The organism is Vibrio sp. FE10 (assembly GCF_030297155.1).
Lineage (GTDB): Bacteria > Pseudomonadota > Gammaproteobacteria > Enterobacterales > Vibrionaceae > Vibrio > Vibrio apostichopi.
Genome location: NZ_AP028067.1, coordinates 1,960,829 through 2,018,499 on the forward strand (window position 1 = coordinate 1,960,829; position 57,671 = coordinate 2,018,499).

The following is a 57,671-nucleotide window of genomic DNA, read 5'->3' on the forward strand; positions in this document are numbered from 1 at the left end:
ACGCTTTCGCCCGCTACAGAGTAGTGACCGTAACGTTCAGTTTCAGAGCGGAAAGGACGAATCATTTGGCTGTGACATACGTTACAACCTTCACGAATGTAAATATCACGACCTTCCATTTCCAGAGCAGAGTAAACGCGTAGGTTTTCTACAGGTTCAGTCGTCTGCTTTTGGAAAATAAGCGGAGTGATTTCTACTAAAGCACCAAAGCTGATTGCGATAACGATTAAGATCGCTAGTAGACCAACGTTTTTCTCGACCAACTCATGGCGATTATTTGAATTTGAGCTCATTCTAAATCTCCTTAAGCCGGTTGAGGGATAGCTTTAAGGCTATCTTTAGGTGCAGAAACAGTTTTGTACGTGTTGTATGCCAGTAAGAACATACCAGATAGGAAGATAAGACCACCTAAGAAACGTACAAAGTAGAACGGGTAAGAAGCTTCTACAGATTCTACAAAGCTGTAAGTCAATGTACCGTCAGAGTTAACTGCACGCCACATCAGACCTTGCATCACACCAGAGATCCACATTGCAACAATGTAGAAAACGGTACCAATCGTTGCTAACCAGAAGTGAACATTGATTAGAGATACAGAGTACATACGCTCTTGACCAAATAGTTTAGGAACTAAGTGGTAAACCGAACCAATTGAAACCATTGCAACCCAACCTAACGCACCAGAGTGAACGTGACCGATAGTCCAGTCCGTGTAGTGAGATAGTGCATTAACCGTTTTGATTGCCATCATCGGGCCTTCGAAAGTCGACATGCCGTAGAATGATAGAGAAACGATTAGGAAACGTAGGATTGGGTCGTAGCGAAGCTTATGCCACGCGCCAGATAGAGTCATAATACCGTTGATCATGCCACCCCAAGAAGGAGCAAACAGAACCAAAGACATAACCATACCTAGAGACTGAGTCCAGTCTGGAAGTGCAGTGTAGTGTAGGTGGTGAGGACCAGCCCAGATATACAGAGACACAAGAGCCCAGAAGTGAACAATCGACAAACGGTAAGAGTAAACAGGGCGACCAGCTTGTTTAGGGACGAAGTAATACATCATACCTAGGAAACCAGCTGTCAATAGGAAGCCTACCGCATTGTGTCCGTACCACCATTGCACCATTGCATCGATAGCACCGGAGTAAATCGAATACGATTTAAACGCAGATACTGGAACAGCTAGACTGTTCACTATATGCAACACGGCAACCGTGATGATGAAGGCTCCGAAGAACCAGTTAGCTACATAAATGTGCGATGTCTTACGCTTAATCATAGTTCCGAAGAACACGACCGCATAAGCTACCCACACAAGAGTAATAGCAATATCGATTGGCCATTCAAGTTCTGCGTATTCTTTACCAGAGGTTAAACCTAACGGTAAAGTAATTGCAGCGGACAGGATAATCGCTTGCCAACCCCAAAAGGTAAAGGCTACGAGAGGGCCACCAAAGAGACGCGTCTGACAGGTACGTTGAACAACATAATATGATGTTGCAAACAGCGCACTTGTACCGAACGCAAAAATAACCGCATTAGTATGCAGGGGACGTAAACGACTGTACGTCAACCACGGCGTATCAAAGTTTAGCTGTGGCCAAACTAATTGAGCGGCAATCAAAACACCAACGCCCATACCGACAATACCCCACAAAATTGTAACGAGGGTAAATTGACGGACGACCGTATAGTTGTAGTTTTGTTCAAGCTGCTTTTCTTGGCTCATTTGCATGCTTCCAATTTCTTATTTACTACACTTTACTTCCAACACGACTCACGTCGTAATGCCACCCAAATTAGAAAAGGAAATTCAGCCTATTCAGGACTTTATTTCCACTTGCTGATTTTAAAAAAAAGTGGCATTTTCAACGCGACACTATACTTGAATTAACAAATCAATGACAGAGTAGTAACCTTACGCTTGGTCTGGAATTGGATTTTTATTTAAAAACTTTGAACTTTGTAACAAGGAGTAAAGATTATAATGGCGGCACAAAAGCTAACAAAAGGCAGGCTTGCTCAAATTATCGGCATATTGGTTATTTTAATAGCGGCATTTACTTGGAGAACAGTGACATACGACCAAGACGAGACGATAAACTGTATAGTTTCAAAACCTTGTCAAATTACTATTGATAAACATAATGTTTTAATTTCGGACGATAACCTAGGCTATTTAATCGAAACATCTAAAACTGGTAAATTTATCATTAGCTATGATGGAGAGGGAATTCTTGATGAAAACGAAGCATCAAATTGGGCTTTGAAAACGACTGATAAAGCTTCATCAATAACCATCACATTCCCACAACAAAGTGGCACATATTTGGTCAACATTTCAAAAGAATAACAGAGCATAGAAATCACTTACACCGTAGTTTATTGATAGAAAGATGTACTAAATCAGTAAAACTTAATGCATAAAGGTGTTATAAATAGATTATTAATAAAGTATTCAGAAATCTATGAAATTTCGATCAAAAGTCTCTTATTCCTTAGATGATAAAATTGCGGTAGATGAGTTACTCTCGGGAGTTGAGACCCCAGAGCAGATAGCTTGTCTCATTTGCTACTGTACAGAAGAGTATTCAACACTCGCTGTACAGCGATATTTGGTAGACGCTCTTCCGAATACTCCTATCCACGGATGCACCACTTGCCACGGCATCATGACAGAAACTGGATTTCATTCAGGGCCAGTCATTGGTGTTCTTATCATCTATGATTCTGGGATCAATGCCTATGGAACTGGCATTGAGCACTTTTCGGATTCTATAGAAGCCAGCACCTTTAGAGCTATCGACAAAGCACTGATAAATGCTAATAGAGAAGGTGAAATACCTGACTTAATCTTACTTCATTCCACTCCTGGTAATGAAGAAAAGGTGATGGCGGCTATCGACACAAAATTTGGTACAGAAGTGCCCATTGTTGGGGGCAGTGCAGCTGACAATCAGGTGTCCGGAAATTGGAGCATATTCAACGAAGAATCGCTCTCTATTAACGGCGTCTCGTTGACCGTCGTATTTGCATCGCAATCTATATATTCATCACTAAGCTCAGGGCATACGCCAACTCAATTTTCAGGTACCGTCACCAAGGTAAGAAATCGAATACTATTAGAGATCGACAATAGGCCTGCAACCACCGTTTATAATGAGTGGACTAATTTTCATTTAGGTGGCAGTGATGATGGATATATTTTTGAGAAATCTACCGTTTATCCATTAGGCCGAAAAGTCGGCTCTTCTTACGATTACCCATATTTCAAGTTATCGCATTCGATCAGAGAAACTGAGTGTAATGGTATCGAGTTGTTCACTGATATAAATGAAGGCGACACCATTTATTTGATGCAGGGCTCTAAGCAACAACTTATCAGCCGTGCCGCCAACATCATTCATTCTTCTTATTATAACGACATGGATCTTGAAGAAAAATTAGGGGCGATCAACATCTTTTGCGCAGGACCAATGCTACACCTGAAACAAGATATGGATGAGGTCTGCGACCAGATAAATCAGGCACTTAACGGCCTGCCATACATCTGTCCATTTACTTTTGGCGAGCAAGGAAGGCTCTCTGGTGGGGAAAACGCGCACGGAAACTTGATGGTATCCTCAGCAACGTTTTATAGGTTAAAAAAGTAATGAGTTCCGAAGGTCAAGAAGCGCTGCAAGAAGCTCGTATTGAACTACAAAAACTAAAACTCCGGGAACGAAAACTCGCTGAAGAGAATAGGGTGATCTTATCGACTATCTCTGCGATCAGTAAAGCGGGTAACATTTCCGAGATATTCTCTAGCTTGGAGTTTGTCCTCAAGAAATACATTAAATTCGACGACTTTATTGTGGTATCAAGAGTAGGGAACCACGGTGCTTTCAAAACCCTGCTAACCAATAACAAAGTCTTTGAACAGATGAAATGGAACGATTGCGGTAAGCTTTCGCGAGTCATCAATGGAGAATGCGCCATCCTTTTTGAACCCAAATCGCTGGGTGAATTCAACTCTTTGCATCCCATTGTTCTCGACCAAATTAACTCCGTTCTGATCACCGGTATTGATAGCGGCCTAACTCAATCCGTCATTATCTTTATCCACTCCAACACCAAACACTTCAGCATTGAAACCAAAGCGACATTGAACCGTTTCCGTCCTCTGATTGAACGAGCGGTCTTCGATATTGAGAACAAAGAGAAGCTTGAAGCAACGGTAAGAGAACGAACCGCAGAGCTCGTTAACGCAAGAAAGGAAGCAGAAGAAGCCAACAAAGCGAAATCTGAATTCCTAGCGATGATGAGTCATGAACTCAGGACACCGTTGAACGCTATTATTGGACTCATTGACACACTCAAATCCACCGCGCTAACTCAAGACCAGCAATCTATACTGCTTAATATGAGCACATCGTCTGAGCTTTTGTTGGCCATTATCAGTGATGTGTTGGATTTCTCTAAGATTGAATCTGGGTGTTTCTCGTTAGCACCTCAGTGGAACAACGTAAGAGACACTGTAACTTTTGTTTTATCCGAACAAAGAAAGGCCGCAGACAGCAAAGGTTTAGCCTTGACGGTGACAACTGATATCCCTGAAGACGAGCTTCATTATATCGACCAGAGTCGTTTGGCGCAGATCCTTTTTAATTTGATTGGCAATGCAATCAAGTTTACCGAGCGCGGACAAGTACATGTTTCGATCAAGTATCAACAAAGCTCGTTCTATATCACGGTAGAAGATTCAGGGATTGGAATCAGCGCGCAGCAGCTTTCGTCATTATTCAGTCCATTTGTTCAAGCCGATAGCACGATTACTAGAAGGTTCGGTGGCACAGGCTTAGGATTGGCGATCACCAAACGCCTTGTTGAGTTGATGCGAGGTCGAATCTTTGTAAACAGCGAACTAGGACAAGGCTCCAAATTCGAAGTGCAATTGCCAGTTTCGACGAGAGTCGTCTGTGACAAAACAAACAGACAAAATGATCTGCAGATTCAAGAACAACCAAGAAGTCGATACTCAGTATTGGTTGTAGAAGACAATCCAACCAATCAAATGGTCATAAAGTTAATCTTAACGCGACAAGGCCACGAGGTTTTCATTGCTAGCAATGGTGAGGAAGCCATTGGCTTCATCGAAAGAGACAGTGACTCAATAGACATAATCTTAATGGATGTGTCGATGCCGGTAATGGATGGATTAACGACAACCAAATACATGAGAGAAGCAAACATCCAAACACCAATTGTCGCGCTAACAGCACACACATCAGTAGAAGACCGATTTTCTTGTTTAGATATCGGCATGAATGATTTCGTGACTAAACCAGTTAGAACCAAAGAAATTACAGAAGCAATTGATAGGCTCATGCTTGAAGTCTAATAAACATATTCTGAATCGAAGATTAGGATATATGTTTATTAGGTATTTTATGGTAAATAGCCTTACTGTTAAATAGAACACCGATGTAGCGCCATAATGAGAGGCAGGGCATCAAATAAAGATACCTGCCTTATAAACACCAAATACAATTTAACATAATATACATAATACGCAGTTGGCTTGTAAGCCCCAGATAGTAATGTCACTTTTGAGCTAGATTAAAATGTCACCTTAGTACTGGTTGCTGACTACATTTCATGTACCAACTTCGGTTACTAAGGACTACTGAGATGTTGATTGCCATGAGTGAAAAAGAAATTAGTCGATTCAAGGTTATTCAAGACGTCTGTGAACATCGTTTGCGTCGTACTGATGCGGCAGAGATACTTTCGTTAAGTGAGCGTCAAGTTCAAAGGTTAATGAACAAACTACGTGAACATGGTGCGGCTAGTTTAACCCATGCTTCTAGAGGTAAACCCAGTAATCGACGTTATTCTGACGAGTATCGCAAAGAGATTCTTTCGACTATCCATAAATACTATTCTGATTTCTCGCCCACATTTGCACGTGAAAAGATCATAGAAAATCATAATTTAGCTATCTCGTTAGAAACACTTCGCCAATGGATGATTGCCGACAACCTTTGGATCCCGCACTCACAACGAAAACCTAGAGTCTATCAACCTCGTTACCGTCGAGACTGTCTTGGAGAATTGATTCAGATAGATGGCTCACATCATGACTGGTTTGAGGGCCGCAGCGACAAATGCTGCCTACTGGTGTTCATTGATGATGCGACTGGCCGCTTGATGAACCTAAGATTCAGTGAGACAGAATCCGCGTTTGATTACATGCTGACCACGCGTGAATACCTTAATGAGCACGGTAAACCCATCGCATTTTACAGTGACAAGCACTCGATTTTTCGAGTGAATCAGGAGAAACACAAACAAGTTGGCCAAACTCAATACGGGCGCGTGTTGAAAGAACTGGCCATAGAACTCATCTGTGCCAACAGCTCCCAAGCCAAAGGACGCGTGGAGCGAGCCAACCTCACGCTGCAAGACCGGCTGGTTAAAGAGATGCGCTTACAAGGTATCGACACCATCGAACAAGCCAACGCCTGGCTTCCCTACTTCATCGCCGATTTTAACCATCGCTTTGCTAAGCCCGCTCAATACCCAAAAGACATGCATCGTCCGGTTCGAGAGTCCAAGCAAGAACTCGACGATATTTTCAGTTGGCAAGAAACCCGCAAGCTCTCAAAGTCGCTGACATTTCAATACGATAAAGTGATTTATCTCATTGAACCTACTAAAGAAAACAGCCGACTAGCGCACGAACATGTCAAGATACTCGACTACCCAAACGGTGAAATCGCCATCCAATACGGGCATCGAAAACTCGAATTCAAAACCTTCGACAAACTCGAGCAAGTTCAACAAACCCAAATCGTCGACAACAAACGCCTCGGCCAAGTTTTAAAGTTTGCTCAGCAACAACAAGAAGAATTCGAACAACAACAGCAACGAACTCGCAGTAAGAAAGCCCCCAAACGCCGCGCACAGCAAAAAGCCCTTCAAACAATCAACCCAGTCCTCACCGAACCATTCAAAGCCTCCAGTCGAAAGACCTAACAACGGGACATTTCTATTTGGGGCAAATGAGGACATTTTAAAATGGGATTGACACGGTTTGAGCCATTTTAAAATGTCCTCCTAAGCTTACCTATATTGGTCTGCTTAGGAGCTATCCGGATGCTTATTACTATGAGTGAAAAAGATATTCATCGATTCAAGGTGCTTACTGACGTACGTGAAAAACGACTACGCCAAGTTGACGCTGCTATCATTTTGAATCTGTCTGCCCGTCATATCCGACGTTTGGTAAACAAACTTGTCTCTCTTGGCGCTCAAAGTCTTACACACGCATCGCGTTGACGCCCAAGTAATCAACGTTACTCAGAACATTTCAGAATTGAAATACTGAAACTTATCCGTGAGCATTACTCTGACTTCTCACCAACGTTCGCTCTGGAAAAACTGACTGAACGACACAATCTATCCGTCTCTGAAGAAACACTCCGTCAATGGATGATCGCCGACGGACTGTGGCTTCCACATTCACAACGCAAACCTCGAGTCTATCAGCCTCGTTACCGTCGTGATTGCTTGGGTGAACTTATCCAAATTGACGGCTCCCATCATGACTGGTTTGAAGGCCGCAGCGACAAATGCTGCCTATTAATGTTAATTGATGATGCGACTGGCCGTTTGATGAACCTAAGATTCAGCACGTGAAATCTTTGCGTATTCAACACCTTATATCTTACGGATTGTGCGTACCACGCCGGATTAAGTCCTTAATTAAGCGGCTTATACGTCGCTACGCCACCGCTCACAAGATTCAGTAACACGCTAATCATGGAACGATTCAATTCAACGTGTGGATCATCTCTAAGGCTTTTTCAGTCAACGCCCCAAATGATCGAAACTTCAAGCTCCCTAGCCGCTTGTTAAAAGGCTTTGCTGATCGCTTCGTAATACTTAAAGTCCCATTTCACCTTGTGGTTTTCATCGTAAGCCACTAAATCAACCGCATGGCCGGATTGATGGCGACTTGGACGTTTGTGGCCGTCAAGTTGGCTCAAACCCTCCTGATAGAATTGGTATTGGCGTTTGGCGGTACGTAGCCCTTCCGTAACAGAGAACGACTTCGTCTTGCCTTAGGAAACATTTTTGAAATTGGCATTACATAGTCCATCAATCACAAAGCAAACTTGAGAAAGTCACATACAGAGTGACATCAAAACCACGGCTTCTCGACTTAAGAAACCAATCAATATCACCAATTAGGCAGTTAAAATAACCATTTTAAATCAATGATATAAAAGTAGTTGCAAGTTTCATCTATACTCCGCCGCTGTATTAAATCGGAGCCCATACTTTGCAAACAAACAATGACCAAAAGCAAGCAATTATCTTATGCGCACTACTAACCATTGGATCTACTTTCTTTAATGTTGACGTAATGGTGGCGAGCGTTGGTGAGCAAGTCATCTCATTCGTTTCTACGTTTATCACATACGTTGTCATTATTTGTTTGTTGTTAAAATTCACTAATGTGGACGTTATCAGTTCTCATTATCGAATCTTGATTGGTATTAGTTTTATTGGCATGACGATCTTAGAGAATGTTTATCCGGTCATCCTGTACAGTGACCAAATATTTATTACTGAGTACTACGTTATCTTTTGCATCGAACTCGTTCTAAGTATCTACGTTACGAACGTCATAATTAATGTATCCAATATACTTGGTCATTTGGGAAGACTCTCTCTACTCGATTCATTGCAGGCGAAGATAAAAGGAAGACGAAATTCAAAAGCTGAAGCAACTCGGGTATATAAAAAGCTCTATCCAGTATTGGAGCTCCTTCTTGATCAAGGCTATAGTTTTGATTCACTGGAAGTTAAAGGTATTGTTAAAGTGTTAGGCGACTTGCCAGCATTAGGAAAGAAGCGAGAGAACTTCGCTAAGTCTTATCTCAGAGATGAGTTCACACTACGTAAGTTGCCACGCGACCCTTCATGCTTTGAAGGACAAACGCTTTGGCACTGATATATCCAGATAAACATAGATATCCATGCCATTTACCCACCCGCTCAAATATCGCCTCAATAAGTGTGTTAACCCAAGCTGTTTGTCTTATATAATTGTTATACCGCTTCTAATCACTCTGGAGCACACCCTCATACTTCTTTGAGTTCGGTTGTGACCCAAGGCTTTCTCTTCAAGCTGAATTGTTCAACAACAAAAAGTTACGTTGTCTCTTACCCTGAATAACACCTCTCCTACCAAATTAGGTCAACACAAAATAACCTCTTAAACAGGCTGCTATTTCGTGTTTAAATTTTGATCTGTCAAACAATTATCTTAATAAATAAGGTGATTAAGCAATCAAATGCAATGCACTCATGCTGTCTTTGTATAGTTAAATGTTAGTATCTAGCAATGTTGTAAAATAGGTGTTTGATATGTTGCCTAAACTTTATAAGTTCAGAACGCTTCATGATAGAAACATACAGTCTATCTCTGAGTGTTCGTTGTGGTTTGATCACGCTAAAACCTTTAACAACCCTTTTGAATCGAACCACATATTTGACCCAACTCTTCAGAACGAGTTCAAGGTGATGTGCTTCTCCCAATCGAGTGACCACCCTATACTTTGGTCTCAGTACGGCGATAGCTTCAAAGGCATGTGCATTGAATACGACCTCAATCATTACGATGGAGAAGCAAACCTCAACTGTTTTAAAGTGCAATATGAAGATGACCCGACTCGATTTAGTTTGCCGTCGACCCTCAACTTACAAGGATCGGATTTGGGCGCTGCGCTCTTTAAAATTAAACACTCTAATTGGCGCTACGAAGAAGAATATCGGTGGGTTTTACATGATGAGGAGCTCGTTGGGAATAAACTTTACCTTAATAAAGAGTGCTTAAGCGCTGTCATCCTTTCAGAGCATGCTCCGCCAGATCGAAAGCTAAAAGTCCTTATGATATGCCAGAGCCTTGGAATACCAGTCAAACACGCAATTGCGAGGCAGAATTCCTGCACTTTTGAAGTAGTCAATTAAATCAGATAGATAGCTAACGTACGTTCAACAAACTGAAATCTCACCGTGAGTTACATTGTAACTAAAAAGAGGAGCCACATTAGATTGTGGCTCCTCTTTTTACATGTTTGTGGTCAGCTTGCCAGGTGTTCTGGCCTGCATTTGCTCCATGGTCGCTACGGACATCTGAACCGTTGAAAACCAATAAGGCCTATGTTTAATGTTAAACAATTCGCTATTCTCTAAGGCTTCAAAAATAGAGAACTTTCTGCCCTGCGAAAGCGCTGCACCGTACACGCTTCGTTCAAGGACTGGGATATCGTGAACTTCTTCGAGGAGCGCACGCTTAATAAACTGGTTATTTGGACTCCAATCTATGTAATCGACTAGCTTTTTCAGTAACTTAGTGTCTAAGATTTCTATCATAGATTCGAGAAACTGTGTGTTCGGAATAACCTCTGTACATGCATAGTATTCGTCATGCTTGTCACTTGCATCCCGATAACCAAGCATGGTTTTAACGAGTGCATCTTCAAACGTCGCTGAAAAATGATTACAAATGACGAATAACGGCAGCGTTCTTAATACACCAAGTAAAATACCAGCGTCTGGCTCTTTTACTGACGTCTCTTGTAACCGCATTCGGGTAGAGTTTGCTGTAACAACCAGGTGTTGCCAGACCTTGGGAACAATTGGCTTGATGTTATCATCAGACCATTTAATGAGTTGCTGACTCATGAGTAATGGAAAGAGTAATTTACAATTTTCTATTCCAATTTGTCTTGCTGCTACTTTTGGATCCAGCACCACTTTCGATTTTTTACCGTATTTTTCTGTAAATTCCGGATTCGACACAAACTCAATTAGACTTGAACTTAGTGGCCTACTTTCAGCTGAAATTTGGTGCAACTTGGAGAAATTCAAAGATGATGAATAAGCGACACTAGCGAAATGGTTAAAATCCGGAAGTTCAGAAAAAAGAGAGCTCATCAGTGTTTGTTCAAGCTTCTCAATCATTAAGTCGGAAGCCGTATTACACACATCATCAATTACGTAGCGTAATGTATTTTGCTTAGCGACGACTTTCTCACGACGAGCACTGACTCTGTCTTGTTCACATCGCAACAGAATTCGCTGATTGTGAGATATTCGATCATTCTCATCGAAAATAACGCTATCACAATAGCGATTTTCCAAACTTAGCAGCGTGTCTACTGTCGTTTGTTTGAGTTTAAACTTTGGAGAGACTAACCACTTATTGAAGTGTCTTTCTACGTTAATTGAAACTTTTCTCGATATTTCAATAACTTCAGGAGTGTAATTTTTGTTTGCTAACAACAACCGTGACTTTCCTTGACCTAATCCTAGCTATTCATCGTATTATATCCTAGCTATATATAATTAAGTCAATATTAATAGATATTTAAGATGTACTAAGAACCTAGATAGTACAAAACATCTATAAAGGTTTAGTTATAGTGCATTGAGTATACACCTAGAAAGATCGAGATCGTTGACTAACCTTCGATGTGTAAACGAATGTACTTTTCAGGGAAGCTGTATTTAAACTTTCGATCATCAGGCAAGTGTTTTCGCGCTTGTTTGCATACTCGACTATCACCGGAAGTCCTAACCTTTTTAATTCGAGCATAGCCTTTTGAGTGCCGCATTTCGATCATTAGGTCGCAGTACCCTTCGAGTTCGATCGAGCTTTTCTTCATCACTTTGAGGATTGAAGATTTAATTTTCTTCGCTACCGGGTTAATTAATGCATCGTCGGCGAGTATGTTTGGAGACATAAAGCACAACAAAAATACGAGATATTTCATACTGTTCTCAACTATGTGGTGTTGAAAACAGTATGCAAATTATTAGGAGAAGTATGAGGTTAAATTAGTACTAGAGATTAGTAAGCAAACCATGATTTCAAAAGTTATGCCTTCTTGGAGCCTTTAGATTTGAAGCCATTGTGAGGAAATACATTTCGAATACGTTGTTGAACATTCTTAGGAATATCTTTGGTGAACTTCAAATTGTAACCAGAACGCTTTGCGTAAACCTTAAGCTCTCCTTGAAATGCATTGTTGTGACCGATTTCTTGAAGATTGTGCTTGAAACTAGGCGGTAAATGCCCTTTTACTTGTTCAATCGCACCTTCATTGAACTTTATCCTCAATACGGGTCTATCAATTGCGACGAGCCAAAAAACCAATACGGCTCCGATTAAGATTACATACATCATAATGCCACCACTAATGCTGCTTATTTGTCGTCAGAAAGAAGTTTACTCAAATCTTCTTTGAGACTGGTTACTGTTTTACTGGCCTGCTCGCTTCGAGATGCTTCACTAACCAAATACTCGATCGCGTCAGATAACGTACAGCCGAGTTCGTTTGCGCGTTGAGATAGCTTCTCCCAAACGCGATAATCTAGATCGATCGACTTCTTTTTAGTATGAACTTGTTCGGCGTTGAAGTGACGTTTACGTTTGGCTCTGATCGCTTGTTTAAGCTTGTTATCAAGCTCCGGAGACATGTTATTTGAGATCCACTCAAGAACCCCTGTAGGTTGGTGTTCTAGCTTCAACAAAGCTTGCACGGCAACATCAGCTTCACTTGAATCAATATGGCAGGTGATCGAATCACCTTCTTTCCATTTTTTTACCAAGTAGTTCCATTTCCAACCACATTCTAAATTTTCAAGCTGCTGATATTTCATGTCTAATCTCGAGAGTTAACCTAGTGACAGCGTAACCCATATTGGGTTACTTAACAATTATTGTCTTGAAAGAGTAGACCAAGATCATACTTATATTAGCTTAGTGTTTAGTAACTACAACATAGACCTATATGACTCCTCGCTTTTTCTATATACTCCCTACCTTATTATCATAATCAGACATTTAAATGACTCAAGTAGATTGGCGACATGTAACGCCTCAGTACGATGAATATAGCGCTCAATTAGAGCAATTCCCTGACATATCTCCTTTCACATTCTCAGATATTCAACATAGATTTAGAGATGCGCTAACCCGTTTTGTATGCCTATCCAATCTTTCACGAGTTCTACTTGTTAATGCGCCTGACAATTCGATCTATCGTCAACTCATCGTTGAATCTTTAACGAAAGAGTTAAACAACGACGCTCAGCCTGTTATAAAAACCGAATCTTTAAATGCAGCCGCTTTGTTTGACCAAGTTCAGTCTAAAGATGGTGAAATTGTAGCAACAAAGCCGGGCCTACTTTCTAGAGCAAACAACGGTTACCTGGTTGTTTCAGCAAACCTGATCCTTGCAAATCCCGGAAGCTGGCTATTATTGAAATCAGCGCTTCTCGGTGAAGCTGTTGAGCCAATTAGCAGTTTTCCTGAGCATCTAAATCAGGCACCTATCGAAGCACTGACATACAACATTAAGTTAATTGTTGTCGGAGACCGCGCTCAACTTGGTGATCTGGATTATCTAGATGGCGATATTCAAACAGGGTTTTGTCTATTCAGTGAAATAGAACAAGATATTAAGCTCTCCAATGAGAGCCTAACGCAATACCTTGGCTATCTTAAGTGGTTACAACGACGGTATAACCTTCCAACGATAACTCAAGAAGCTTTGGTTGGAATCCTAACGGCAGGCGCAAGAGAAACGGAAGACCAAAGCTACATACCGCTATGTCCGATTTGGCATAACGCGCTGTTGAATGAAGCGCTCATCGAAGCAAATGGTGCTGACATTGATATTCACCATATTCAACAAGCTCAACAACACAAATACAACCGCGAGTCTTACCTTCCTGAACGTGCTCTCGATGATATTCGAGATGGCCAGGTCATTATCGAAACTGAGGGTGAGCAAGTCGGCCAAGTTAACGGTCTGACGGTTATCGACGTTCCTGGACACCCTATTTCTTATGGTGAACCAGCTCGTATCTCCTGTGTTATTCATTTTGGCGATGGCGACATTACCGATGTAGAAAGAAAAGCAGAGCTTGGTGGCAACCTTCACGCTAAAGGCATGATGATCATGCAAGCGTTCGTAAGCAGTGCGCTAAACCTTGAAGATCCGTTGCCATATGCTGCTTCTGTTGTGTTTGAGCAATCATACTGCGAAGTTGATGGCGATAGTGCTTCTCTCGCTGAGCTGTGCTCTTTGGTAAGTGCTTTGTCGGAATACCCTATCAATCAACAAATAGCGGTAACCGGTGCTGTCGACCAATTCGGTCGTGTACAAGCGGTTGGTGGGCTAAACGAGAAAATCGAAGGTTTCTACCATGTGTGTAAACACAACGGGTTAACTGGCGAACAAGGTGTGATCCTTCCAAGATCTAACTTAAGACATCTTGCTCTGAAGCCAGACCTGATTGAAAGCATCAAAAACAATGAATTCCATATTTGGTCTGTCTCTAATGTAGATGAAGCGATTCCTCTCATTATGAACGCACCATTTAGGGACGAAGAACAAGAAAGCGTTCTGAGTAAAATCGCAGAACGTATTGAAAACTTTGAAAGACATGAACACCCAATTGGAATTGTTGGACGCATTAAAAACTGGTTTGTCTAGTACTGATCGGACTTGTTTAGCGTACACCTGTTCACTAATATGCACCTATCAAAAATCGGAGTAATTGATAATGCAAAACAAACGTGATTCTTACACTCGCGAAGAGCTTCTAGCATCAAGCCAAGGCGAACTATGGCCAGAAGGCCCTCAACTACCAGCACCAAACATGTTAATGATGGATCGCATCACTAAGATGTCTGAAACTGAAGGTGATTTCGGTAAAGGTTTGATTCTTGCTGAGCTGGATATTACTCCTGACCTATGGTTCTTCGATTGCCACTTCCCTGGTGACCCAGTAATGCCTGGCTGTCTTGGCCTAGACGCAATGTGGCAGCTAGTTGGCTTCTATCTTGGTTGGGTTGGCGGCAAAGGCAAAGGCCGTGCTCTAGGTGTTGGTGAAGTTAAATTCACTGGCCAAATCCTACCTACGGCTAAAAAAGTAACTTACGAAATTCACATGAAGCGTGTTGTTAACCGTCGCCTAGTAATGGGCCTTGCAGATGGTCGCGTTCTTGTTGATGGTAAAGAGATCTATGTTGCTAAAGATTTGAAAGTGGGTCTTTTCCAAGATACATCAGCATTCTAGTTTAATAGTTAGATTTTTAATAAAGCAGCCAATGGTTGCTTTATTTTTATTTCAATGTATTTAGTTATAGTGCGTAAGATATAGCTTAAGTAACTCTGATCAGTTATATGTCCACCAGCCAGATATGCTAAATAACTTTTATCGCTCTCAGAAACTAACAAGGCTCCATGTTGCAACAACATGGAGCCTTGACCTTTGAATATGTTCGCCCTATCTACTTATAGAGACCTGAATGCTTATCATCTTTGGCATCACGCCAACCACCTAACCAATATGATTTAGAATCCATTTGGCTATATGGGCAAGCTTCTTGTGACCTACCATTTAAACCAGCTTTGTAACCTTGAGATTGTGCTCGTTCTAGGCGATCACGCTTTTGTCTCTTCATAGTGCAGTCCTCATACGGGTGTTCGTTTACTAACATACAATGATTACAACTTCGTGGAGTTTTGTTGACTCCAACTTTAAGAATCGACCACTTTTGAACTTTTCTCAAGGCGAAACAAAGCCCGAGTTCAGAATTGTGAACTCGGGCTCAAGAGATAAAATTATTTAAATTTTCTACGGAACCCTAACAGACCAAGTACAGTCAAACCTAACCAACCTAGGCTACCGCCTTGACGATCAACTTTCTCTGTATCAGCACTACGAGTTTGGATATCGGCTTTACTTTTACCAGCGATAGGAATCAACTTAACAGCAACAACTTCTTCAACTGCATTAGATGCTGCACCGCCACAATATGAGTTATGTGACGTTGTATCGTATGGTTGTGTTGTTCCACCAACGGTACACTTGATAGCTGTTGCTGAGATCACACCTGCATCATTGATATCGGAAGCATCAATAATTCGGAACTTGTTGTTTTCTCCAGAAGCGTTGCCATCATTCGTTAGATCATCTAACCACCAAGCTTGGCCATTGAAGATATCTACACGACGCTCATCTTTCGATGAAGCAACATTATAAGGATAAATAAAGCCTCGGTGTCTACGCTCGCTACCGTCAACTTCACGAGTCGTTTCTGCATCGACTTGACCAACAAACTCGTTAAAGTTGTTCACCGCTTTCGCTTCACCACTCGAACCACCAAAGAAGATACCACCAGATAAGTATGTCGCAGTCGGGGTTGATGCCGAAGCATCAGTCACAACAAACATCTTGTTGCCTGCACTACCACTCTCTGGCACATAGCCATTACGCTTAGAATAACCAACAGCAAACAAGTTCTCGTTAATGTCGGTAGCCACAGAGTTACTGTATCTAGCATCATCACTTGAAGAACCTGACTTAACTTCAGCTCCAGACACAACCTTAGTCTCCCAGCTAGCGGAAGTAAGGTTCAAATCACTTCCAATGAATACACTAGCATTCATATCTTGCAGATCGCCATTACCATTTGCAGTGTTGAAACCCACACCATAAATTTTGTTATTTTCTATAGTCAATGATCTCATACTTCCTTGTGCCAAATATTCTCCTTCCTTGACATCTCCGCTTCTTATCCAATCAATCTCCGTTGTTGTTGTTCCATCCCATATAGCAGCTTTGGAACTAAAAACGTCACCTTCATCATTAGTTTGATCTGTTGAAATACTACCAACGTTATAAGTAGTTGAGTTGTAGGTCAGGCTACCCCACGCTCTTGTTTCTGAATCATTATCATCGGGTTGACCCGCGGTTTCTATTGCGGTATTCCGTATATCTGTACCGTCTGATTTGACACCTAAAGGTTGAGCATTTTCATCCAAAGCATTAATGACTGCATTGGTCGTAGTAAATTCGACTAGATCTTCGACAAATGCTTGAGCATTTAGATAGCTAAGATCTTCCTTCTCTTGGCGCCATGTAACCCAGCGCTTATCTGCCCAACTTTCGCAAGTTGAATACCTAAGTTCGCGGTTACAGTAATTTTCCAAGGTATCGTTGTCTTCGATGTAGCGGAATGAAGCATCCATAGCAAAAGGAACTTCTTCCCGGTAGCTAACTGCTTCAACGGTGTTACGTGTCTCTCCTGCGAGCTTAAACGTACTATCCGCACAGTTAGTTGCATTAGAATCAAAGCAACCTAGAAGTAACTCATCATCAGGTAACGCTGGCAATACTGCGTTAACGTTGACAGCTTTACCTGGCTGAATCGCAACACCAAATATTTCAGATATTTCAGGCTCATCGGCAAAAGAAGGCGTTACTTCAACTACCTTATAAAGCGCAGCATTCGCATTAGTTGCAGCAAAAACTAATGCTGCAACTGTTGTTAGTTTAAATTTAGTACAAGTCATTATTACTTCTTAACTTTCCTGTTGTAGTGCCTCGAGCTCTTCCCAGCGCTCAAAAGCAACTTCAAGCTCCTGCTCCACTGCAGATAGCTTATCTAAAACTGGTTGTGTCTGCTCTACAGATTTTGAGAAGAAGTCTGGATCATTAACTTCTTGCTGCAGAGTTTCAATCTCGGTTTCCAATTCTTCCAAACGCAAAGGTAACGTTTCTAATTCTCGTTGTAGCTTATACGATAACTTCTTAGGTTTAGCTTTAACTGGCGCAGTTTTGGGAGTTTCCTCAACAACTTTCTCCGCCTTTGCTGGCTTTTCAGCCTGACGATACTCCAGCGCTTGTGCTCTTTGTTTCTGAGCATCGTGGTAACCACCAACAAACTCTTCAACTACACCGTTACCTTCAAATATCCAACTCGTCATTACCGTGTTATCTACGAACTGACGATCGTGGCTCACGAGAAGCAACGTACCCTCATAGTTGGCAAGCAAATCTTCTAAAAGTTCCAATGTTTCGATATCTAAATCATTGGTAGGCTCATCGAGAATCAACAAGTTATTCGATTTAAGGAAAATACGAGCTAATAATAAGCGGTTTTTCTCGCCACCAGATAGCGCTTTAACAGGCGTACGAGCACGTTTAGGAGAGAACAAGAAATCTTGTAAGTAGCTTAGTGCATGACGCTCACGTCCGCCTACTGTCACTTCTTGCTTACCATCAGCCAGGTTATCAATCACCGACTTCTCAGGGTCTAGAATTTCTCGGTATTGGTCGAAGTAAGCCACTTCAAGCTTAGTACCACAATGCAAACGACCGGAATCAGGTTTAAGTTGATCAAGAAGCAGTTTAAGAACCGTACTCTTACCACAGCCATTTGGCCCGATAAGTGCGATACGGTCGCCGCGCATGATGTTGAAGCTAAAGTCTGTAACAATCTCTTTGCCTTCAAATGCAAAGTTAAGGTTCTCAGCTTCAAATACGATTTTACCTGAACGTGCAGACGTATCGATTTGGATGTTTGCTTTACCCTGTACTTCACGACGATCTTGACGCTCTTCACGAAGCTTTTTAAGAGCACGAACACGTCCTTCATTACGCGTACGACGCGCTTTGATGCCTTGACGAATCCAAACTTCTTCTTGCGCTAGCTTTTTGTCAAATTCAGCGTTTTGCATCTCTTCAACACGTAATGCTTCTTCTTTCTCTAGCAAGTAGTTGTCGTAGTCACCAGGGAAAGAACTTAGCTTGCCACGGTCAAGGTCGACAATGCGTGTTGCCATTGATTTGATGAAAGCACGGTCATGCGAGATAAAGATGATTGAACCGCGGAAATCTTTTAAGAAAGCTTCTAACCATTCGATCGTAGCTACGTCCAAGTGGTTGGTAGGCTCATCAAGCAGTAATACGTCAGGGTCGCATACAAGCGCACGTGCAAGTGCTGCTTTACGTTGCCAACCACCAGACAGTTCCGTCAGTTTGGTATTGGCTGTTAGTTTAAGAGCAGCAAGAACATTACTTACGCGATCTTCAAAACGCCAAGCATTGGCATGATCCAATTTTTCTTGAACGCGAGTAAGACGGTTTAAATTCTTTTCGCTAGGATCTTCTGCAATAACATCAAGTAAGTTGTGGTATTCCTTAAGCAACTCACCTATCTCAGCTAAACCACCAGATACGTATTCGTAAACAGAGCCTTGCTCATTACGCGGTGGATCTTGCTCTAGACGAGATACAACCACATCTTGTGTGATCTGCATCTTGCCGTCATCCATGATGATGTTGCCAGACAAAATCTTCATCAACGTTGATTTGCCTGCACCATTACGGCCAACCAAACACACACGTTCGTTTTCTTGTAGTGCGAAATCCGCACCATCTAATAATGGGTGATCGCCAAACGCTAATTGCCCATTATGAATTGTAAGTAATGCCATTCTTCTTTAACCAATCGTTAAGTTCTAACAAGCCAAATGGCCAGTTAAGCTCTGAGTGTTGAGACAAGTCAGAGCTTTCAAATTTGAGCACCGGAATAGTGACCCCGTAACGGGAAAAGAGCTCATCATCCAATGCGATATCCACCACATTGATCTGATGACTTATATTCAGCTGTTCCGTGAGTTTGAATGCCATCTCACATAGATGGCACCCTTCTGTACTGTAGAGAGTCAGCACTATATATCCTTATACAATCTCTTAATTACTTATGAGTAATCAACCAGCAGTTATGAATGTGCTTGTTACGAGAGAAATCCAGAGGCAATGTCTTAGACGAGATATTCTGAGCTTTAAGCCCCAGCTCTTCTAGACCTTCCATATCCATCTTGAAATGACGCTTGTTGTTAGAGAACACAATCGTGCCTTCTTCTCTTAGAAGACGCTTTAAGTCTTCCATCAATTGGATGTGATCACGCTGAACATCAAAAGATTGATCCATACGCTTAGAGTTTGAGAACGTCGGCGGATCAATAAAGATCAAATCGTAAGATCCTTGCTCTTTCGCCAACCATTGTAAGCAGTCAGCTTGAACGAATTGGTGTTGACGACCAACACGGCCATTCAGATCCATGTTCTCTTTTGCCCACTCAAGGTACGTGTTTGACATATCTACAGTCGTTGTAGAGCGAGCGCCACCTACTGCAGCATGAACAGAAGCGCTGCCTGTGTAAGCAAACAGGTTCAAGAAGTCTTTACCACCAGCCATCTCACCAATACGACGACGAGTGATCTTATGATCTAAGAACAAGCCTGTATCTAGATAGTCATGAAGGTTAACAATTAACTTAACGCCGTATTCGTTTACTTCTAGGTTAGAAGAGTCTTGAGCCATCTTCTGGTATTGAGAACGACCCTTCTGCTTCTGACGAACCTTAAGCACGACGTTGTTTGCTTCAACGCCAGTCACTTGAATAGAAGCACGGATGATATCGGTTAAACGACGCTTAGCTTTGTCTTCCGGCACATCTTTAGGTGCTGCGTATTCTTGAATCACAAGGTGACCCGGGTATACGTCAATCGCTACATTGTATTCTGGTAAGTCAGCATCGTAGATACGGTAGCAATCTAGTTGCTCTTTCTTAGCCCACTTACCGATCTTGCCGATGTTCTTTTTAAGACGGTTCGCGAAATCAGGAGCAATGAGCTGTTCTTGCTCACCAGTTGGACGCTCAGACATAGGGCGGTCTGAAATTGAGTAGTTCTTTTGGTGACACGGTAATGCACCGTTGTTCAGTTTGAATTGTTTGTCTGCACGCATACGCAAGCAGCTAAGTAATTCATCAGAACTTGAGAAGATAGAAGCGTTGCAACCGCCAAACTCAGCTTTCAGTTGGGCACCAAATGCTGTGTACAGTGCAATCAAGCCAGGCTCTGTACCTAAACGCTCACCATAAGGAGGGTTTGACACAATCACACCATCATTGAACTCTGCAGGGCGTTTAAGCTTTGCTGCATCACCTACTTCGAATTCAATCAACTCTTCAACGCCAGCACGACGTGCATTGTCACGCGCCGTTTTGATCATTCGCTCGTCATTGTCATAACCGAAGAACTTACATTCTACTTTCTTAACGCCACGACGGCCTTGAACGTTCGCTTCTGCTTTCACTTCAGCCCAAAGCTCTGGTTCGAAATCTTCTAGTGATTCAAAACACCATTTCTGACGTTTCACACCAGGTGCCATATTTGCAGCCATCATCGCCGCTTCAATTACTAACGTACCTGAACCACACATAGGATCTAGGAAAGGTTTCGTTGCATCCCAGCCACTACGAAGAAGAATCGCTGCAGCAAGAGTTTCACGCAATGGTGCGCGACCGGATTCTGGACGGTAGCCACGTTGATGAAGGCCACTGCCTACCATATCCACACCAAGAATCGCCTTGTCGCGGTGCAGACGAACGTGAATACGAATATCTGGATTTTCTTTGCTGATAGATGGACGTGGTAAAGACTTCTTCTCAAAGCAATCTACAACGGCATCTTTTACTTTCATCGCACCGTATTGGCTATTACGGATTTCGTTGTTCGTACCATTGAAATCAACAACGAAACGCTTAGTGCTATGGAATTGATTTACCCAGTTAACCGCTGTGGTAGATAGGTAAAGATCCATGTCGTCCATACAAGTGAATTCTGAAAGGACACGTACAAATCGAGAAGCCAAACGGCTCCACAAACAACAACGATAAATTTGCTCATTGGTGGCTTTGAATTTAACACCTGCTTGAACAGGTTTTGCGTTTGTAATCCCTAGTTGGGTTAGTTCTTCAACTAATAAATTCTCAAGGCCATTTGAGGTAACCGCTAGATATTGATTCATAGTGTTCTTTTATTGATAAAAATGAGCTCGATTATACCTGAATTTGCTACTAGAGCATCACACTAAACTCGTCTTTTCATTGAATCTTTCGACTAACTGCTTAGCAAATGCTCAGTCATGAAGCGATCGCTTACTCGCATCCCCTTACAACACAACAACTCTCAATCTCACAGAAATAACACTCATCGATAGGCTTAAATCATTAAGTGCATTTATATTCACCCTTAATTTGGTATATACCAGAGGTAAATTTAAGTTGAAACTTAGCAACAAAAGACCCCAAACAGGGAATAAACAGAGGAAATCCGTTATCGATAGTGTGAGAATCGGTCGAAATTGAGGTTAAAAAAGATACGTTTTTTACAAATTAAATAGGTGAACAACGTCATTCAAATGAATGAACTACGTCGTATTTATTGAGATAGACTTTTTTAGGCACAAAAAAATCGGCTATTAAGCCGATTATGGGGAAGGTATTACAGGTTTATTCGTAGCGATACTTGAGTGAAGTGATGCTCTAGGTTAGAGATTAAAGGCTAACCCACCATCGCAATATGCGTTTGATGAAGGATGGCATTTGCGTCAGTCATTCTATCGTGCATGACTTTAATCGAGTCTCCAAAGCGTAACCCTTTTGAAGGCGTTAGCAGGAACTCTTCTAGGTCTACAAATGCACATAAGCTCGCACACTCTCCTACTTCTAATACAATGAAGTAACCAAGACTATGCTCGTTATTCATTTGTACAATATCCCCTTCTTGAGGATATTCATGGCCAGCGCCTTGTGAGTCGAAGAACCAGCTTTTAGGCTGTACAGGCTTATGGAAACGCTTTGCAGCAACACAATAAAGTGCAAGCTCTGCTTGTCGTGGCTCAGACAGTTCTAAGCCTGAAATTTGTTCTTTGAAGGTTTGGTAGGAAGATGCATCATCAACAGTGAATTCATTATCTTTAAAAGCGCAATCCACCAGCTTATTGCGGACCAGATTCGTTTTAAAAATCATATCCTCTCCGAGGTTTAGCATCAATGAACATTGCTGCTCATCGTAATACCAACTCCATGTATCGCTAGGTTTAAGCATCATTTCGTCTCACACTGTTGAACCATTCCATTAGGTAAAACGCAAAATTACCTTCAATTACAGTAATTTTACTGCGCGATAGACAAAAAAAAAGAGGAAATGAATTCCTCTTTCTTATTGCTTTTCTCTACAACTCAGTGAGTTACAGTGTCTCTTTTATCAAGACGATGCCGGATCATAGCTCAAGCTTTTACGAACTACAGGTTTTTAACGATGTCACGAACAAGGCCTGGACCTTTGTAGATGAAACCAGAGTATACTTGTACAAGCTTAGCGCCTGCCATCATTTTCTCTTTTGCAGCAACGTAAGAGTCAACGCCACCTACCCCGATGATCGGCAGTTGGTCACCCAGCTCTTCGTGAAGTTTACGAACAACTTCAGTACTGCGAGATTGAACTGGACGCCCGCTTAGGCCACCCGCTTCGTCGCAATGCTTCATGCCTTCAACGATACTGCGATCCAATGTCGTGTTGGTTGCGATCACACCGTCGATCTTATTTTTGATCAATGATTCGCAAATCTGGCTGATTTCGTCATCGCTTAGATCCGGAGCGATCTTAAGAGCAAGCGGGACATATTTGCCATGCTTCGCTTCTAATTCAGATTGCTTGGTTTTTAGTTCAGACAACAGATCATCAAGTGCTTCGCCATATTGTAGTGAACGAAGTCCTGGAGTATTTGGTGAAGAGATATTTACCGCAATGTAACCTGCGTATTGGTATACCTTCTCCATACAGATAATGTAATCTTCTGCGCCCTTTTCAATTGGCGTGTCTTTGTTCTTACCAATATTGATACCTAAGATGCCGTCATAGTTCGACTTCTTAACATTCTCAATTAGGTTATCTACGCCTAGGTTGTTAAAACCCATGCGGTTGATAATACCTTCGGCTTCAACAAGACGGAACAAACGTGGTTTGTCATTACCTGCTTGTGGACGAGGAGTCACAGTCCCTACTTCTACAAAACCAAAACCCATTGCGCCAAATGCATCAATACATTCGCCGTTTTTGTCTAGGCCGGCAGCAAGGCCAACTGGGTTTTTAAAAGTAAGACCCATGCACTCTACAGGTCGGTGAGGTAATTGTTGGCGATACAAAAGATCAATAGGTGTGCCGGTGAAGCGTTTGAAATTTTGAATTGCAAGATCATGAGCCTTTTCGGCATCAAGTTGGAAAAAGCCAGTTCTGGCTAGACGGTAAAGCATTGTGCCTCCGATAGAAAAAAGCGCCGTGTAAACGGGGCGATATTATTTACTTATTTACCCAACTATTCAATCTATTACTGTCTGTAAGGGTAAGATAATCGAGTTTGCTAACGAATGAGGTTTATTATTAAGCAAACGTTACCGTATACTCCGACCGATCGCCCATTTGACTATCATTCGTGTAACCAACATCAATTAACTCGACCAATTAGAAGCTAAGTTGACTAACCATAAGTGGCTCAATGAAATAATTGGACATGTCATTCACTATTCAGCCAAACGAAAAAGGCAGACCTAATGGCCTGCCCTTGTTTCTTTTCGTTTTTATCTAATCGCTAGTCTGTCGACATGCAGTTTAGATTCAATAGCATCAATTCACGTAGTGCTACTGAGAACTTAGCAAACTCATGAACCGAACCTACCTTAAATTCGTTCAAGATGCTTTCCCAACGATGTAGAGAAACCGAGTTGCTTTCCATCCAGTCATCAAGCGCTTTAATCACATCAATATCTGAAGCACAACCGCAGTTAAGTACTTGGCCAGTTAGCTGACGTTGCTGCCAATCCAGATCTTCTCTGAATGCCGCTCGTGCCAGTGCTTGCCAGTTGTTGTCTACCGCTTGGCCATTGATTTGCTTCAAGAACCAGTGCAATGACAAGCGGTCACCAAGATTAAAGTAAAGCTTAGAAGCTTGTTGTACTGTTTTGCCTGTTTCACGAGCCACTGTAGATATATCCAGTGCTGAGTACAAGCTAGACAAACGTGCGACTGAATTGGCTAACTCAGCGCTTACGCCTTGGTCAATCCATAGCTGTGCCATTGCGTTATGCTCTTCTACTTCAGAAGCCACTAGGTTTTCATCCAGTTTCTCTGTGATAGTAAGAACATCGCCTTGGTAAAGTTCAATCAGAGCTTTCACTGACTGTTTACCAGTACGGTTTCTTAGTAACCAACGAGCCAAACGACGAAGTGTACGACGAACATGGTAGATCAATTCATATTGAGCTTCAGAACTTGAAACATTGTCCAGTTCACGGATGCTCTTCAGAACATGGCCAAGACCGTAGATTTCACGTGATGCCGCGTAAGCATTTGCAATATCAACGATATTTGCGCCCGTCTCTTCTTGCAGACGAGTAACGAAGTTACAACCCATTTCGTTAACCATTTGGTTAGCCAGTGCCGTCGCAATGATTTCAGAACGTAGTGGATGATTATCCATGTGCTGAGAATAGTTACGACGTAACGCGGTTGGGAAGTATTGCATTAGCTGCTGAGCATGGAATTCATCATTAGCGATATCATCACTAACAAGATCTTCTTTAAGCACCATTTTACCGTAAGCAACAAGTACAGAAAGCTCTGGTCTTGTTAGGCCTTGACCTTGTTTTTCACGCTCAAGCAATGTTTCGTCATCTGGGATGTATTCCAAACCACGATCCAAGTACCCTGCTTTCTCCATAGTGTGAATAAAACGGATTTGCTCTTTGACTAAGCCAACACCTTGATGCTCAGTAACCGAAATAGATTCAGCTTGGCAATATGCGTCGTCTAGTACGATTTCGCCAACTTCATCTTCCATTGATTCAAGTACTTGGTTACGTTGCTTAACGGTTAGATCACCATTAGATACCAAGCCATTCAAGAAGATCTTAATGTTTACTTCGTTATCCGAACAGTCAACACCACCAACGTTATCAACGAAGTCGGTATTAACGCGGCCACCCGTTAGCGCATATTCGATACGACCCAGTTGAGTCATACCCAAGTTACCGCCTTCACCAACAACCTTAGCTTTCAAGTCACGGCCATCGATACGAAGCACGTCATTTGCACGGTCACCAACATCAGTATGAGTCTCGTTTGAAGACTTAACATATGTACCGATACCGCCATTCCAAAGAAGATCAACCTGCATAGACAAGATCGCTTTGATCAAGTCATTCGGTGCCATTGATGCTTTCTTGGTACCCAGCATTTTCTGAATTTCAGGCGTCAAAGGGATCGACTTAGCTCGACGAGAGAAGATGCCACCACCTTGAGAGATAAGGTCTTTGTTGTAATCTTCCCAGCTTGAGCGAGGTAGATTAAACAAGCGCTCACGCTCTACCCAGCTTGATGCTGATTCTGGATTCGGGTCAATGAAGATATGCATGTGGTTAAACGCAGCTTGCATACGAATATGCTTAGACAACAGCATACCGTTACCAAACACATCGCCCGCCATATCACCTACACCAATAGCAGTGAAATCCGTTGTTTGACAGTTGATGCCCATTTCACGGAAGTGACGCTTAACAGATTCCCAACCACCTTTCGCGGTAATACCCATCGCTTTATGGTCGTAACCGTTAGAACCACCAGAGGCAAACGCATCGCCTAACCAGAAGTTGTACTCATCAGACACTGAGTTTGCGAGATCTGAGAACGTTGCTGTACCTTTATCGGCAGCAACAACCAAGTACGGATCATCTTCATCGTGACGAACAACACTCTTCGGTGGGATAACCTCGCCTTCAATAATGTTGTCTGATACGTCTAGTAGTGCACGGATGAAACGCTTGTAACAACGTTGACCTTCAGCGAAGATCTCATCACGGCCAGACATCATGTGCTGACGCTTACAAACGAAACCACCTTTTGCACCAACCGGTACAATTACAGTGTTCTTAACTTGTTGTGCTTTAACTAGGCCTAGAATCTCAGTACGGAAATCCTCTTGACGGTCTGACCAACGTAAACCGCCACGAGCGACTTTACCGCCACGTAGATGCACACCTTCAATGTCTGGTGCGTAAACGAAGATCTCAAACGCAGGAACCGGCGCTGGGATATCTGGAATCTCGCTTGGTCTCATTTTCAGAGCCAACCAAGGTTTAGACTGTTTGTTGTCGTCTAACTGATAGTAGTTAGTACGAAGCGTTGCTGTGATCATTTCCATGTAGCGGCGAATGATACGATCATCATCCAAGCTTTCTACATGATCTAATTGTTCAGTGATCTTCTTAATAAGATCTTGTTGGCCTTTCGCGCTGCCCTTCAATTTAGGATCAAAACGCTTGCCGAATAAGCTCACTAACCCTTTCGCTAGATCTGGGTAATGAGACAATGTGTCTTCAATGTATTGTTGGCTGAATGGGAAACCAACTTGGCGCATGTATCGCGCATACGCACGTAAGATTGAGATTTCACGGCCAGAAAGACCTGCACCCAATACCAAGCGGTTGAAACCATCGCTGTCTAACTCACCCGCCCAAATAGCAGCAAAGGCTTGTTGGAATAGATCGCGAGCTTCACGAAGATCAATCGTCTTGTCACTCTTATGCAGCATCGAGAAATCAAGGATCCAATAAGTCACCCCATTGGTCTTGCGCACTTCATAAGGTGATTCACCAATAACGCGCAGGCCAAAGTTTTCAAGCATTGGCATAACATCAGACAGATGAATCGGCTCATCACTGTGGTAGAACAATTTCAAACGAACAGCTTTAGAATCTGCCGCCTCTTCTTGAGGACGGTAGAAAAGCATGCCAAGTTTGTTGTCTTCACTAAGAGCTTCTAGGCGTTCGATATCTGCAACCGCAGAACCAGGCATCATGTCTTCTTTGTACGAACGTGGGAATGCACGCATGTACTCTTTCGATAACGGAAGACCTTTGCTCTCACCGAAGTTAGCAACGATTGATTCAGACAGGCGGTCATCCCACGTAGACGATACTTCCATTAAATTTTGCTCAATTGTTTTCACGTCCACATCCATGTTGTTGTTATCAACACGAACAATATAGTGCGTTCTTGCCAGTGGGCTTTCAGAGAAGTATGTCGTGAATTCGACTTCTTCTTCGCAACCGAAGTATTGCTTCAAGATGCGCTGGGTTTGACGACGAAGCTCGGTGTTGTAACGATCTTTTGTTACATAAACCATACAGCTAAAAAAACGGCCAAACGGGTCTTTGCGAACGAACAAGCGTAGAAGATCGCGATCTTGCATTTGTACAACGCCCGTACCCACTTCAAGTAGCTCTTCTTCTCGAGCTTGAAGCAGTTCATCACGCGGATAGTTTTCTAGAATATTGTGCAGTGCTTTGTAAGAATATGAACCCTTACGGTAACCACTTGCATCTAAGATACGCTCAACTTTCTCGCGAACTAGAGGAATGCTTTCAACGGTTTGGTTATACACTGCAGAAGTGTAAAGGCCCGTAAAGCGGTGCTCACCGATAACCTTGCCGTTTTTATCAAACTTCTTGATACCGATGTAATCATTGTAAGCTGGGCGGTGAATGCGTGAAGCCGTGTTGCCCTTGGTTACGATCAATACATACGGTTTTTTCGCTTCTAAGCGTGCCGAGTCAGAAAACTCAGACAGCTTAACGTTACGTACACGATCTGAATTTGCGAACAAACCAAGGCCTTGCTCCTTGGTAGGTTGCAGTTCAGTGTCGCCATTCACAGAAACAAGGTCATATTCCTTGTAGCCCATAAATGTAAAGTTGTGCTCGCCTAACCAACGAAGGAACGCGAGAGTTTCATCAAAGCGCTGACCATCGACTGGAATCGTCTCTTTTTGCTCTTCAACTTGGTTGGTAACTTCTTCAAGTCGTTCTACCATTTTCAGCCAATCATTAACCACAAGGCCAGTATCGGTAAAGATATCCAGTAGCTCGGTTTTAAGTGCGGTCATTTCAGCTTTGCTGCTAAGACGGTCAACCTCAATATGGAAAAGCGATTGGAATGCACCTTCATTGTTGCTGACACCAACCACACTTCCCTTATCAGAACGGGAGATTTGTGTTGGATTATGAAGCATAAGGTGAGAAGAGAGATCGAGGCGAGTTAATGCCATTTTTACAGAATCAACGAGGAATGGGCTATCTGGTACCACTATCTCAACGATAGTGTGAGTCGATTGCCAGCCTTGACGACTTACTGTCGGGTTAAAAACACGGACAGAAATTTCGTCGGCTTTCTTTTCATTGATGTGATGCCATAAGCTAACTACAGCACCGTATAAATCGGATTCGTTTCTCTGAGTTAGATCGTCGTGAGAAACGTTACTAAACAAGTGTTGAGCAAGTTGAGTTACGAGAGGTCGATGAGCAAGGTCAAGTTTGTCTTGAATCAGTTTGTACACTTTTTCAAGTAAAACTGGAACCACAGTTTCACGTGCGGTCATAGTCACACTCCACAATTAGAATTATATTTTATTATTAGGGGGCTTACTTAAGCTGGTGTTTGAATTGAGCCGTTGAGCTCTTTCCTACTAACGAGTTAAGCAAAGGTAATGCATTCATTTATTGTAAAAGCATTATTGAGAAATAGTTAATTGTTTTGGAGGTGGTAAGAGGTGAAATGTTTGATTATGTGATTAAGATTCCTTTTAACTCACTAGGCACGCCAAGGTTTACAGAGCTTCCAACTTAATAAACTTATTTTTTTGGTCAGTTGTCAGTCTAAACTGCCCTCTAACCCCTATTTGTGTAAGAAATGGTCTGAACCGAGTTGCAGGTAACTGTAGACGTAATCCAGTGGTCGTTATCACTTGAACTTTACTTGCGGCACCAGAATAGCTGGCCAAAAACTGTTGATATGAGATGTTAAGTTGGAAAATATAGCGATTCATACGATACCTGTATAAATATACAGTGCCAGTGTTTTTTGGCACAAAACGATGTTGAACAGTGGAAATGTTAAACGGCGAACATTGTTTAAAGCTGGAAACATCTCAGTTTGGAAGCTTGTTTAGAAGGCGAACCTTACTTTGAGTCTGATTTCCCTTAAACAGCAGATCCTGTTTAATCAAAGGATTTAGCTTAAACAACGATTTTTGACTAAGCAACCAATCCTGCTTGAAAAACGAGAATCCAGAAACAAAAAAATCAGTGGCAGAGATTCTCTACCACTGATGACTTTTCGTAAACTGTTTAACAAACAGTTACGTGAATGAGCGCGAGCTTAAGCCTCTAGTGCTTTCGTCACTTTCTCAAATAAGTCTTTTGCTAGGTTGTCCATGTTCTTTAACGTCTCAAGTTCTTTTCTGATCAGAGCTTGACGGGCATCGTCGTACTTACGGAACTTAAGCAAAGGATCAATCAGACGTGATGCTACTTGTGGGTTACTGCTGTTAAGCTCACGCAAGATTTCGCCTGCAAACTCATAGCCCTGACCTGACTTGTCGTGGAACTGAACTGGGTTCATGTTTAAGAAAGAACCGACTAAGTTACGAGTACGGTTCGGGTTTTTCAAACTAAACGCTTGGTGTGACATAGACGCCTTGATCACTTCAAGTGCGTTTGAACTTGGGTTCGTTCCTTGAAGAGCAAACCACTTGTCCATGACAAGACCATCGTGTTTCCACTTGTCGCTGTAATCCGCCATTAAAGTTTCACGACATGGGAGTTGCGCACTGTTCGCCGCGCCCATTGCAGCCATTGTGTCTGTCATGTTGTTTGCTTGCTGGTACATAGCAACAACCAAGTCATCACCCTTTTCAGTATGCGCTAAGTAACTTAAACACACTTTACGCAAAGTACGCTTACCAATTGAATCATGGTCAACCGTGTATTCTGTTAATGCATTGCTGTGGTAAACCGCAGCAAGTTCATCTTCAAGCTCTTTTGCTAACGTCACTTTCATTGAATGAAGTACTGACGCAACCGCATCGATGTCAACACGCTCGTACCAACCCGACACTTCGTTATGGCTTGGTAGTGAAAGCATCTCTGCGATAAATGCAGGCTCTAACGAATCACTGAGCAATACACCACGGAATGCATCAACCACTTCAGAAGAAAGTGCAAACTTTTGACCTTGTTGAACGTTATCTACGTTGCTACGGATGTATTTCGCTAGCAGCATTTGCCCTGCATCCCAACGGGAGAATTCGTTGCGAGCATTCACCATCAAGAAGATCAGCTCTTCATCTGAATAGTTGTATTCAAGTTTCACCGGTGCAGAAAACTCACGCAGCAGAGAGGGAACTGGTTGCTCGTTTACATTCTCAAACACAAACGTTTGTTCCGCTTCTTTCACATCTAATACATTATGAACTGGCTGACCGTTACATTGTAACTCAATCACATCACCCGACGCTGTGTATAGCTCGATATCTAGAGGGATATGCAGAGCTTGCTTTTCGGTTTGCTCATGAGTTGGCGCTGTTACTTGGCGAGTCGTTAACGTGTACTCTTTTTTCTCTGTGTCGTAATGACTTTCAACAGAAAGCGTCGGCGTACCAGACTGGCTGTACCATAAACGGAACTGAGACAGGTCAACGCCCGATCCATCTTCCATTGCCGCAACGAAGTCTTCACATGTTGCAGCGGTACCATCGTGACGTTCAAAGTAAAGCTTCATGCCTTTTTGGAAACCGTCTTCACCCAACAATGTGTGGATCATTCGGATCACTTCACTGCCCTTTTCGTATACCGTCAATGTGTAGAAGTTATTCATTTCTATCACTTTTTCTGGGCGAATTGGGTGAGACATTGGGCTCGCATCTTCAGCGAATTGTGGCCCGCGGATAATGCGAACATTGTTGATGCGGTTGACTGCGCGAGAGCCAAGATCAGAAGAGAACTCTTGGTCACGGAAAACCGTTAAACCTTCTTTCAAGCTTAACTGGAACCAATCGCGACAAGTGACTCGGTTACCTGTCCAGTTGTGGAAATATTCGTGACCGATTACTGCTTCGATACCTAAGTAGTCGGTATCGGTTGCTGTTTGGTCATTCGCCAAAACAAACTTAGAGTTAAATACGTTCAGGCCTTTGTTTTCCATCGCGCCCATGTTGAAGAAATCAACGGCAACGATCATGTAGATGTCTAAGTCATACTCAAGATTGAAACGCTCTTCGTCCCACTTCATTGAGTTAATCAAAGAAACCATCGCGTGATTTGCGCGGTCGAGGTTGCCTTTGTCGACAAAGATTTCGAGGTCAACATTACGACCAGATTGTGTGGTGTATGCGTCACGAAGTACATCAAAGTCACCCGCAACTAAAGCAAACAGGTACGCTGGTTTTGGATGTGGGTCTTGCCATTTCACCCAGTGACGACCGTTTTCAGCTTCGCCTTCGTCGACACGGTTACCATTACTTAATAAGAATGGGTTTTCAGCTTTGTCTGCGATGACCGTTGTCGTGAATTTCGCCAACACATCAGGGCGATCCATGTAGTAAGTAATTCGGCGGAAACCTTCAGCTTCACATTGAGTACAGAACGCACCACCCGACTTGTACAAACCTTCAAGTGCGCTGTTCCCTTCAGGGTCAACTTCCGTAACGATCGTTAGTGTAAAATCTTTCGGAAGATCATTCAGAGTAAGCAAAGTTTCAGACTGTTTGTACTGCGTCCACTCCTTACCTTCAACCAGAACAGACACCAACTTCAAGCCTTCACCATCAAGTACTAATGTCGAGCTTTCTTTCTCCTGCTTAACACTAGAAACAGCGGTAATGATGGATGCTGAATCGTACAAATCGAAAGTCAGATCGATTTCAGAAATAGTGTGAGATGGTGATTGATAATCTTTACGATACTTGGCTTGAGGTGTATGTGCCATGACGGGTTCCTTTTGATCGTTATACGTAATTATTTTTTAACTGTATATATCTAAAGGTTGAGCGCCAATAAAACAAGGGGAATATTAAAAAAAGGAGGCATTGTAGGAAAATGCCTCCATGTTTTGCTATTTTATCAATCAAATCAGATAGGAACGCCTAAGAAATGAACTGTGCACAATATTATCAACGAGTACGACTTTACTACTAAAACTCACGATTATCGGATGCGATTGAGTACCGCAAACATGTCTCCCTCTTCACCTTGAAGCGTCAACACATCACTGTTCAATGTGTAACGAGTGCCATGCTCACCATTCTCATAAAGCAACACCAACTGGTCACCTTCGGTGTAATACACTCCGCGACGAATAACTTCACCACCTTCCTCATCTGATACTCGGAACATGAATATAAAGTCAGGTTGTAGGACTAAATCCATTTTTTGAATGTTACTCGCACGCAAGTCGCTTCCAGACAGTTCGGCGCTTGACCATATTCCCGCTAAAGCGTTTGGCAAAGCCTTAGTGAACATAACACCGTTAAGGTTCAGCATATTATGGTTGCTGCTGTAGGCGTAAACCTGAGGCTCTGAGGTGTTCAAACCCAAAATAATGGTGTCTTCATTGGCGTTATACAAACCTTCCCAATGATCCACACTGTAATCTTTCTTTTGGATATCGATAGTGAATGAGTAATTTGAATCGAGAGTGAGTTTGATTGCTCTAAAGTTTTCAGTACCTTGCTCAGGATCTGGATTCATCAAATACCAATCGCCAAGCAACAGAGGAAGGTCAAAATGAGATAGATTACTATCACTTTTTGATTGTTGGTTGCTCGAAGCTACCTCGCTCCCAAAAGCAACAAAACTTAAACAAGATAAAATTAGTAGAATCCATTTCATACGCGCCCCCTCGTTTTCTTTAAGCTTAGGCACGTAATGAATAGAATGCGAAAAAATATGATCCAAGTCACTAAATTTTAAGTGCGAAGTAACCAAATTTTTAAGTACGAAGTAACTGGGTGACACAATCACTCGCAAAAACAGGCTTTAAATATGAGCTATTCAGAAGATATCGTAGTGCTAATGAGCAAATAAACACCACTATCCTTGTCAAATCGCAGATACAAAAAAGCGAGCCTAAGCTCGCTTTTTAAATTCGTCACCTTTAACAAGGCACGTTAGCGTCTATTTCTTTATCATGTCCAGCATGATAGCAACCGACTCATCAAGATAAGCATCTGGGGCTTCGTAGTCTTTAGGAATATCATCTAACGTTTTAAATACCTCTAATTTAGCGGCTTTTTGACGTTGATTGATACGCTCTAGACGAAGCACATCCGCATCATCACTCTCTTGCTTACGTACCTTTTCATTCAAAGAAAGGTCGTTATCGTCTTTATCTGCCTTATATTTTTCAATATCTTGCGCGATAAAGCCAAATTCCATGTCAGTAGCAATGCGAGCTTGGTGTTGGGCAGTTAAAGCAACTATCTTGTCATCGTTACGCTGTAACACTGAGTAGTTTGCTTTATCAATACTGTCCCAAGGTAGAGCATTATCTTCAACACTTTCACCCGTATCTGCTGGATCAATTGGTGTTGGGTAAGCAATATCAGGTACTACCCCTTTGTTTTGCGTACTGCCACCATTGATTCGGTAGAATTTCTGGATAGTGTATTGAACGTAGCCCAACTCTTTGTCAAACAAATCATAGATATGATTCAAAGAGCGATGTTGTTGCACCGTTCCTTTACCGAAAGAGTTTTCGCCAAGGATAATTGCACGACCGTAATCTTGCATCGCTGCTGCAAAAATCTCAGAAGCTGAGGCACTGTAGCGATTCACCAATACCGTTAATGGACCTTGGTAGCTGATTTCGCCGTCGGTGTCACTGTTCACTTTAACACGACCGTAGCTATCGCGAACCTGAACAACAGGTCCCTCTTTGATAAATAAACCAGAGAGTTCGGTTGCTTCAGTCAGTGCACCACCACCGTTGTTTCGAAGATCAACGATAATACCTTCAACACCTTGCTGTTTAAGCTCAGTGATCAGTTTATCGGTATCTTTAGAAAGGCCAACATAGAAACTTGGTACTTCAAGAACACCAATCTTCTTGCCATCTTTCTCGATAACTTCAGATTTAACGGCACGGTCTTCTAGACGAATCTTGTCGCGTACAATTGTGACAACGTGACTTTTTGCGTCATTACCTTCCGGCAAGATCTGTAGCTTAACTTTGGTCCCTTTCGGGCCCTTAATCAGTTGTACTACGTCGTCTAAACGCCAGCCGATAACATCAACAACCTCTTCGCCATCTTGACCAACACCGACAATGCGATCACCATCACTCAATTGTTTGCTGTTTGACGCAGGGCCACCAGCAACTAACGAGCGAATAACGGTATAGTCGTCAGTCATCTGAAGCACAGCACCAATACCTTCCAAAGATAGATTCATCTCTGATTGGAATTGTTCTGCATTTCTTGGAGAAAGGTAACTGGTGTGAGGATCAACTTCACGCGCAAATGCGTTCATGTAGATTTGGAAAGCATCTTCATTATGCGATTGCGTAATACGCTTCATCGCATTGTTGTAACGCTTTTCCAAAACCTCTTGAATCTCTGGCCACTCTTTACCAGTAAGTTTTAGATTCAACGCGTCGTATTTAACACGCTTTCTCCAAAGCTCATTCACTTCGGTGATATCTTTCGGCCACTCTGCTTCACTACGATTGAGCTCAATACTTTCATCGGTATCAAACTTAATCTCAGTATCTAGCAAAGACAGCGCATACTGAAAACGTTCAAAACGCTTCTGCATGGAAAGATTATAAACATCGAAAGCAATCTGGTTATTACCCGCTTTCAGCTGATCATCAATTTGCACAGATGAAGAGGAGAAAGAGTCAATATCAGCTTGAGTGAAGATATTACGATTATAATCCAGCATCTCTAAATAACGATTAAAGATAGCTTGAGAGAAATCATCGTTGAGATTGAAGTGTTTATAGTGAGAACGAGTAAATCGAGAAGTAACACGTTTACTAGCAGTTTCGTGTTGGACCTCAGGAGCGAGTAAAGGTAAATCGTCCTGATCTAATTTGGCTTCAAGAGCCTGAGCTGAAGCTGCTAGACAAAAGCTAGCAGCAATCAGTGTCAATTTTGAACGGCATTTCATGCGTAGGAGTATCTCCTTTAAGCGCGCAAGTGCTCCGCTTTAACAACCATTTGTAGGCCGTTTGCTAACTGAACACGTACATCTTCCTTATTGATTTCAACAATGGTCGCAGCCATGTTTCCTGTACCCATGTTCACATTTACTTCTTTGCCAGCGATGAATTCATCGGCGTTCAAAGCGCGTGTTTCTACAGGCTTTTCTACTTTTGGTGCTTTAGGCGCTTGACGACGAGGCTGTTGAGCTTTCTTCGCCTTAGTTTTCGCTTTGCCTTCTTCACGAGCTTTCTGTGCTTGTTCTTTACGACGAGCCTGAACTTTCGCTTTGCTTTCTGCAAGTGTAGCTTTAGCGTGTTCTACGTGCTCTTCTTCTAGTGTGCCACACGCGTTGCCGTCTAGGTCAACACGATCTGCGCCAGCTTTTACGCCGTGCAGGTAACGCCATGATGATGTGTACTGTCTTAACGCTGCACGAAGCTGAGTCTTACTTACTTTTTCGTCTTCATTAAGACGTTCAGCAAGATCTTGAAAAATACCAATTTTAAGTGGTTTTGCTTCACCTTCTAGAGTAAAGCATTTAGGGAAACATTCAGCAACATATGCGATAACTTCTTTGCTGTTTTTTAACTTTTCAGTGTTTTCCATGTGGGTTCCTGGTTTTTGCGGTTTTCCGCGAGCATTAAGAAAATATTTTTACGTATTATAGAGAGATGCTTGGGAAAAACCACAGTAAGAGAATAATTTATGCCTTGTTCGCGTGCGAATTAAGCACCTTTTCCACTTCAGCCATAAAAAATGTCAATCCGTCTTCATCAATTTGAGAAAAACGACCAATATTTGGACTATCGATGTCAAGAACACCCACGACTTTACCATCGATAGAGAACGGAATAACGATTTCTGAGTTACTTGCAGCGTCACAAGCGATGTGACCTTCGAACTCATGCACATCATGAATGCGCTGAACTGTATTCGTCGCAACCGCAGTTCCACAGACTCCACGCCCTACAGGAATTCGAACACACGCTGGCTGACCTTGGAATGGACCAAGCACAAGCTCATCTTGTTGCATTTGCTTATCTTGCTTCATTAAGTAAAAACCAGCCCAATTAAGTTCATCTAATTCCATGAACAATAGTGAGCTAATATTTGCAAGATTCGCAATTAGATCGGTTTCTGATTCAATTAATGCAACGGCTTGTTTGGTTAAGCGTTGGTAATGTTCTATTTTCATATTAACTTCCAATTAAATTGAGACTTCCATTATCAAGAGAACGCAGTAAAATGCGGCCATCAAACTAAATAGGACTTATTCTCATTACAATGAACAATTCAGAAGACACTATTAGCCGTTCTTGGTTGATAACTCAAGTAAAAAAACACAAGTCCAAATTACTGTTTGCTAACTTTGTTGCCATTCTTGCAACCTTAATTAGCGTCCCTATCCCTCTGCTTATGCCACTCATGGTCGACGAAGTTTTGCTTGATAAGCCAGCTTCAGGGTTAGAGATGATGAATCACCTACTTCCAGTCTCGCTGCAAACGCCAACTGGCTATATTGCTCTTACTCTCTTGTTGGTTATCCTGATGCGCTCCGCCAGTCAGGCGCTGAATATTCTACAAGGTCGTCAATTTACTTTGGTTTCCAAAACGATCACCTACCAAATGCGTAGCAAGATGATCGATAAACTTGGCCGCATTAGCATCCGACAATACGAGACCAAAGGCAGCGGCGGTATTAATGCTCACCTTATTACAGACATAGAGACTATTGATAAGTTCATTGGTTCGACCCTTTCTAAATTTATCATCAGCTTCTTAACGGTGCTCGGTACCGCTATCGTCTTACTCTGGTTAGAGTGGCGCTTAGGGCTGTTCATTCTACTGGTCAATCCTGTTGTTATTTATTTTTCTCGTAAACTTGGAAGCCGTGTTAAACATCTCAAGAAATATGAGAACCAGTCTTTTGAGCGTTTTCAGAATCGCTTAGTTGAAACCTTAGATGGCATCTATCAACTTCGTGCCGCTAATAAAGAGCGCATCTTTCTTGATGAACTGAAAGTTCAAGCAAACCAAGTAAGAATCGATGCCGATAAATACGCTTGGCAATCTGAAGCCGCAGGTCGAGTGTCCTTTTTACTGTTTCTGTTAGGCTTTGAGTTATTCCGCGCCGTCGCAATGTTGATGGTGTTATTTAGTGATTTAACCATTGGCCAAATTTTCGCAGTCTTCGGCTACTTATGGTTCATGCTCGGCCCTGTTCAAGAGTTATTAGGCATTCAGTTTTCTTGGTATAGCGCGAAGGCAGCGCTTCAACGTATTAACGACCTACTGCTACTTGAAGAAGAGCATCGTCCGGTGAGTAAAGTGAACCCGTTCAATGAACATCAAGAAGTGACCGTCGATATTGAAGATGTTACATTCTCTTACACATTAGAAAACACTGTTTTAAATAAGCTATCCTTACATATACCCGCGGGTAAAAAGGTCGCTCTTGTCGGTGCCAGTGGTGGAGGTAAATCGACATTAATACAGTTGCTGATTGGGGTTTATCAAGCTGACTCAGGGTGTATTCGCTATAACGGAGAAACAACAGACGACATCAGTTTTGATGTAATTCGTAATCAAATTGCCGTTGTTTTACAGCAACCTATACTTTTTAATGACACATTGAGGCATAATCTGACCCTCGGCGCCGAATACGATGAAATGTCGCTATGGCGTGCGCTTGAAGTGTCTCAGATGCAAGATGTGATTAAGCAGCTAAGCAACGGTTTGGATACTCAAATTGGTAGGAATGGCGTTCGACTTTCTGGTGGTCAACGACAACGACTGGCCATCGCTCGTATGGTGTTGAGCAATCCGAAGTTTGTTATTCTAGATGAAGCAACATCAGCACTTGATACAGCGACAGAGTCAGCTCTGCACAAAGCGCTAAGTGAATTTTTGAAAGATCGCACAACTTTGATCGTGGCTCATCGATTATCAGCAGTGAAACAAGCTGATTTGATCTATGTTTTAGAAGATGGACAAGTCACACAGACGGGAACACATGGTGAATTGGTTGAACAACAAGGACTTTATCAAACACTCTATGGCAGTGTGCAATCGCACGCCTGATGTTTGTCGTTCTAGTAAGTTAAGTCACTGCGATGTTTTGACCAACGCTTCTACTCGGGAGGTCTTGTGACCTCCCCCTCTCATCCTGTCACTTCTGAGCCATTACCGAGCGTTCAGCCATCATCCGAACCTTCACAAGGTAAACACTTGTGCGACAGCAGCTCTGTACGACTATGCCAGGGCTGTGAACTCCCAATAGACAAGATGGACATCCCACATGGGAAGTCAGCTTACTGCCCTAGGTGCGGAACTCAATTATATCGCGGAGGCACACCTAGTCTCTCTGGAAACCTAGCCATCGCAATCACCTGCTTATTGCTATTTATTCCTTCGCACTTCTTTGAATTCATCAGTATCCGTCTAATCGGCGTCATGATACCAGCAACACTGCCATCGGGTGTGTTCACCTTAATGGGAGAAGGCTTCCCACTGCTTGGGTTACTCATTTTATTTTGTAGCTCTATCGCGCCGTTCCTTGTTTGTACTTCTGTACTGATCACACACGCATCATTACGTTTTAAAATTTTCACCCCGTTTCGTTACTCATTAGCGATTATCCAAACCTTAAAGCATTGGATGATGTTGGATGTGTTTTTGGTGAGTGTGGCCATCTCGTGTTTCAAACTACAAGACTATTCCGATATTTTTGTTGGCCCCGGTTTAATTGGATTGATTCTACTGCAGTTATTCAGCGTTCTACTGGTGAGCCGCATTAGTGTGCGACGTTACTGGGAAGCTTGGGCAAAAGAATCAGACTACTCTTTTACAGAAAGCAAAAATGTTCACTGTCACAACTGCCATCTATCTCAGCCTGAAGGTAACGCTTGTGTACGTTGTCACCATGACTTATATCACCGCAAGCCCTACTCTATACAAAAAACTTGGGCACTGTTATTTGCGGCTTCCGTTGCCATAATACCAGCGAACGTGATTCCAATTTCAATCGTAATCACCAACGGACAAAGGTTAGAAGACACGATCATTTCAGGTGTCGCCTCACTCATCAATACGGATATGTACGGCATCGCAGCGATTATCTTTATTGCGAGTATCGTGGTTCCAGTAGCTAAGATTCTCGGGCTTACTTACATATTACTTTGTATTCAAATGAAACGAGCACGCTATCACAGGCAAAGAATGACCATCTATTTCATCGTGAAATGGGTAGGTAAATGGTCGGTGATGGATCTCTTCGTTATTTCGATCATGATGACATTGGTCGACCGTGGACAAATTTTAAACTTTACACCAGGTTATGGTGCTGTGGCTTTCGGTGTCGTTGTTGTTATGACAATGCTGGCAGCGGAAAGCTTAGATCCTAGGCTAATTTGGGATAACCACACCTCTAAAGATGAGTCAGTGAATGAACAACAATAACCAATCACAAACGTCATATTCACCAGAAGTCAGAAAAAACAAAGGGATCTCTCCTTTGTGGATTCTGCCGATTCTAACCGTAGCACTTGCTGGTTGGCTGGTTATGAAGTCAGTACACGATGCAGGGCAACGTGTGCAGATCTACTTCTCGGATGCCGCGGGGTTAGTCGCAGGGCGAACCACGATTCGCTATCAAGGCTTAGAAGTAGGTATGGTTCGCGACATCACGTTGTCCAAAGACTTATCTAGTATTTATGTCGATGCTGACATCTACCCTGAGGCTCAAAAGCTTCTTTCGAAGGGAACGCGTTTTTGGCTAGTAAAACCAACAGCAAGCTTATCTGGCATTTCTGGTTTAGACGCCCTTGTTTCGGGTAACTATATTGCGATTCACCCTAGTGAAACCAAAGAGAAACCAGAAACGGTGTTTCACGCCTTGGAATCGTCACCTTCTGACTTATTGGCATCCGAAGGTCTCAATATCTCTCTGACGACTAAAGATCTTGGCGGCGTGTCTGTCGGTTCACAAATTGTTTACCGTAAGATCCCGATTGGTGAAGTTTATAACTATCAGCTCAATGAAAATGCTAAGTCGGTAACCATTCAAGCGGCCATCAAAGACGAATACAGTCATATCATTACCGACCAAAGTCGTTTTTGGAATGTCAGCGGCTTGGGGGCGAGTATCGGCTTTTCTGGTGTTGACGTACGATTAGAGAGCTTAAGTGCCCTACTTGGTGGTTCGATTGCTGTCGACTCCCCGGGAGAAGGCCAGCCCGTTGAAATGAACACCGAATTCAAACTCTACCCCGATCTAAAAACCGCCGGTCGTGGTATCTCAATCAAGATCGCAGTGCCAGACGACAACAAGATCAGTGCAACCGGTGCGCCTATCATGTATCGAGGCATCGAAATTGGTCAGATTACCGATCTATCGTTGAGTAAAGGTCGTGAAAACGTGGTGGCCTCTGCCGCTATCCAGCCTGCATTCAGTGACTTCTTGAACAGTGGAAGTAAATTCGTTCTGGAAGAAGCTGAACTGTCGCTAACAGGTATGAAGAACATTGCTAACTTGGTAACAGGTAACTTCCTGACATTAGTACCTGGTGAAGGTGAAAAATCTCGTCGGTTTACCGCCATTCGCAAGAACGAGCTCAGCCAGGAGCAAGAAAAGTCTGTTGCTATTCGTCTAACCTCTAACAATTCATTTGGTTTGGATGTTGGCACCCAATTGCTTTATAAAGGCATAGCCGTTGGTTCAATCATTGATGTTGGACTAGTTGAAAGTGTTGGAACAGGTAGCGACAAGCATGAAGTATTCATGGACGCGCTGATCGACAACCAATATGCGCACCTTATCAAAAGTAATAACCGCTTCTTCGTGACAGGCAGTGCGACGGCAGAGCTTACAGAATCAGGGTTAAGCGTCACAGTACCGCCAGCGAAACAGCTGTTGAGTGGTTCTATTAGCTTTGTGAGTGAAGGCAACAGTAAGTCTCGCTCTAACTATCAATTATTCCAAAGTAAGTCATTAGCAGAGATCGCCAAGTTCAATCAAACTGGCTCTAAAAAGATGTCATTGTTTGCCAGTGAATTGCCTTCTATTTCGAAAGGAAGTCCTCTGCTCTACCGTAACCTTCAAGTTGGCAGTATTTCTAACTTTCAGCTTGCAGATGGTGGCGTAAGAATCGAAGTAACCATCGAAAACCGTTACACACACTTGATCAACAAGCACACGGTGTTCTGGAATCGCTCAGGTGTTGAAGTCGATGCTTCTTTATCAGGTATCAGCATTAAAGCCGCACCAGTTAAAACGCTGATTCAAGGTGGTATTGCCTTTGATTCACTACCAGGAATCGACAACAAGCTTGGTAACGTTTGGAAGCTATACGCCGATTCGAAATCGGCGAGAAAGTTTGGCCGCGCGATTACCATCACCTCTTCTGGCGACCAAGAAGTCAGCAAAGGCATGGCGATCAAGTATCAGGGCGTAACGGTTGGTGAAGTGACTCTCGTGATTCCGAACTTTAACAAAGGTGGTATCGAAATTACCGCTCGTGTTTTACCGGAATACGTTGAGAAAATTGCAGTCGCAAACAGCCACTTTTGGTTAGCAGAACCGGAGATCGGTCTAAACGGTATCAAAAACGTATCGGCACTCCTGTCTAAACACATCAATGTTGAACCAGGAAAAGGGGGCAAAACCACGGCATTTAAACTCAGCCAAGGCCCCGTTCAACCTGAAGGCAAAGTGTTTACGTTGCAGAGTGAAACAAGAGGTTCGGTATCTGAAGGCACACCAATTCTATTCAGAGAACTAGAGATTGGATCTGTGATTGACGTAAAACTGGGTGAATTTGCAGACCGTATTATCTCAACCATTCAGATCAAACCTGAATACGCCTATCTGATTCGCTCAAACAGCGTCTTTTGGAATGTATCTGGGGTTGATGTCTCTATCGGTTTATCTGGCGCAAACATCAAGGCAGGTACTGTAGATAGCTTGTTAAGAGGCGGGATTACTTTCTCAACGCCACCAACCAATGAACTCCAACCGTTGGCAGAAGAAGACCAATCTTTCTATTTATATCCTCAAGCAGAAGATGAATGGAAATCTTGGAGAACGGCTATACCTCGCCCTTAGTGAACTGAGTTTCTACACTGAAACACACATGATTCAATTTAAAATGCAGCCAAACGGCTGCATTTTTATTGTTTAAAGCAAATTTGGTTTAGGACAATCTCATTTTGCTTTAAACTGCGCGCATTAACGCTATAAATCGAGATACCCTTTTGCACGCTAACGTATATATCCCAGAAGAATTCCTGACTCATATTGAAGGCATCATGCCAAGCCATCTAGATATGGCCTCGTTTGTCGCTTCTTGTCAAAAGCCACTTCGTAAAAGTATTCGAGTAAACACACTGAAGATCAGTGTTGAAGATTTCTTCGTACGCGCGAAAGACAAAGGCTGGGAACTGGAACCAGTACCTTGGTGTGAAACGGGTTTTTGGATCACTGCAGATGAAAGTGAAACGCCACTAGGCAATACGGCAGAACACATGTCTGGTCTATTCTACATTCAAGAAGCCAGCTCGATGATGCCGCCGTCCGCTCTATTCCAAGGTGAAGAGAATTATCAAGCCGTGTTAGACACAGCTGCAGCACCCGGCTCAAAAACGACCCAAATAGCGGCCTTAATGGATAACCGTGGCGTACTGGTTGCTAATGAATACGCAGCAAGCCGTGTGAAAGTCCTTCACGCCAACATAGAGCGCTGTGGCGTGCGTAATGCAGCACTAAGTAACTTTGATGGCAGAGTCTTCGGTGGCTGGCTACCAGAGCAATTCGATGCCGTGCTGTTAGACGCGCCCTGCTCTGGCGAAGGCACCATTCGTAAAGACGCTGACGCGATGAAGAACTGGACTTATCAGTCTGTGGTCGATATTGCTAACACTCAAAAAGATCTGATTGAAAGTGCGTTCCATGCTCTTAAGCCTAATGGTGTGTTGGTTTACTCAACCTGTACGTTAAGCACCGAAGAGAACCAACAAGTATGTCATCACCTAAAAGAAACCTTTGGTGACGCAGTTGAGTTCGAGTCTTTAGAAAACTTATTCGGCAATGCAAAAGCGACGACGACTGAAGAAGGCTTTCTTCACATCTTCCCGCAGGTTTATGACTCGGAAGGTTTCTTCGTTGCACGTATCCGTAAACTCGCTTCTGTGACACCACCAGAAGTGAAGAAACGTTTGGGTAAATTTCCATTTGAAAAAGCCAATAAAAAAGCACAGCAAGAAGTCGCTGATCAGCTTTTAGGCGCACTGGATATCGAATTACCAAGTGATACTCAGGTATGGATTCGTGACAAAGACGTTTGGCTATTCCCTGAAGCACTAGAGCCGATGATTGGCGAGTTCCGTTTCTCTCGTATGGGCATCAAGATCGCCGAGACTCATAAGAAAGGCTACCGCTGGCAGCATCAGGTAGCCACAACACTGGCTACCGGTAACGAAGCCAACGTTGTAGAGCTTAACATCGAAGACGCGCGTGAGTGGTTCATGGGACGAGATGTTCGCCCAGAAGGCTTGTCAGGAAAAGGCGAAGTGCTGGTTAAATACAACGGCGCGATCATTGGCCTTGGTAAGTGGGTTGGCAACCGAGTGAAGAACGGTTTACCGCGAGAGCTCGTACGCGATAAGAACCTGTTCTAATAGTGCTTATGCTTAACTGCTTAACTGCTTAACTGCTTAACTGCTTAACTGCTTAAAGCATACGAATAAACAAAAAGCCCAAACAACGTAAATTGTTTGGGCTTTTTCTATTCACATCAGATAACTCGGTGCGACTAAAAACAATGTCGAATCAACGCTTAATTACATAAATATCAATTCAAGTCACTATTTGCGTTATGGAAAATCGCTTATTGAGGAATTTAAACTAGACTTCAGTCTATCAGACAAAGAATTACAACGATTAGCGTAGGCTCTTCGGAGCCCTTTCCCCTAAGCCCAAACAGGAAAGTTTGGGCTTTTTTTTAACCGAGAGGCTCGCTTATTCAGCTAAGCGAATACCTTCTTTATCAATCGAGATTTTACCTGACTTGTACAGACCACCGATGGTCTTTTTGAACGTACCTTTACTGGTTCTGAATGCCGTGAAAATCGCTTCAGGAGAAGACTTGTCGTTCAATGGTAAAAAGCCGCCTTTCTTCTCAAGCAGATCTAGAATCTTAGTGCTTAAGTCATCCATCTTCGCAACACCGACTTTTTGAAGAGACAAGTCAATCTTACCGTCTTCTTCACGAATGTTTTTGATGTAGCCTTTTAGTGATTTACCAATGAATAGCTTACCAATAATGTCTGATGGGAAAATCATTCCCCAGTGTTCGCCATTAACGATCGCTTTGTAGCCCAATTGACTGCGCTCTGCGATGATAAGATCAACTTGTTCGTTTTGCTTATAAGTCGCTGGCGTGTTGTCTAACCACTTGTTGAACTTAGTTGTTCCAACAATACGGCTCGATGCTTTATCGATATACACATATACTAAGATTGACTGACCTTCGTTTAAACGGCCACGCTGCTCGCTGAAAGGAACCAGAAGATCTTTGCCTTTCACACCCCAGCTCATGAAAGCACCGGTGCTGTTTACACCTTCAACCGTCATCAAGCCAAACTGCCCTACTTGAGCGATCGGTTTTTCAGTGGTTGCAGCGATCTGGTTGTCAGAATCAATGTATAAGAAAACATCTAGCTTTTGACCAATTTCAACACCTTCAGGAGTAAATCGTTTCGGCAGCAACACCGTTCCATAGTCGCTAGCGTCAAGGAATACACCGAAGTCTGCTTGTTTTACTACTTCTAGGTTGTTTATTTGACCAATATTAATCATCAAGATTGTCTCTACTTTAAATTTGGCGGTGATTATACGTGATCTCTGATATGCTTTCGCTAGTTTCATTCATATTTTTATATTCTAGGAGACATCGTTGATCACCGTTGATAAACAAGATGCGATAACACTTAAAATTAACCATGCGATGGCTAAGACAAAAAAGCTCGACATGGACGTTTATCTATTCATTCCCGGTGAACTCGGACTGACGCCTGAAGTCCTTTCTGAAAGCGCATTTTTCTACAGCTCAATTACTCAGAAACGCGCTTACTACAGTGATAAAACACTGCTACCTCTGGTACACAGCCGTTTAGCAAAACGTGGGCGACTCTCCATCACGCAATATCGTGTCAGTTTGAGTTTGTTCGCTTATCAATATGTTATCGCGCTAGACAAAGCCGTCAGCAGCTTGAACAAAAATGAGAGTGACAATGTCACGGCTGATGAAGTCGATGAAGTCATCGAACTGGCTCTCGATATATTAAAGAAACTGCGCCGAAGCATTCCTTATGAAGAAAACCTTAAACGTTACTATGCCAATATAGATAACTACCTATCTTGGTACACAGAGCAGAAGTTTTTATCACTGGTTTCCCACATGCCACGCGGCAGTGAGTATTCAACCATCAAAGAACGCCTATTAACGCTTTGTGATAAAGAAACCGCCCACCGCAAGCTTAATCGATATAACTCTGCCAAGGTTCGAGAAGACGTCACTCGTTTAAGCAACAAGATGCGATTGCTGCGTCGTTTGATTGAGCACCCTATCGTGCTTAAAGAAAAGACGACATCGATGGGTAAGAACGTGAAGCGCGCCGTTAAAGGCATCGCAACGGGCTTGGTCATGGTGGTGGTTACCACGACCGTCATATTGGCTCGAGACTTCCTAGGAGAGATTACCGCGTCTTTCATCGTGTCCATGTCGTTCATCTACGCTCTGCGTGAAATCTTCAAGGATGATTTAAGGGATATACTTTGGCGTTGGCTCCGCAAAGGGAAACCAAAGTGGAAGCGTCGCTACTTTGACCCGACAACGAATAAGTCAGTCGGTCACAAACTTGAATGGTTGGATTACGCCAATTTCTCTAAGTTAGCGGACAAAATTCAGTTGATTCGTAAGAAGCGAGTTGTTCAGCGCGAAGAGCAAATTTTGCATTATCGTTCTCAAACCGAAATGTCGACATCGACGTTTATGAGTGGTTACGAAGAGACGCGTGAAACACTGTCCGTCAGCCTGAGGGCTCTCACTCGATTGATGGACAAAGGTTCAAATAACGTATACCGCTTAAATGAAGGTCAAGTAAGTCGTGAGTCGGTAGAAAAACGACACCTGCTGAACTTGATCATCAAAGAGAACAATCATGATAGTGAACCGACTTATTACCGTTGGAAAATCGTAATGAACCGTTCAAAAATCGTTGATATCGAGCAGATCACTCAAGAGTCATAGTCTTTAGAGTATGTGTACGAAATAGGGTATGTGGGTGCAAAGTCCACATACCGCCCTTTCATTTTTCAAGCGTGTCTTACTACTTCTACAAAGCTTTTAGTTACTTTCTAGAAGGCACTTTCTTAATAGAAAGCGTTAGCGTGAATTCCGCCATCGGTTCATCACCATGTAGAGACGGACACGTCGCGATAATCGTCACGGGTTGGTTAACACGCTCTCCAGTCGACATGGTTTCAGCCAACATGGTATTTATTAGCTCTCCATCGTTACACGTAAAATGCACATCTCCCTCAGGGCGCTTCAAAAAATTGCCCGTCACCTCTTTAAATGCCAACGAGATCTTTTCACCTTGTTGCTGCGACTTACTCATAGCAAGAAAGCCACCTGCGACATCAGCGCCAACGGCCAACACACCAAAATACATGCTATCAAGGTGATTCTTCGTTCGCCTTTTAAGAGGAATTTTCACTTCAACATGTTGGTTATCCAATGCAAGCAGCTTTGGGCGACACAACCAGATCAATGGCACTTTGAAAAAGCCAAACATGCTCAAATAGAAATTTGCTTTTTGTAGAGGGGTCAACATTCGGATTACCTAATCAAATCAGTCATCAGACCAGTTAATCCGTTAGCGATAGAGATGTCAAAAAAATGTTACAAAAAAGAGATATCACGTCTCCATGATATCTCTTCATTTTCAAACTCTTGCAATAAGGGAAGATTAAGCCGTAATAACGGTATCAACCCCTTCTAGATCCGCAATATAACCTTGAAGTCTTGGGTAATCGACCAAACCTTGAGTCACGATTAGCACAGGCTTCTTCGCGTGTTGAGTCGCTTTTACAATGCTAGAGATCAACGTAATCACAGCTTCATTCTGTGGATCAAACGCATGTTGCTGAGCTTCATTCTGCTTATCAACACCCAACGCAAATTGAGTCAGACTATCAACATTCACCGCTGCACCGTCAAAATAATGCAGAAGTCGTTCACTAAGTAGAACAGCAGAAGGGACATCACACGAGAAGAGTACTTTTAGGCCATTCAAGCCGCGTGGTAACCCTTGCTCAGCTAACAGATCAATGATTTTCGCTGCATCACTCAGAGCTCGAACATAAGGAACAACGATTTCAACGTTGATTCCTTGTTCACGCAGAGTTTTGATCACCTGACACTCTAGCGCAAAAGCCTTGCTGTATTCAGGTGTCGCATAACGTGCTACACCGCGTACACCCAGTGCCGGGTTTACTTCTTCAACTTCGCAGTTGCCGCCAAGTAAAGAGCGGAACCCATAGCTGTCGGCACTGCTCAGTGCAACACGAACCGAATTATGGTGTGGTTGAACTGCAGCTTGAATAGCGACAACTAAGGTTGAAACAAAATGTTCATCAACACTTTTATCGCCAAGAATAGCGTCTAAAGAGGTTTTCTCAATATCAGACAGCGCATCTAAGTGGCTTTCAATACTTGGATGATAGAACACACGATCCATGACCAATTCAGACAGGGAAACGTACAAGTGGTTGGAATTATTATTATCGTTATAAGAAGGCAGCACATCACCTAAAACAAGTTCTGGGTGCAAAGTGCTTTGATTTTCTTGAGTCATTGCTGCTCCAGCATTTTTATGTTGTGTTCAAACGAAAATACCGATAGCTGCCTGTTAATACAAGTGAAAATCCCCTATTTGACGCTGGCCTGCTGATAAAAATAAGAATATTAGCAATAACTGAGATAACTTTGACTTAAGAGAGTTTATTCCTCTGTTCAATTCCGTTATCTTAACCACTTCGCAATAGAATAAAAAAGCTATCACATGCCATTAAAAACTGATGAGTTGAGAACCCAAGCTCTGGGTCCTATGCCAACTCCTGCCGAATTAGGCAATGCACACCCTATTACTGACGACGTTGCTGAGCGTATTAAACAATCTCGCCGCCAAATCGAAGATATCCTAACGGGTCGTGATGACCGCCTATTAGTTATCGTTGGCCCTTGTTCTGTTCACGATACAGATGCGGCACTTGATTACGCTGAGCGCTTAAGTCAGATTCAAGATCAATACAAAGACGAATTATTCGTTGTAATGAGAACCTACTTCGAGAAACCTCGCACAATTGTAGGTTGGAAGGGTTTGATTACCGATCCGAATCTAGATGGTTCATACGCACTTGAAACTGGCTTGAACAAAGCACGTAAACTGTTGCTTGATATCAACAAGCTTGGCCTAGCTACCGCGACTGAATTCCTTGATATGATCACAGGTCAGTACATTGCAGACCTGATCACTTGGGGCGCGATTGGCGCTCGTACGACAGAATCTCAGATTCACCGTGAAATGGCTTCAGCGCTTTCTTGCCCTGTAGGCTTCAAGAATGCAACCAACGGCAACATCAAGATCGCAATCGATGCGATTCGAGCTGCGCATGCTTCACACTACTTCTATTCTCCAGACAAGAATGGTCGTATGACAGTTTACCGCACTTCAGGTAACCCATACGGTCACGTTATTCTGCGTGGTGGTGATAAAGGTCCTAACTTTGACGCTGAATCTGTTGAAAACGCATGTAAGCAACTGGCAGAAGTTAACCTTCCTGAGCGCTTAGTTGTCGACTTCAGCCACGCAAACTGCCAAAAGCAGCATCGTAAGCAGTTAGAAGTAGCACAAGACATTTGCGAGCAGATCAAATCTAACAAGAACCAAATTGCAGGCATCATGGCAGAAAGCTTCATTAAAGAAGGTAACCAGCCAATGACTGACATCAATAACCTAGAATACGGTAAGTCTATCACTGACCCTTGCCTAAGCTGGGAAGATACTGCAACTATGCTAGACATGCTTGCAACTGCAATTAAAGATAGAAATTTAGCTTAAGGAACGAACACAATGCCATCATTTGACATTATCTCTGAAGTAGAAGCAGTAGAACTACGTAACGCTGTAGACAACGCAAACCGTGAGCTATCGACTCGTTTCGATTTCCGCGGCGTTGAAGCTAGCTTCGATTACAAAGACGAATCAGTAAAACTGACAGCGCAAGATGACTTCCAACTAAAGCAGATGCGCGACATTCTTCGTAGCAACCTAACGAAGCGCAACGTTGATCCTAACGCGATGGAAGCGAAAGCAGCAGACCAAACAGGTCGCACTTGGCACCAAACGGTTATCTTCAAGCAAGGCATCGAAACTGATGTTGCGAAGAAAATCGTAAAGCTAATCAAAGATAACAAAGTGAAAGTTCAAGCTTCTATCCAAGGCGACAAAGTTCGTGTAACAGGTAAAAAGCGTGACGATCTACAAGCTGTTATGGCTCTAGTTCGTAGCGGTGAACTTGGTCAACCTTTCCAGTTTGACAACTTCCGTGACTAATTCACTCTAAAACCACAAACCGTCGATAATAGATGTGTTTGTAGAGTTGGTTGAGTTGGATTAACACGTTGAATTTCAAATACTAAAAAGCCTCTGCTTCAATAAAGCAGAGGCTTTTTTATATCTTTGGTGATAACTGCAAATAGTCGATTAGCTTACAAGAACCAACCTACCCATGCTCTAATTCGCTGACGCATGCTGTAATTTACTGACAGATGCTTTAGCTAGCTGATGACCTTTGCTGTAGACAGTTTCAAATCACGGCCGACAAGTAAATTGAACTCAACGCTTGCTGGTGGAATAAACACACACACGCGTAAGTTCTCTGCTCTTGCCTTCTCAAGCTTTGTCGATAACTCTCCACTATCACTGAAACTCTCTCTCTCAGCGTCTCTGCGGCACAAGTCAATGTAATCAAATGGGCATTCTTTTGGTGACAGCACCAATTCTGCTTCTTGCATCAGACGCAGCGCCTTCATTGAAAGAAGTTCTACATCGTCTTCAAATTCAATCCAAGTCACTTGCCCTTCATTATCGACAGGTTCCGCCAAAGATTGCTGATAATAAGTTTCCAGTTGCTCGCGTTCCGTGACTTGATTGATAAAACTGGAAGACAAAAAACGCTCCCAGAATTTGCGGCGTTCATCAACCGTAGGAAAGGACTCTTTAATCGAATTGCGTTTTGATGCACCAAAGTCTGCGATCAAACCAATATTCTGAGGCAAGACGGTTTCGAGTTTTTCTCTAATATTTCTCACCAAAACAGGTGATGCACCCCCACTTGAGATCGCAATTTGGATTCTTCCGCGATTTATCATTGAGGGCGTGATGAAGTCACAATAGGGTAAGTCGTCGACCACATTGACAAGAATACCCATTTTTTTTGCATCATTATGTACTTGATGATTTAGGTCTGGGTTGTCTGTGGTTGCCCACACTTGTAAGTAGTTTTTCGAGATAAGTTGTGAAGAGTAAAAGTTTTGAACCCAATGGACTTTATTATCATCAACAAGCTGCTTTAAGTAAGGCTCTACCTTAGGGGACACTAAAGTGACATCCGCCCCAGCTCTTAACAAGCTATCTACTTTTCGGCAAGCAACCTCGCCCCCACCCACCACTAAGATCGGCTTATTTTCTACATCTAAAAACATTGGGAAATAACGCATGTTCTTCCTTGAGATGACTTCAATAACTATTCAGCCATGCTACCAAATTTGGAGCATATTAATAACCATCCAAGTGCAATAAAAATATTTATTCACCAAATTTCAATCTTTCTGAAGTTTAATGTTTCATCATTGTGATGTTGATTCAGAATATTTACCTAGTCAATTGTCAATATAAAAATCTAAATCTCGTTGCACCAACAGTGTGAAGCGCTGCACTATTTACATTAACTTAACATTTGGTCATTCTAATTGTGTTCGGATTTGTGATTTCATTCAAAATTCTTTTTAAATTATACATTTGTGAAAATACAGATCCTTTCCTAACCTTATAAACAGTTGTTTAAATCGCACACAGTTTCATTTGCAAAATGCAACCAGTTTGATTTGAGTAACAAGGTCATAGAAAACGCAACACATATAGAAAAACTCAAATGAGCACGAGTATCAGGTGTCACCTGGTTAACAAGGAAGGATACAAATGACAAATAAACTAACACTTCTTGCTTCAGTAGTAGCTGCATCAACTGCAATGATGGCAACATCAGCATCAGCGGCAGAAAGCACTCTGGACAAAGTCACATCTCAAGGCTTTTTAACTTGTGGTGTAAGTACAGGTCTTCCAGGGTTCTCTAACCCTAACTCAAAAGGTGAATGGGAAGGAATCGATGTTGAGTATTGTCAAGCTCTTGCAGCGGCTGTACTCGGTGACAAGACTAAAGTTAAGTATGTACCTTTAACAGCGAAAGAACGTTTCACTGCCCTTCAATCGGGTGAAATCGACGTACTATCTCGTAACACAACATGGACACTACATCGTGACACTGCTCTAGGTCTGAACTTCGTAGGTGTTAACTACTACGATGGTCAAGGCTTCATGGTTAAGAAAGAACTTGGCCTTACAAGTGCTCAAGAACTTGATGGCGCTTCAGTATGTGTACAATCAGGTACAACGACTGAACTTAACCTAGCGGATTACTTCCGTAACAGTGGTATGTCTTACAAGCCAGTAGTATTTGATACTGCAGCACAAACGTCTAAAGGTTTTGATGCGGGTCGTTGTGATGTTCTTACAACAGACCAATCTGGCCTATATGCACTTCGCTTGAACCTAGCCGATCCTAAATCTGCACAGGTACTTCCTGAAATCATCTCTAAAGAACCACTAGGCCCTGTTGTTCGTCAAGATGATGACAAATGGTTCAACGTAGCTAAATGGACACTTTCAGCGATGATTAACGCTGAAGAGTATGGTATCTCTTCTAAGAATGCTGATGAAATGCTTAAGTCAAAAGATCCAAACATCAAGCGTATTCTTGGCGTTGACGGTCCTAAAGGTAAAGGCCTAGGTATTCGTGACGATTGGGGTTACCAAGTAATTAAACAAGTTGGTAACTACGGTGAGAGCTTCGAACGTACTGTTGGTACAGGTTCACCACTACAGATCTCTCGTGGCGTAAATGCACTATGGAATGCGGGCGGCTTTATGTACGCTCCACCAATCCGTTAATAAATTTCCAAGCATCAATTAGGGCGGACTTTTCCGCCCTATTTATTAAATGGATTTGAGGTTATAGCAGTATGAAACCTAATGAAACTATTTCTCCAGCTCAGGCAAAGCCACAGCCCAAAAGTGCCAACCTTTTTTACAACCCCACTTTTCGCTCAGTTATTTTCCAAATTCTCGCTGTCGGAGCACTCTGTGCTTTCTTTTACACGATTGTAAATAATGCACTCACTAACTTAGACTCCCGTGGTATCGCCACTGGTTTTGATTTTCTATCCCAAGAAGCTGGTTTTGGTATCGGCTTAACTCTCATTGAATACGACGAAACCTTCTCATACGGTCGTACTTTCTTTATCGGTCTTCTCAATACCGCTTTAGTTTCTGTGCTAGGCATCATGCTAGCCACGGTACTGGGCTTTAGTATGGGTATTGCTAGGCTCTCTTCAAACTGGCTAGTAAGCCGATTTGCAGCGGTCTACATAGAAATATTCCGAAATATCCCTCTTCTTCTACAAATATTTTTTTGGTATTTCGCCGTTCTACAAGCATTGCCTTCCGCTCGTCAAAGTATGAGCCTTGGTGAAGCCATTTTCTTGAATGTACGTGGTCTGTACTTCCCTGCCCCTGTCATGGAGCAAGGCAGTAGCATTGTTATCGCATCACTAATTGCCGGTATCATCGCTACGTTTGTTATCAACATCTGGGCTAACAACAAGCAAAAGTTAACTGGTCAGCAAACACCGATGGTGCGCATCGCTGCAGCATTAATTGTCGGTTTACCTTTGGTAACTTACTTTGTTATGGGCATGCCTATCTCTGCGGAATACCCTGTTTTAAAAGGGTTTAACTTCAAAGGTGGTATTAGCATCATCCCTGAGCTTGCCGCATTGATGCTTGCTTTAAGTATCTATACAGCTGCATTCATCGCAGAGATTGTGCGTTCAGGTATTAACGCGGTAAACCATGGACAAACCGAGGCTGCGATGTCTCTGGGTATCCCAAGAGCAAGAACACTTAAGCTCGTGATTATTCCACAAGCATTAAGAATTATTATCCCACCATTAACCAGTCAGTATTTGAACCTGACTAAAAACTCATCACTTGCGATGGCCATTGGTTATCCCGATCTTGTCTCTGTATTTGCAGGAACAACATTGAACCAAACTGGACAAGCTATCGAAGTAATCGCGATGACAATGGGCGTCTACCTGACTCTAAGCCTATTAACATCCGCTCTAATGAACATATACAACCGCAAAGTAGCGTTGGTGGAGAGATAAGATGAGTACACATCAATTTCAACCTGATCTTCCGCCTCCAGCGAATACCGTTGGACCTGTCGGTTGGTTAAGAAAAAATCTATTTAATGGACCTGTTAACAGTGTCGTCACTGTGGTGCTTGCTTATTTTGCTTTCACTTTATTGTGGGCAATAGCAGATTGGGCATTCATTAATGCTGATTGGATAGGAACAACACGAGATGCTTGTACAAGTGATGGTGCTTGTTGGGTGTTTATTAGCGTGCGTTGGGATCAGTTCATGTATGGCTTCTACCCTGAAGCTGAATTGTGGCGCCCACGTTTATTCTATATCACGCTAGCGATATTTGTTGCTTTGCTGGCATACGAAAGAACACCAAAGCGCACTTGGATTTGGTTATTTTTTGTAAACATTTACCCTTTCTTGATCGCTGGTCTTCTATACGGCGGTATCTTCGGACTTGAAGTCGTCGATACACATAAATGGGGTGGATTACTGGTTACGCTGATCATCGCGCTTGTCGGTATTGTGGTATCACTGCCTATTGGTGTCGCACTCGCACTGGGTCGACGTTCAGAGATGCCAATCATCCGCAGCATGTGTACCGTTTACATCGAGATTTGGCGTGGTGTACCACTGATTACGGTTCTATTCATGGCCTCGGTAATGCTTCCCCTCTTTCTATCAGAAGGGACAGAGACCGATAAGCTGATCAGAGCGCTTGTTGGGGTTGTACTATTCAGTGCAGCTTATATGGCAGAAGTAATCCGTGGTGGTTTACAAGCAATACCAAAAGGTCAATACGAAGCGGCTGACGCCCTAGGGTTAAGCTACTGGAAAAAAACTGGGCTTATCATTCTGCCTCAAGCTCTAAAAATCACAATCCCTTCAATTGTGAACACCTTTATTGGTTTGTTCAAAGATACCAGTCTTGTTTTGATTATCGGTATGTTTGATGTACTAGGGATTGGCCAAGCCGCGAATACCGACCCTGAATGGCTTGGTTTCTCCACAGAAAGTTATGTATTTGTCGCGTTAGTGTTCTGGGTGTTTTGTTTTGGCATGTCGAGATACTCGATTTGGCTAGAAAACAAACTTCACACCGGTCACAAACGATAATTAACAAGATCAAGGACGTATTATGACGCAGCAAACAGAAAACAACTCTCAAGGTCTTATGATCGAGTTAAAGGACATGAACAAGTGGTACGGTGAGTTCCACGTTCTTAAAAACATCAACTTGGAAGTAAAAAAAGGCGAGAAGATCGTTATTTGTGGCCCTTCAGGTTCAGGAAAATCAACGATGATTCGTTGTATCAACCGCCTAGAAGAGCACCAAAAAGGCCATATCTTTGTATCCGGTAATGAACTAACGGAAGACCTGAAAAACATTGAAGCCGTTCGCCGCGATGTCGGTATGTGTTTCCAACACTTCAACTTGTTCCCTCACCTAACGGTATTGGAAAACTGTACCCTAGCACCAATCTGGGTGAAGAAGATGCCGAAAGAGGAAGCCGAAGCCATCGCGATGAAATTCCTCGAGCGTGTAAAAATACCAGAGCAAGCCGATAAATTCCCAGGTCAACTTTCTGGTGGTCAACAACAACGTGTGGCAATTGCTCGTTCTTTATGTATGAACCCGCAAGTCATGCTGTTTGATGAACCGACATCAGCACTCGACCCAGAGATGGTACGTGAGGTACTCGATGTAATGGTCGAACTTGCAGAAGAAGGCATGACGATGTTGTGTGTAACGCACGAGATGGGTTTTGCTAAAGAAGTTGCTGACCGCGTCATCTTTATGGATGCAGGTGAGATTATCGAGGAAAACAACCCAGTCGACTTCTTCGAGAACCCACAATCGGATCGAACTCAGAACTTCTTGAGTCAAATATTGCACCATTAATGTGATACTATACTGATATAGACAGAGGCGGCTTCGGTCGCCTCTTCGTTATTAAAGCTTCTTAAAATTGTGAACATGAAACACTAGCAACAATTTGTTACATCTTGAGAAACACTTAAACGACTATTTTGATTATTATTTTAAGTATACAGAAGGAATGAAAGACTTGATTTTTCGAACTTTCGGCCCCATAAATGTACTAATAACTATTGAAGTCACCTTACGAGGAAGATTATGAACAGCCCTATGTTTTCACGCACAGCAACTCAAGAGAATGCTCTGCAAACCAATAAAGTGTTGCGTAACACATACGCACTACTGTCTATGACACTACTTTGGTCTGCTGTTGTAGCAGGCGTATCTATGGCGATGAACCTTCCTCGTCCTGGTCTTATTATCATGCTGGTCGGTTTTTACGGCCTGCTATTCCTAACAGAAAAGAACCGTGACAACGGCATGGGTCTTGTGTTTACGTTCCTGTTTACAGGTTTCCTAGGCTACACGATCGGTCCAATCTTAAACATGTATGTCGGCGCAGGTATGGGTGATGTCATCCTAACTGCACTTGGCGGGACTGCGCTTGCCTTTATGGCAGCATCAGCTTACGCACTAACAACTAAACGCGACCTTTCATTCCTTAACGGCATGTTAATGGCTGGTTTCGTTGTGCTGCTAGTGGGTATGGTTGCAAACATATTCCTTCAGATGCCTCTACTATCATTGGCAATGAGCGGTATGTTCATCCTGTTCTCGACTGGTGTTATCTTGCTAACAACGCAAAGCATCATCCGTGGCGGTGAAACGAACTACATCTCAGCAACTATCAGCTTGTATGTTTCAATCTACAACATCTTCATCAGCTTACTAAGCATCTTAGGCATTATGAACAGCAACGACTAATCATAGTTCGTTCAAAATAGAGCCCAAGAGCCTGTCTCTTGGGCTTTTTTGTATCCATAGAAGTAATATTCCTAGATATAACGACAATACTTCTTGAGAAAGGTAAACGTGGTCATGTACCCTATTTACTGAGTTAAACTGATTCTGGACTAAACATGTTTGAATATAACGGCAAACAAATTGAAACCGACGCTCAAGGCTACCTATTGGACTACACACAATGGGAAGAAGGTATGATTGAAATCTTAGCTGAAGACGAAGCGATCGAACTGACTGAAGCACACTTGGAAGTCGTACATTTTGTAAGAAGCTTTTACGAAGAATTCAAGACCTCTCCAGCCGTTCGTATGCTCGTTAAAGCAATGGAAAAAGCCCACGGCCCTGAAAAAGGTAACAGTAAATACCTGTTTAAATTATTCAAGAAAGGCCCAGCTAAACAAGCAACAA

Annotated in this window: 45 protein-coding genes and 2 pseudogenes (2 of these 47 running past the window's edge); 22 read left to right on the forward strand and 25 right to left on the reverse strand. The window is 42.7% G+C overall.

Annotated features, from left to right (window positions below; all coding sequences use genetic code 11):
- Together ccoO and ccoN are read right to left on the reverse strand one after the other, a co-directional pair.
- A protein-coding gene (ccoO, locus tag QUF19_RS08995; protein WP_016767204.1) for a cytochrome-c oxidase, cbb3-type subunit II crosses the window boundary here: on the reverse strand, window positions 1-293 show its 5' end (the start). The gene continues 328 nt to the left of window position 1, outside the view; only the first 293 of its 621 coding nucleotides appear in the window; it begins with the start codon at window positions 291-293; the stop codon falls past the left edge of the window.
- 11 nt (window positions 294-304) lie between these two features.
- Window positions 305-1,738 (reverse strand): cytochrome-c oxidase, cbb3-type subunit I, encoded by a 1,434-nt coding sequence (gene ccoN, locus QUF19_RS09000; protein ID WP_102437077.1) that lies wholly within the window; start codon window positions 1,736-1,738, stop codon window positions 305-307.
- 252 nt (window positions 1,739-1,990) lie between these two features.
- On the opposite strand from ccoN, the gene QUF19_RS09005 reads away from it, so the two are divergent.
- The 5 genes and pseudogenes from QUF19_RS09005 to QUF19_RS09025 form a co-directional block, all read left to right on the forward strand.
- Window positions 1,991-2,356, forward strand: coding sequence for a hypothetical protein (locus QUF19_RS09005; RefSeq protein WP_286291444.1), 366 nt, complete (start codon window positions 1,991-1,993; stop codon window positions 2,354-2,356).
- Window positions 2,357-2,471: 115 nt separating this feature from the next.
- Window positions 2,472-3,656, forward strand: coding sequence for an FIST signal transduction protein (locus QUF19_RS09010; protein ID WP_286291445.1), 1,185 nt, complete (start codon window positions 2,472-2,474; stop codon window positions 3,654-3,656).
- Window positions 3,656-5,383 (forward strand): ATP-binding protein, encoded by a 1,728-nt coding sequence (locus tag QUF19_RS09015; protein WP_286291448.1) that lies wholly within the window; start codon window positions 3,656-3,658, stop codon window positions 5,381-5,383. The genes QUF19_RS09010 and QUF19_RS09015 overlap by 1 nt, the downstream gene beginning before the upstream one ends.
- 302 nt (window positions 5,384-5,685) lie before the next feature.
- Entirely contained in the window at window positions 5,686-7,020 is a 1,335-nt protein-coding gene (locus QUF19_RS09020; protein ID WP_286298858.1) for an ISNCY family transposase, read from the forward strand.
- 132 nt (window positions 7,021-7,152) lie between these two features.
- Window positions 7,153-7,677, forward strand: a pseudogene (locus QUF19_RS09025) (transposase family protein); the annotation flags it as partial.
- Between the two features lie 221 nt (window positions 7,678-7,898).
- Here the strand turns inward: QUF19_RS09025 and QUF19_RS09030 are convergent.
- Window positions 7,899-8,036, reverse strand: a pseudogene (locus tag QUF19_RS09030) (M15 family metallopeptidase); the annotation flags it as partial.
- A 293-nt stretch (window positions 8,037-8,329) separates the two neighbouring features.
- Here QUF19_RS09030 and QUF19_RS09035 point away from each other — a divergent pair.
- Window positions 8,330-9,004 carry a hypothetical protein gene (locus QUF19_RS09035; protein ID WP_286291452.1) on the forward strand — a complete coding sequence of 225 codons (675 nt, stop codon included), beginning with the start codon at window positions 8,330-8,332 and terminating at the stop codon, window positions 9,002-9,004.
- Between the two features lie 416 nt (window positions 9,005-9,420).
- Window positions 9,421-10,023 (forward strand): DUF2971 domain-containing protein, encoded by a 603-nt coding sequence (locus QUF19_RS09040; RefSeq protein WP_286291455.1) that lies wholly within the window; start codon window positions 9,421-9,423, stop codon window positions 10,021-10,023.
- Between the two features lie 99 nt (window positions 10,024-10,122).
- Here the strand turns inward: QUF19_RS09040 and QUF19_RS09045 are convergent, their stop codons facing one another.
- From QUF19_RS09045 to matP, 4 genes are all read right to left on the reverse strand, one after another.
- Window positions 10,123-11,343, reverse strand: a complete 1,221-nt coding sequence (locus QUF19_RS09045; RefSeq protein WP_286291456.1) for a hypothetical protein — start codon at window positions 11,341-11,343, stop codon at window positions 10,123-10,125.
- 176 nt (window positions 11,344-11,519) lie between these two features.
- Complete coding sequence (locus QUF19_RS09050) at window positions 11,520-11,831, reverse strand: hypothetical protein (protein ID WP_286291458.1); 312 nt, start codon at window positions 11,829-11,831, stop codon at window positions 11,520-11,522.
- Window positions 11,832-11,935: 104 nt separating this feature from the next.
- Window positions 11,936-12,244, reverse strand: a complete 309-nt coding sequence (locus QUF19_RS09055; RefSeq protein ID WP_102437523.1) for a DUF3634 family protein — start codon at window positions 12,242-12,244, stop codon at window positions 11,936-11,938.
- 20 nt (window positions 12,245-12,264) lie between these two features.
- Window positions 12,265-12,720, reverse strand: coding sequence for a macrodomain Ter protein MatP (matP, locus tag QUF19_RS09060; protein WP_017106977.1), 456 nt, complete (start codon window positions 12,718-12,720; stop codon window positions 12,265-12,267).
- 188 nt (window positions 12,721-12,908) lie between these two features.
- On the opposite strand from matP, the gene QUF19_RS09065 reads away from it, so the two are divergent.
- Together QUF19_RS09065 and fabA are read left to right on the forward strand one after the other, a co-directional pair.
- Window positions 12,909-14,561 carry a Lon protease family protein gene (locus QUF19_RS09065; RefSeq protein WP_286291489.1) on the forward strand — a complete coding sequence of 551 codons (1,653 nt, stop codon included), beginning with the start codon at window positions 12,909-12,911 and terminating at the stop codon, window positions 14,559-14,561.
- A gap of 70 nt (window positions 14,562-14,631) precedes the next feature.
- A complete protein-coding gene (gene fabA, locus QUF19_RS09070) occupies window positions 14,632-15,147 on the forward strand; it encodes a bifunctional 3-hydroxydecanoyl-ACP dehydratase/trans-2-decenoyl-ACP isomerase (protein WP_029223508.1) in 516 nt (171 codons plus the stop codon).
- A gap of 214 nt (window positions 15,148-15,361) precedes the next feature.
- Here fabA and rmf read toward each other — a convergent pair whose 3' ends face one another.
- The 14 genes from rmf to QUF19_RS09140 all read right to left on the reverse strand — a co-directional run bounded on the left by rmf (window position 15,362) and on the right by QUF19_RS09140 (window position 37,004).
- A complete protein-coding gene (gene rmf, locus QUF19_RS09075; RefSeq protein ID WP_017074275.1) occupies window positions 15,362-15,535 on the reverse strand; it encodes a ribosome modulation factor in 174 nt (57 codons plus the stop codon).
- Window positions 15,536-15,695: 160 nt separating this feature from the next.
- Complete coding sequence (locus QUF19_RS09080; protein ID WP_286291533.1) at window positions 15,696-17,429, reverse strand: DUF3466 family protein; 1,734 nt, start codon at window positions 17,427-17,429, stop codon at window positions 15,696-15,698.
- A 9-nt stretch (window positions 17,430-17,438) separates the two neighbouring features.
- On the reverse strand, window positions 17,439-19,355 hold the full coding sequence (locus tag QUF19_RS09085) for an ABC transporter ATP-binding protein (protein ID WP_065104257.1): 1,917 nt from the start codon (window positions 19,353-19,355) through the stop codon (window positions 17,439-17,441).
- The gene (locus tag QUF19_RS09090; protein WP_032500367.1) at window positions 19,333-19,551 is read right to left on the reverse strand and encodes a glutaredoxin family protein; all 219 of its coding nucleotides are present in this window, start codon (window positions 19,549-19,551) and stop codon (window positions 19,333-19,335) included. The genes QUF19_RS09085 and QUF19_RS09090 overlap by 23 nt, the downstream gene beginning before the upstream one ends.
- Window positions 19,552-19,618: 67 nt before the next feature.
- Window positions 19,619-21,739, reverse strand: a complete 2,121-nt coding sequence (rlmKL, locus tag QUF19_RS09095; protein ID WP_286291538.1) for a bifunctional 23S rRNA (guanine(2069)-N(7))-methyltransferase RlmK/23S rRNA (guanine(2445)-N(2))-methyltransferase RlmL — start codon at window positions 21,737-21,739, stop codon at window positions 19,619-19,621.
- A gap of 536 nt (window positions 21,740-22,275) precedes the next feature.
- Window positions 22,276-22,824, reverse strand: coding sequence for a cell division protein ZapC (locus tag QUF19_RS09100; protein ID WP_004733648.1), 549 nt, complete (start codon window positions 22,822-22,824; stop codon window positions 22,276-22,278).
- A gap of 194 nt (window positions 22,825-23,018) precedes the next feature.
- Window positions 23,019-24,029, reverse strand: coding sequence for a quinone-dependent dihydroorotate dehydrogenase (gene pyrD / locus QUF19_RS09105; protein ID WP_004733647.1), 1,011 nt, complete (start codon window positions 24,027-24,029; stop codon window positions 23,019-23,021).
- Between the two features lie 335 nt (window positions 24,030-24,364).
- Window positions 24,365-29,206 carry an NAD-glutamate dehydrogenase gene (locus QUF19_RS09110; protein ID WP_286291545.1) on the reverse strand — a complete coding sequence of 1,614 codons (4,842 nt, stop codon included), beginning with the start codon at window positions 29,204-29,206 and terminating at the stop codon, window positions 24,365-24,367.
- A 228-nt stretch (window positions 29,207-29,434) separates the two neighbouring features.
- Window positions 29,435-29,653: a DUF2835 domain-containing protein gene (locus tag QUF19_RS09115; protein WP_004733645.1), complete on the reverse strand. Its 219-nt coding sequence runs from the start codon at window positions 29,651-29,653 to the stop codon at window positions 29,435-29,437.
- 332 nt (window positions 29,654-29,985) lie between these two features.
- The gene (gene pepN, locus QUF19_RS09120; protein WP_286291599.1) at window positions 29,986-32,592 is read right to left on the reverse strand and encodes an aminopeptidase N; all 2,607 of its coding nucleotides are present in this window, start codon (window positions 32,590-32,592) and stop codon (window positions 29,986-29,988) included.
- A 218-nt stretch (window positions 32,593-32,810) separates the two neighbouring features.
- On the reverse strand, window positions 32,811-33,494 hold the full coding sequence (locus QUF19_RS09125) for a hypothetical protein (protein ID WP_086969803.1): 684 nt from the start codon (window positions 33,492-33,494) through the stop codon (window positions 32,811-32,813).
- Window positions 33,495-33,779: 285 nt separating this feature from the next.
- Window positions 33,780-35,774, reverse strand: coding sequence for a carboxy terminal-processing peptidase (gene prc, locus QUF19_RS09130; protein WP_286291606.1), 1,995 nt, complete (start codon window positions 35,772-35,774; stop codon window positions 33,780-33,782).
- Between the two features lie 17 nt (window positions 35,775-35,791).
- On the reverse strand, window positions 35,792-36,415 hold the full coding sequence (gene proQ / locus QUF19_RS09135) for an RNA chaperone ProQ (protein WP_017106990.1): 624 nt from the start codon (window positions 36,413-36,415) through the stop codon (window positions 35,792-35,794).
- Between the two features lie 97 nt (window positions 36,416-36,512).
- Window positions 36,513-37,004, reverse strand: a complete 492-nt coding sequence (locus QUF19_RS09140; RefSeq protein ID WP_065104250.1) for a GAF domain-containing protein — start codon at window positions 37,002-37,004, stop codon at window positions 36,513-36,515.
- Between the two features lie 89 nt (window positions 37,005-37,093).
- Here QUF19_RS09140 and QUF19_RS09145 point away from each other — a divergent pair, with 89 nt between their 5' ends.
- From QUF19_RS09145 to rsmF, 4 genes are all read left to right on the forward strand, one after another.
- The gene (locus QUF19_RS09145) at window positions 37,094-38,890 is read left to right on the forward strand and encodes an ABC transporter ATP-binding protein (protein WP_102437547.1); all 1,797 of its coding nucleotides are present in this window, start codon (window positions 37,094-37,096) and stop codon (window positions 38,888-38,890) included.
- Between the two features lie 66 nt (window positions 38,891-38,956).
- On the forward strand, window positions 38,957-40,267 hold the full coding sequence (locus QUF19_RS09150; protein ID WP_286291617.1) for a paraquat-inducible protein A: 1,311 nt from the start codon (window positions 38,957-38,959) through the stop codon (window positions 40,265-40,267).
- The gene (locus tag QUF19_RS09155; protein ID WP_286291619.1) at window positions 40,254-42,911 is read left to right on the forward strand and encodes an MlaD family protein; all 2,658 of its coding nucleotides are present in this window, start codon (window positions 40,254-40,256) and stop codon (window positions 42,909-42,911) included. Before QUF19_RS09150 ends, QUF19_RS09155 begins: the two co-directional genes overlap by 14 nt.
- Before the next feature lie 149 nt (window positions 42,912-43,060).
- Entirely contained in the window at window positions 43,061-44,482 is a 1,422-nt protein-coding gene (rsmF, locus tag QUF19_RS09160) for a 16S rRNA (cytosine(1407)-C(5))-methyltransferase RsmF (RefSeq protein ID WP_286291621.1), read from the forward strand.
- 340 nt (window positions 44,483-44,822) lie between these two features.
- On the opposite strand, the gene QUF19_RS09165 is transcribed toward rsmF, so the two are convergent.
- Window positions 44,823-45,731 carry a CvfB family protein gene (locus QUF19_RS09165; RefSeq protein WP_017106996.1) on the reverse strand — a complete coding sequence of 303 codons (909 nt, stop codon included), beginning with the start codon at window positions 45,729-45,731 and terminating at the stop codon, window positions 44,823-44,825.
- Between the two features lie 28 nt (window positions 45,732-45,759).
- Between QUF19_RS09165 and QUF19_RS09170 the strand changes: the two genes are divergently transcribed.
- Window positions 45,760-47,115, forward strand: coding sequence for a hypothetical protein (locus tag QUF19_RS09170; RefSeq protein ID WP_017106997.1), 1,356 nt, complete (start codon window positions 45,760-45,762; stop codon window positions 47,113-47,115).
- 100 nt (window positions 47,116-47,215) lie between these two features.
- Here QUF19_RS09170 and QUF19_RS09175 read toward each other — a convergent pair whose 3' ends face one another.
- Together QUF19_RS09175 and QUF19_RS09180 are read right to left on the reverse strand one after the other, a co-directional pair.
- Window positions 47,216-47,701 (reverse strand): PaaI family thioesterase, encoded by a 486-nt coding sequence (locus QUF19_RS09175; RefSeq protein WP_017092416.1) that lies wholly within the window; start codon window positions 47,699-47,701, stop codon window positions 47,216-47,218.
- A 135-nt stretch (window positions 47,702-47,836) separates the two neighbouring features.
- The gene (locus QUF19_RS09180; RefSeq protein WP_286291637.1) at window positions 47,837-48,724 is read right to left on the reverse strand and encodes a putative PEP-binding protein; all 888 of its coding nucleotides are present in this window, start codon (window positions 48,722-48,724) and stop codon (window positions 47,837-47,839) included.
- A 207-nt stretch (window positions 48,725-48,931) separates the two neighbouring features.
- Here QUF19_RS09180 and QUF19_RS09185 point away from each other — a divergent pair, with 207 nt between their 5' ends.
- Together QUF19_RS09185 and QUF19_RS09190 are read left to right on the forward strand one after the other, a co-directional pair.
- Entirely contained in the window at window positions 48,932-49,990 is a 1,059-nt protein-coding gene (locus QUF19_RS09185; RefSeq protein ID WP_102437558.1) for a 3-deoxy-7-phosphoheptulonate synthase, read from the forward strand.
- A 12-nt stretch (window positions 49,991-50,002) separates the two neighbouring features.
- A complete protein-coding gene (locus QUF19_RS09190; protein WP_004733632.1) occupies window positions 50,003-50,485 on the forward strand; it encodes a YajQ family cyclic di-GMP-binding protein in 483 nt (160 codons plus the stop codon).
- A 224-nt stretch (window positions 50,486-50,709) separates the two neighbouring features.
- On the opposite strand, the gene QUF19_RS09195 is transcribed toward QUF19_RS09190, so the two are convergent.
- Window positions 50,710-51,651, reverse strand: a complete 942-nt coding sequence (locus QUF19_RS09195; RefSeq protein ID WP_102437560.1) for a precorrin-2 dehydrogenase/sirohydrochlorin ferrochelatase family protein — start codon at window positions 51,649-51,651, stop codon at window positions 50,710-50,712.
- Between the two features lie 481 nt (window positions 51,652-52,132).
- Between QUF19_RS09195 and QUF19_RS09200 the strand changes: the two genes are divergently transcribed.
- From QUF19_RS09200 to QUF19_RS09225, 6 genes are all read left to right on the forward strand, one after another.
- The gene (locus QUF19_RS09200; protein WP_004733634.1) at window positions 52,133-53,161 is read left to right on the forward strand and encodes an amino acid ABC transporter substrate-binding protein; all 1,029 of its coding nucleotides are present in this window, start codon (window positions 52,133-52,135) and stop codon (window positions 53,159-53,161) included.
- Window positions 53,162-53,232: 71 nt separating this feature from the next.
- Window positions 53,233-54,438, forward strand: coding sequence for an amino acid ABC transporter permease (locus QUF19_RS09205; protein ID WP_102437562.1), 1,206 nt, complete (start codon window positions 53,233-53,235; stop codon window positions 54,436-54,438).
- Window position 54,439: 1 nt separating this feature from the next.
- Complete coding sequence (locus tag QUF19_RS09210) at window positions 54,440-55,537, forward strand: amino acid ABC transporter permease (protein ID WP_065104242.1); 1,098 nt, start codon at window positions 54,440-54,442, stop codon at window positions 55,535-55,537.
- Window positions 55,538-55,559: 22 nt separating this feature from the next.
- The gene (locus QUF19_RS09215; protein WP_009846639.1) at window positions 55,560-56,324 is read left to right on the forward strand and encodes an amino acid ABC transporter ATP-binding protein; all 765 of its coding nucleotides are present in this window, start codon (window positions 55,560-55,562) and stop codon (window positions 56,322-56,324) included.
- 234 nt (window positions 56,325-56,558) lie between these two features.
- Entirely contained in the window at window positions 56,559-57,224 is a 666-nt protein-coding gene (locus QUF19_RS09220) for a Bax inhibitor-1/YccA family protein (protein WP_017110713.1), read from the forward strand.
- Between the two features lie 155 nt (window positions 57,225-57,379).
- Window positions 57,380-57,671, forward strand: partial view of a TusE/DsrC/DsvC family sulfur relay protein gene (locus QUF19_RS09225; protein WP_017082226.1) — the 5' portion only. The gene runs 38 nt beyond the window's last position; 292 of the gene's 330 nt are visible here — the first part of the coding sequence; the start codon lies at window positions 57,380-57,382; the stop codon falls past the right edge of the window.

Excerpts from the sequence above, each read along its gene's own strand:
- ccoN (WP_102437077.1), bottom strand. The coding sequence starts at position 1,738 with ATGCAAATGAGCCAAGAAAAGCAGCTTGAACAAAACTACAACTATACG.
- QUF19_RS09005 (WP_286291444.1), top strand. The coding sequence starts at position 1,991 with ATGGCGGCACAAAAGCTAACAAAAGGCAGGCTTGCTCAAATTATCGGC.
- QUF19_RS09010 (WP_286291445.1), top strand. The coding sequence starts at position 2,472 with ATGAAATTTCGATCAAAAGTCTCTTATTCCTTAGATGATAAAATTGCG.
- QUF19_RS09015 (WP_286291448.1), top strand. The coding sequence starts at position 3,656 with ATGAGTTCCGAAGGTCAAGAAGCGCTGCAAGAAGCTCGTATTGAACTA.
- QUF19_RS09020 (WP_286298858.1), top strand. The coding sequence starts at position 5,686 with ATGAGTGAAAAAGAAATTAGTCGATTCAAGGTTATTCAAGACGTCTGT.
- QUF19_RS09040 (WP_286291455.1), top strand. The coding sequence starts at position 9,421 with ATGTTGCCTAAACTTTATAAGTTCAGAACGCTTCATGATAGAAACATA.
- QUF19_RS09050 (WP_286291458.1), bottom strand. The coding sequence starts at position 11,831 with ATGAAATATCTCGTATTTTTGTTGTGCTTTATGTCTCCAAACATACTC.
- QUF19_RS09055 (WP_102437523.1), bottom strand. The coding sequence starts at position 12,244 with ATGATGTATGTAATCTTAATCGGAGCCGTATTGGTTTTTTGGCTCGTC.
- matP (WP_017106977.1), bottom strand. The coding sequence starts at position 12,720 with ATGAAATATCAGCAGCTTGAAAATTTAGAATGTGGTTGGAAATGGAAC.
- QUF19_RS09065 (WP_286291489.1), top strand. The coding sequence starts at position 12,909 with ATGACTCAAGTAGATTGGCGACATGTAACGCCTCAGTACGATGAATAT.
- fabA (WP_029223508.1), top strand. The coding sequence starts at position 14,632 with ATGCAAAACAAACGTGATTCTTACACTCGCGAAGAGCTTCTAGCATCA.
- rmf (WP_017074275.1), bottom strand. The coding sequence starts at position 15,535 with ATGAAGAGACAAAAGCGTGATCGCCTAGAACGAGCACAATCTCAAGGT.
- QUF19_RS09080 (WP_286291533.1), bottom strand. The coding sequence starts at position 17,429 with ATGACTTGTACTAAATTTAAACTAACAACAGTTGCAGCATTAGTTTTT.
- QUF19_RS09085 (WP_065104257.1), bottom strand. The coding sequence starts at position 19,355 with ATGGCATTACTTACAATTCATAATGGGCAATTAGCGTTTGGCGATCAC.
- QUF19_RS09090 (WP_032500367.1), bottom strand. The coding sequence starts at position 19,551 with ATGGCATTCAAACTCACGGAACAGCTGAATATAAGTCATCAGATCAAT.
- rlmKL (WP_286291538.1), bottom strand. The coding sequence starts at position 21,739 with ATGAATCAATATCTAGCGGTTACCTCAAATGGCCTTGAGAATTTATTA.
- QUF19_RS09100 (WP_004733648.1), bottom strand. The coding sequence starts at position 22,824 with ATGATGCTTAAACCTAGCGATACATGGAGTTGGTATTACGATGAGCAG.
- pyrD (WP_004733647.1), bottom strand. The coding sequence starts at position 24,029 with ATGCTTTACCGTCTAGCCAGAACTGGCTTTTTCCAACTTGATGCCGAA.
- QUF19_RS09110 (WP_286291545.1), bottom strand. The coding sequence starts at position 29,206 with ATGACCGCACGTGAAACTGTGGTTCCAGTTTTACTTGAAAAAGTGTAC.
- QUF19_RS09115 (WP_004733645.1), bottom strand. The coding sequence starts at position 29,653 with ATGAATCGCTATATTTTCCAACTTAACATCTCATATCAACAGTTTTTG.
- pepN (WP_286291599.1), bottom strand. The coding sequence starts at position 32,592 with ATGGCACATACACCTCAAGCCAAGTATCGTAAAGATTATCAATCACCA.
- QUF19_RS09125 (WP_086969803.1), bottom strand. The coding sequence starts at position 33,494 with ATGAAATGGATTCTACTAATTTTATCTTGTTTAAGTTTTGTTGCTTTT.
- prc (WP_286291606.1), bottom strand. The coding sequence starts at position 35,774 with ATGAAATGCCGTTCAAAATTGACACTGATTGCTGCTAGCTTTTGTCTA.
- proQ (WP_017106990.1), bottom strand. The coding sequence starts at position 36,415 with ATGGAAAACACTGAAAAGTTAAAAAACAGCAAAGAAGTTATCGCATAT.
- QUF19_RS09140 (WP_065104250.1), bottom strand. The coding sequence starts at position 37,004 with ATGAAAATAGAACATTACCAACGCTTAACCAAACAAGCCGTTGCATTA.
- QUF19_RS09145 (WP_102437547.1), top strand. The coding sequence starts at position 37,094 with ATGAACAATTCAGAAGACACTATTAGCCGTTCTTGGTTGATAACTCAA.
- QUF19_RS09155 (WP_286291619.1), top strand. The coding sequence starts at position 40,254 with ATGAACAACAATAACCAATCACAAACGTCATATTCACCAGAAGTCAGA.
- QUF19_RS09165 (WP_017106996.1), bottom strand. The coding sequence starts at position 45,731 with ATGAAACTAGCGAAAGCATATCAGAGATCACGTATAATCACCGCCAAA.
- QUF19_RS09175 (WP_017092416.1), bottom strand. The coding sequence starts at position 47,701 with ATGTTGACCCCTCTACAAAAAGCAAATTTCTATTTGAGCATGTTTGGC.
- QUF19_RS09180 (WP_286291637.1), bottom strand. The coding sequence starts at position 48,724 with ATGACTCAAGAAAATCAAAGCACTTTGCACCCAGAACTTGTTTTAGGT.
- QUF19_RS09185 (WP_102437558.1), top strand. The coding sequence starts at position 48,932 with ATGCCATTAAAAACTGATGAGTTGAGAACCCAAGCTCTGGGTCCTATG.
- QUF19_RS09190 (WP_004733632.1), top strand. The coding sequence starts at position 50,003 with ATGCCATCATTTGACATTATCTCTGAAGTAGAAGCAGTAGAACTACGT.
- QUF19_RS09195 (WP_102437560.1), bottom strand. The coding sequence starts at position 51,651 with ATGCGTTATTTCCCAATGTTTTTAGATGTAGAAAATAAGCCGATCTTA.
- QUF19_RS09200 (WP_004733634.1), top strand. The coding sequence starts at position 52,133 with ATGACAAATAAACTAACACTTCTTGCTTCAGTAGTAGCTGCATCAACT.
- QUF19_RS09205 (WP_102437562.1), top strand. The coding sequence starts at position 53,233 with ATGAAACCTAATGAAACTATTTCTCCAGCTCAGGCAAAGCCACAGCCC.
- QUF19_RS09210 (WP_065104242.1), top strand. The coding sequence starts at position 54,440 with ATGAGTACACATCAATTTCAACCTGATCTTCCGCCTCCAGCGAATACC.
- QUF19_RS09215 (WP_009846639.1), top strand. The coding sequence starts at position 55,560 with ATGACGCAGCAAACAGAAAACAACTCTCAAGGTCTTATGATCGAGTTA.
- QUF19_RS09220 (WP_017110713.1), top strand. The coding sequence starts at position 56,559 with ATGAACAGCCCTATGTTTTCACGCACAGCAACTCAAGAGAATGCTCTG.